Source organism: Stenotrophomonas maltophilia (assembly GCF_900186865.1).
In the GTDB taxonomy this organism is placed as follows: domain Bacteria; phylum Pseudomonadota; class Gammaproteobacteria; order Xanthomonadales; family Xanthomonadaceae; genus Stenotrophomonas; species Stenotrophomonas maltophilia.
Genome location: NZ_LT906480.1, coordinates 2,935,360 through 2,993,030, shown reverse-complemented (window position 1 = coordinate 2,993,030; position 57,671 = coordinate 2,935,360). Strand labels below are relative to the sequence as shown.

Annotated in this window: 47 protein-coding genes and 1 pseudogene (2 of these 48 only partly in view); 23 read left to right on the top strand and 25 right to left on the bottom strand. The window is 67.0% G+C overall.

Features of this window, described 5'->3' with window-relative positions; translation table 11 throughout:
- Both CKW06_RS14250 and CKW06_RS14245 read left to right on the top strand, forming a co-directional pair.
- On the top strand, positions 1-345 hold the 3' portion of the coding sequence (locus CKW06_RS14250) for an alginate export family protein (protein ID WP_024956242.1). Its footprint begins 939 nt before the window's first position; 345 of the gene's 1,284 nt are visible here — the last part of the coding sequence; its start codon lies beyond the left edge, outside the window; the stop codon is at positions 343-345.
- Positions 339-1,985: an MFS transporter gene (locus tag CKW06_RS14245; protein WP_024956243.1), complete on the top strand. Its 1,647-nt coding sequence runs from the start codon at positions 339-341 to the stop codon at positions 1,983-1,985. The genes CKW06_RS14250 and CKW06_RS14245 overlap by 7 nt, the downstream gene beginning before the upstream one ends.
- A 647-nt stretch (positions 1,986-2,632) precedes the next feature.
- On the opposite strand, the gene CKW06_RS14240 is transcribed toward CKW06_RS14245, so the two are convergent.
- Complete coding sequence (locus tag CKW06_RS14240; protein ID WP_024958103.1) at positions 2,633-3,457, bottom strand: alpha/beta fold hydrolase; 825 nt, start codon at positions 3,455-3,457, stop codon at positions 2,633-2,635.
- A gap of 185 nt (positions 3,458-3,642) precedes the next feature.
- Between CKW06_RS14240 and CKW06_RS14235 the strand changes: the two genes are divergently transcribed.
- Positions 3,643-4,038, top strand: a complete 396-nt coding sequence (locus tag CKW06_RS14235) for a hypothetical protein (protein ID WP_024958102.1) — start codon at positions 3,643-3,645, stop codon at positions 4,036-4,038.
- 69 nt (positions 4,039-4,107) lie between these two features.
- Here CKW06_RS14235 and CKW06_RS14230 read toward each other — a convergent pair whose 3' ends face one another.
- From CKW06_RS14230 to CKW06_RS14170, 13 genes are all read right to left on the bottom strand, one after another.
- Entirely contained in the window at positions 4,108-4,821 is a 714-nt protein-coding gene (locus CKW06_RS14230; protein ID WP_024958101.1) for a DUF2968 domain-containing protein, read from the bottom strand.
- Positions 4,822-4,920: 99 nt separating this feature from the next.
- Positions 4,921-7,074: a TadG family pilus assembly protein gene (locus CKW06_RS14225; protein ID WP_024958100.1), complete on the bottom strand. Its 2,154-nt coding sequence runs from the start codon at positions 7,072-7,074 to the stop codon at positions 4,921-4,923.
- Between the two features lie 8 nt (positions 7,075-7,082).
- Positions 7,083-7,541 carry a DUF3613 domain-containing protein gene (locus tag CKW06_RS14220; protein WP_024958099.1) on the bottom strand — a complete coding sequence of 153 codons (459 nt, stop codon included), beginning with the start codon at positions 7,539-7,541 and terminating at the stop codon, positions 7,083-7,085.
- Positions 7,538-8,428 (bottom strand): tetratricopeptide repeat protein, encoded by an 891-nt coding sequence (locus CKW06_RS14215; RefSeq protein WP_024958098.1) that lies wholly within the window; start codon positions 8,426-8,428, stop codon positions 7,538-7,540. The genes CKW06_RS14220 and CKW06_RS14215 overlap by 4 nt, the downstream gene beginning before the upstream one ends.
- Positions 8,428-9,363: a type II secretion system F family protein gene (locus CKW06_RS14210; protein WP_024958097.1), complete on the bottom strand. Its 936-nt coding sequence runs from the start codon at positions 9,361-9,363 to the stop codon at positions 8,428-8,430. The genes CKW06_RS14215 and CKW06_RS14210 overlap by 1 nt, the downstream gene beginning before the upstream one ends.
- 28 nt (positions 9,364-9,391) lie before the next feature.
- Positions 9,392-10,348, bottom strand: a complete 957-nt coding sequence (locus tag CKW06_RS14205) for a type II secretion system F family protein (RefSeq protein WP_024958096.1) — start codon at positions 10,346-10,348, stop codon at positions 9,392-9,394.
- 2 nt (positions 10,349-10,350) lie between these two features.
- On the bottom strand, positions 10,351-11,700 hold the full coding sequence (locus CKW06_RS14200; RefSeq protein WP_005413742.1) for a TadA family conjugal transfer-associated ATPase: 1,350 nt from the start codon (positions 11,698-11,700) through the stop codon (positions 10,351-10,353).
- The gene (locus tag CKW06_RS14195; protein ID WP_024958095.1) at positions 11,685-12,941 is read right to left on the bottom strand and encodes a CpaE/TadZ family protein; all 1,257 of its coding nucleotides are present in this window, start codon (positions 12,939-12,941) and stop codon (positions 11,685-11,687) included. The genes CKW06_RS14200 and CKW06_RS14195 overlap by 16 nt, the downstream gene beginning before the upstream one ends.
- A 27-nt stretch (positions 12,942-12,968) precedes the next feature.
- Complete coding sequence (locus tag CKW06_RS14190) at positions 12,969-14,324, bottom strand: type II and III secretion system protein family protein (protein WP_005409995.1); 1,356 nt, start codon at positions 14,322-14,324, stop codon at positions 12,969-12,971.
- A gap of 18 nt (positions 14,325-14,342) precedes the next feature.
- Entirely contained in the window at positions 14,343-15,380 is a 1,038-nt protein-coding gene (gene cpaB / locus CKW06_RS14185; RefSeq protein WP_024957430.1) for a Flp pilus assembly protein CpaB, read from the bottom strand.
- 23 nt (positions 15,381-15,403) lie between these two features.
- On the bottom strand, positions 15,404-15,880 hold the full coding sequence (locus CKW06_RS14180; protein WP_005413739.1) for a TadE/TadG family type IV pilus assembly protein: 477 nt from the start codon (positions 15,878-15,880) through the stop codon (positions 15,404-15,406).
- The gene (locus tag CKW06_RS14175) at positions 15,877-16,422 is read right to left on the bottom strand and encodes an A24 family peptidase (RefSeq protein ID WP_024957429.1); all 546 of its coding nucleotides are present in this window, start codon (positions 16,420-16,422) and stop codon (positions 15,877-15,879) included. The genes CKW06_RS14180 and CKW06_RS14175 overlap by 4 nt, the downstream gene beginning before the upstream one ends.
- 89 nt (positions 16,423-16,511) lie before the next feature.
- Positions 16,512-16,712, bottom strand: coding sequence for a Flp family type IVb pilin (locus tag CKW06_RS14170; RefSeq protein ID WP_005409991.1), 201 nt, complete (start codon positions 16,710-16,712; stop codon positions 16,512-16,514).
- 695 nt (positions 16,713-17,407) lie between these two features.
- Here CKW06_RS14170 and CKW06_RS24130 point away from each other — a divergent pair.
- From CKW06_RS24130 to CKW06_RS14150, 4 genes and pseudogenes are all read left to right on the top strand, one after another.
- Positions 17,408-18,388: pseudogene (locus CKW06_RS24130) on the top strand (AraC family transcriptional regulator).
- Between the two features lie 235 nt (positions 18,389-18,623).
- Positions 18,624-23,918, top strand: a complete 5,295-nt coding sequence (locus tag CKW06_RS14160; protein ID WP_024957427.1) for an ESPR-type extended signal peptide-containing protein — start codon at positions 18,624-18,626, stop codon at positions 23,916-23,918.
- Between the two features lie 61 nt (positions 23,919-23,979).
- Positions 23,980-24,816, top strand: a complete 837-nt coding sequence (locus CKW06_RS14155; protein ID WP_024957426.1) for an OmpA family protein — start codon at positions 23,980-23,982, stop codon at positions 24,814-24,816.
- Positions 24,817-24,937: 121 nt separating this feature from the next.
- The gene (locus CKW06_RS14150) at positions 24,938-25,228 is read left to right on the top strand and encodes a DUF6959 family protein (protein WP_019659952.1); all 291 of its coding nucleotides are present in this window, start codon (positions 24,938-24,940) and stop codon (positions 25,226-25,228) included.
- A gap of 83 nt (positions 25,229-25,311) precedes the next feature.
- Here the strand turns inward: CKW06_RS14150 and CKW06_RS14145 are convergent, their stop codons facing one another.
- Complete coding sequence (locus CKW06_RS14145; RefSeq protein WP_024957425.1) at positions 25,312-26,139, bottom strand: class I SAM-dependent methyltransferase; 828 nt, start codon at positions 26,137-26,139, stop codon at positions 25,312-25,314.
- Between the two features lie 63 nt (positions 26,140-26,202).
- Here CKW06_RS14145 and CKW06_RS14140 point away from each other — a divergent pair, with 63 nt between their 5' ends.
- The gene (locus tag CKW06_RS14140) at positions 26,203-26,610 is read left to right on the top strand and encodes a MerR family transcriptional regulator (RefSeq protein ID WP_024957424.1); all 408 of its coding nucleotides are present in this window, start codon (positions 26,203-26,205) and stop codon (positions 26,608-26,610) included.
- 31 nt (positions 26,611-26,641) lie between these two features.
- Here CKW06_RS14140 and CKW06_RS14135 read toward each other — a convergent pair whose 3' ends face one another.
- From CKW06_RS14135 to CKW06_RS14125, 3 genes are all read right to left on the bottom strand, one after another.
- On the bottom strand, positions 26,642-27,358 hold the full coding sequence (locus CKW06_RS14135; RefSeq protein ID WP_024957423.1) for an MgtC/SapB family protein: 717 nt from the start codon (positions 27,356-27,358) through the stop codon (positions 26,642-26,644).
- A 128-nt stretch (positions 27,359-27,486) separates the two neighbouring features.
- Complete coding sequence (locus tag CKW06_RS14130) at positions 27,487-29,259, bottom strand: chloride channel protein (RefSeq protein WP_032963821.1); 1,773 nt, start codon at positions 29,257-29,259, stop codon at positions 27,487-27,489.
- A gap of 62 nt (positions 29,260-29,321) precedes the next feature.
- Entirely contained in the window at positions 29,322-31,403 is a 2,082-nt protein-coding gene (locus CKW06_RS14125; RefSeq protein WP_024957421.1) for a TonB-dependent receptor family protein, read from the bottom strand.
- Between the two features lie 131 nt (positions 31,404-31,534).
- On the opposite strand from CKW06_RS14125, the gene CKW06_RS14120 reads away from it, so the two are divergent.
- Positions 31,535-32,455 (top strand): M14 family metallopeptidase, encoded by a 921-nt coding sequence (locus CKW06_RS14120; RefSeq protein WP_024957420.1) that lies wholly within the window; start codon positions 31,535-31,537, stop codon positions 32,453-32,455.
- 664 nt (positions 32,456-33,119) lie between these two features.
- Here CKW06_RS14120 and CKW06_RS14115 read toward each other — a convergent pair.
- Complete coding sequence (locus CKW06_RS14115) at positions 33,120-33,971, bottom strand: LysR family transcriptional regulator (protein WP_024957419.1); 852 nt, start codon at positions 33,969-33,971, stop codon at positions 33,120-33,122.
- 160 nt (positions 33,972-34,131) lie between these two features.
- Here CKW06_RS14115 and CKW06_RS14110 point away from each other — a divergent pair, with 160 nt between their 5' ends.
- Together CKW06_RS14110 and CKW06_RS14105 are read left to right on the top strand one after the other, a co-directional pair.
- A complete protein-coding gene (locus CKW06_RS14110) occupies positions 34,132-34,485 on the top strand; it encodes an SMR family transporter (RefSeq protein WP_005409979.1) in 354 nt (117 codons plus the stop codon).
- A complete protein-coding gene (locus CKW06_RS14105; RefSeq protein WP_005409978.1) occupies positions 34,485-34,808 on the top strand; it encodes a DMT family transporter in 324 nt (107 codons plus the stop codon). The genes CKW06_RS14110 and CKW06_RS14105 overlap by 1 nt, the downstream gene beginning before the upstream one ends.
- A 139-nt stretch (positions 34,809-34,947) precedes the next feature.
- Here CKW06_RS14105 and CKW06_RS14100 read toward each other — a convergent pair whose 3' ends face one another.
- From CKW06_RS14100 to CKW06_RS14090, 3 genes are all read right to left on the bottom strand, one after another.
- Positions 34,948-37,896: a TonB-dependent receptor gene (locus CKW06_RS14100; protein WP_024957418.1), complete on the bottom strand. Its 2,949-nt coding sequence runs from the start codon at positions 37,894-37,896 to the stop codon at positions 34,948-34,950.
- Positions 37,897-37,965: 69 nt separating this feature from the next.
- Positions 37,966-38,910, bottom strand: coding sequence for a FecR family protein (locus CKW06_RS14095; RefSeq protein WP_024957417.1), 945 nt, complete (start codon positions 38,908-38,910; stop codon positions 37,966-37,968).
- Positions 38,907-39,425, bottom strand: a complete 519-nt coding sequence (locus CKW06_RS14090; RefSeq protein ID WP_005409975.1) for a sigma-70 family RNA polymerase sigma factor — start codon at positions 39,423-39,425, stop codon at positions 38,907-38,909. The genes CKW06_RS14095 and CKW06_RS14090 overlap by 4 nt, the downstream gene beginning before the upstream one ends.
- A 150-nt stretch (positions 39,426-39,575) precedes the next feature.
- Between CKW06_RS14090 and CKW06_RS14085 the strand changes: the two genes are divergently transcribed.
- The 6 genes from CKW06_RS14085 (at position 39,576) to betT (ending at position 45,872) form a co-directional block, all read left to right on the top strand.
- Positions 39,576-39,956, top strand: a complete 381-nt coding sequence (locus tag CKW06_RS14085; RefSeq protein WP_024957416.1) for a VOC family protein — start codon at positions 39,576-39,578, stop codon at positions 39,954-39,956.
- Between the two features lie 111 nt (positions 39,957-40,067).
- Complete coding sequence (locus CKW06_RS14080) at positions 40,068-40,754, top strand: winged helix-turn-helix domain-containing protein (RefSeq protein ID WP_095052055.1); 687 nt, start codon at positions 40,068-40,070, stop codon at positions 40,752-40,754.
- Between the two features lies 1 nt (position 40,755).
- Positions 40,756-42,060, top strand: a complete 1,305-nt coding sequence (locus tag CKW06_RS14075) for an ATP-binding protein (RefSeq protein ID WP_024957414.1) — start codon at positions 40,756-40,758, stop codon at positions 42,058-42,060.
- Positions 42,061-42,268: 208 nt separating this feature from the next.
- Positions 42,269-42,829, top strand: coding sequence for an acyloxyacyl hydrolase (locus CKW06_RS14070; protein ID WP_024957413.1), 561 nt, complete (start codon positions 42,269-42,271; stop codon positions 42,827-42,829).
- 122 nt (positions 42,830-42,951) lie between these two features.
- Positions 42,952-43,659: a phosphotransferase family protein gene (locus CKW06_RS14065; RefSeq protein ID WP_024957412.1), complete on the top strand. Its 708-nt coding sequence runs from the start codon at positions 42,952-42,954 to the stop codon at positions 43,657-43,659.
- Positions 43,660-43,892: 233 nt separating this feature from the next.
- Complete coding sequence (gene betT / locus CKW06_RS14060; RefSeq protein ID WP_014647441.1) at positions 43,893-45,872, top strand: choline BCCT transporter BetT; 1,980 nt, start codon at positions 43,893-43,895, stop codon at positions 45,870-45,872.
- Between the two features lie 66 nt (positions 45,873-45,938).
- Here betT and CKW06_RS14055 read toward each other — a convergent pair whose 3' ends face one another.
- Positions 45,939-48,566 carry a TonB-dependent receptor gene (locus CKW06_RS14055; RefSeq protein WP_024957411.1) on the bottom strand — a complete coding sequence of 876 codons (2,628 nt, stop codon included), beginning with the start codon at positions 48,564-48,566 and terminating at the stop codon, positions 45,939-45,941.
- A 332-nt stretch (positions 48,567-48,898) separates the two neighbouring features.
- Complete coding sequence (locus tag CKW06_RS14050) at positions 48,899-49,876, bottom strand: zinc-binding dehydrogenase (RefSeq protein ID WP_024957410.1); 978 nt, start codon at positions 49,874-49,876, stop codon at positions 48,899-48,901.
- A gap of 431 nt (positions 49,877-50,307) precedes the next feature.
- Between CKW06_RS14050 and CKW06_RS14045 the strand changes: the two genes are divergently transcribed.
- The 5 genes from CKW06_RS14045 to CKW06_RS14025 all read left to right on the top strand — a co-directional run bounded on the left by CKW06_RS14045 (position 50,308) and on the right by CKW06_RS14025 (position 55,885).
- Complete coding sequence (locus CKW06_RS14045) at positions 50,308-52,671, top strand: ribonucleoside-diphosphate reductase subunit alpha (RefSeq protein WP_024957409.1); 2,364 nt, start codon at positions 50,308-50,310, stop codon at positions 52,669-52,671.
- Positions 52,672-52,780: 109 nt separating this feature from the next.
- A complete protein-coding gene (locus CKW06_RS14040; RefSeq protein ID WP_024957408.1) occupies positions 52,781-53,821 on the top strand; it encodes a ribonucleotide-diphosphate reductase subunit beta in 1,041 nt (346 codons plus the stop codon).
- A gap of 25 nt (positions 53,822-53,846) precedes the next feature.
- Entirely contained in the window at positions 53,847-54,314 is a 468-nt protein-coding gene (locus CKW06_RS14035) for a flavodoxin (protein ID WP_077684456.1), read from the top strand.
- Positions 54,286-54,612, top strand: a complete 327-nt coding sequence (locus CKW06_RS14030) for a thioredoxin family protein (RefSeq protein WP_024957406.1) — start codon at positions 54,286-54,288, stop codon at positions 54,610-54,612. Before CKW06_RS14035 ends, CKW06_RS14030 begins: the two co-directional genes overlap by 29 nt.
- 358 nt (positions 54,613-54,970) lie before the next feature.
- Entirely contained in the window at positions 54,971-55,885 is a 915-nt protein-coding gene (locus CKW06_RS14025) for an IS110-like element ISStma6 family transposase (protein WP_005407612.1), read from the top strand.
- 39 nt (positions 55,886-55,924) lie between these two features.
- Here the strand turns inward: CKW06_RS14025 and CKW06_RS14020 are convergent, their stop codons facing one another.
- Positions 55,925-57,256: an Nramp family divalent metal transporter gene (locus CKW06_RS14020; RefSeq protein WP_024957653.1), complete on the bottom strand. Its 1,332-nt coding sequence runs from the start codon at positions 57,254-57,256 to the stop codon at positions 55,925-55,927.
- A gap of 117 nt (positions 57,257-57,373) precedes the next feature.
- Between CKW06_RS14020 and mntR the strand changes: the two genes are divergently transcribed.
- On the top strand, positions 57,374-57,671 hold the 5' portion of the coding sequence (mntR, locus tag CKW06_RS14015; protein ID WP_005413716.1) for a manganese-binding transcriptional regulator MntR. The gene runs 173 nt beyond the window's last position; the window shows 298 of its 471 coding nt (coding positions 1-298); its start codon is at positions 57,374-57,376; its stop codon lies beyond the right edge, outside the window.

Below are 57,671 nucleotides of genomic sequence, written 5' to 3'. Positions count from 1 at the left end.
AGCGAGGCCAGCCTGCTGGCCCCGGCCAACCTGATGGACGTGCAGCCGACCCTGAGCCTGCGCCTGCACGACACGGTGACGACGGAGCTGGGCGTACAGATGGCCTGGAAGCATCGTCGCGCCGATGCGGTCTATACCACGTCGGCGCCGTTGGTGGCGTTGCCAGGCAGTGCCGGTGCTGCGCGCCGCATCGGTAATCAATACAAATCCGAAACCCGCTGGCAGGCCAGCGAACACTGGCAATGGCAGCTGCAGCTGGCCTGGGTCGATGCCGGTCCTGCACTGAAGCAGGCCGGCGGCCAGGACACGCTGTTCGCCTCGATCGTTGGAGCATGGCAATGGTGAACGCAAACGCGTCGCAACCCTCCGCACAGGCCGCAGGTGCCTGGTCCCCGCTGAAGATCCAGATGTTCCGTTCGATCTGGCTGGCAATCCTGGCCAGCAACATCGGCACCTGGGTCAACGACGTGGCCGCCGCCTGGGTGATGGCCGAACGCACCGGTTCGCCGCTGATGGTGGCGCTGGTGCAGTCGGCCACAACGGTACCGATCGTGCTGTTGGCACTGGCGGCCGGAACGCTGGCCGACATTGTCGATCGCCGGAAGTACCTGTTGGCGACCCAGGGGTGGATGCTGCTGGTGGCCGCAGTGATGGCCGCGCTGACGGCGATGGACATGCTGACCCCGCAGTTGCTGGTGCTGTTGACCTTCTGCATGGGCTGCGGTGCGGCAATGGCGATGCCAGCGCAGGCGGCGATTGTGTCCGAGCTGGTGCCGCAGCCGATGCTGGCCTCGGCGGTAGCCCTGAACTCGATCGGTATCAATATCGCGCGTTCGATCGGCCCGGCCATTGGTGGCGTGATCGTGGCGCAGCTGGGTGCGGTGTGGGCGTTCGGCTTCAATGCCATCACCTTTGCCGCGATGCTGTTCGTGGTGTGGGGCTGGAAGCGTGATCCCAAGCAATCCAGCCTTCCGCCGGAAGGTTTCGGTGCCGGCTTGAAGGCGGGCCTGCGCTATGCCAGCCGCGCTGGACGCCTTCAGGCCGTGCTGATCAAGTCGGTGGGCTTCTTCTTCTTTGCTGCGGCGATGAATGCACTGCTGCCGGTGGTGGTGCGCGGCCAGATGCAGGGTGGGGCGGGGCAGTACGGCATGCTGCTGGGTTGCATCGGTATCGGTGCAGTGGGCGGGGCCTTGCTGCTGCCGAAGCTGCGCGCGCAGCTGGATCGCGACCTGCTGGTGCTGCTGGCCACGCTGTCGCTGGCGCTCAGCCTGGTCGGGCTGGCGCTGACCCGCAGCTGGTACGTGCTTCCGGCTGTGATGCTGGTCAATGGCTTCGCCTGGATCACCGTGCTGTCGTCGCTGCAGATCGCCGCGCAGACGGCGGTGCCGGCATGGGTACGTGCGCGTGCGCTGGCGCTGTACATCATGGTGTTCTCGGCCGGCATGGCGGCCGGTGGCCTGAGCTGGGGCGCGTTGGCACAGCGCACCTCGCCGGAGCTAGCGTTGCTGGTGGCTGCCGCAGGTGCGGTGATCGGCGGACTGCTGGTGTGGCGCGTGCGGATTGCTGGCACCGAGGATCTGAACCTGCGTCCGGCCGGGCACTGGCCCGCACCCGAGCTGTCGGTGCCGGTGTCGAACGATCGCGGCCCGGTGCTGGTCACCATCGAGTACCGCATCGACGGTGCTGATCGTGCCGCGTTCCAGTCGCAGATGCGCGCGCTGGGCACGATCCGCCGCCGCGATGGCGCGGTGGTCTGGGGCGTGGTCGAGGACGTGGCCAGTCCAGGCATCCACCTGGAGTATTTCGTGACCCCGTCGTGGCTGGAGCACCTGCGCCAGCACGAACGCATCACCGCTGATGACAAGGCCATCCAGGAAGTGTTGCGGGAGCTGCATCGCGGTGAGCGTGCCCCCGTGGTGCGTCACTTCGTGGGCGGGCATGACCCGCTGCCTGCCGCCGTGCCGCATCACCACACCGACATCTGACCCGCCGGTGGTAGAGCCGGCCGCTGGCCGGCTGTGCGTGATCACGATGGGTGATGGGGTTGCCGGCCAGCGGCCGGCACTACCGAAGCAGAGGCCGCCGGCCGGCTGTGCGTGATCACGATGGGTGATGGGGTTGCCGGCCAGCGGCCGGCACTACCGAAGCAGAGGCCGCCGGCCGGCTGTGCGTGATCACGATGGGTGATGGGGTTGCCGGCCAGCGGCCGGCACTACCGAAGCAGAGGCCGCCGGCCGGCTGTGCGTGATCACGATGGAGGATCGGGTTGCCGGCCAGCGGCCGGCACTACCGAAGCAGAGGCGGTTGACCCGTCGGTGGTAGAGCCGGCCGCTGGCCGGCTGCGCGTGATCACGATGGTGATCGGGTTGCCGGCCAGCGGCCGGCACTACCGAAGCAGAGGCGGTTGACCCGTCGGTGGTAGAGCCGGCCGCTGGCCGGCTGCGCGTGATCACGATGGGTGATGGGGTTGCCGGCCAGCGGCCGGCACTACCGAAGCAGAGGCGGTTGACCCGCCGGTGGTAGAGCCGGCCGCTGGCCGGCTGCGCGTGATCACGATGGATGATCGGGTTGCCGGCCAGCGGCCGGCACTACCGAAGGGGCGGCGGCGCCGTTACGGCGCCGCCGCGGTACATCAGCTGCGTGCGAACGCGAGCAGGTCGGCGTTGAACTGGTCGGCGTGGGTGACGGTCAGGCCATGCGGTGCACCGGCGTACACCTTCAGCTCGGCATCCTTGATGATCTGCGAGGACAGCTTCGCCGAGGCATCGAACGGGACGATCTGGTCGTCATCGCCGTGTACCACCAGCGCCGGCACGTCGATCTTCTTCAGGTCCTCGGTGTAGTCCACTTCCGAGAATTCGTGCACGCAGTCGTACTGGCCCTTGACGCCGCCGAGCATGCCCTGCAGCCAGAACGAATCACGCATGCCCTGGGTAACGGTATTGCCATCGCGGTTGGCACCGAAGAACGGTGTGGTCAGGTCCTTGAAGAACTGCGAGCGGTCACCGCCCGTGCCCTTGCGGATGCCGTCGAAGACGACCAGCGGGGTACCGGCCGGATTGGCGTCGGTTTTCAGCATCAGCGGCGGCACGGCGCCGACCAGCACCACTTTTGACACGCGCTTGCTGCCGTGGCGGCCGATGTAGTGGGCCACTTCGCCGCCGCCGGTGGAATGGCCGACCAGGATCGCGTCCTTCAGGTCCAGCGCCTCGATCACCGCGGCCAGGTCATCGGCGTAGGTGTCCATGTTGTTGCCATCCCAGGTCTGGCTCGAACGGCCGTGGCTGCGACGGTCGTGGGCGATCACGCGGAAGCCGTTCTGGCCCATGAACAGCATCTGCGGGTCCCAGGCATCGGACGACAGCGGCCAGCCGTGGGCGAACACGACCGGCTGGCCGGTGCCCCAATCCTTGTAGAAGATGCGGGCGCCATCGGCGACGGTGACGTAATTGCTCATTGCGGGTTCCTTGGCGGAAGGGAGGGAAGGCACTGGCAGCGGTGCCGGTGCCTTCGGCAGTACATCGCAGTGCACATCGGACGGCTTGCACGGCTGTGCTGGATTGCCCGGACTGTGACGCGTATCGCTCTGGCATGAAGCGGCCACCGCACAGACGATGGCGGCAGCTGGTCGAGGAGCCCCCGATGCCGAGAATGCGATGCAGCCCACTGTTGTGCCTGATGCTGGTCACGGCGGTTCATGCGCAGACCAACGTCTACAAATGCGTGGACGGGCCACATCCGGTCTATCAGCAGACACCCTGCCAGGGGCATGCGGAATGGCGCTGGGAGGTGCCCGAGGAGCAGTCGCTGTCACGCGGACCGGTGCCAAAGCCGGCCGGCGCGGGCAGCGCGGTGCCGGCGCGACCGCGCACCGTGCGCTCGGGGCGGCCGCAGGCCGCGCTGATACCCATCAGCACGGACCCCAGGGCCTGTGAGCGCGCACGACAGCGCCGCGGGGAGGTGCTGGCCAAGGCCAAGCGCCTGGACTTCGTACAGCGTCGGCAGCTCGATGACGCGGTGTACGACGCGTGCCGCTGAATCCGGTAATGATGGAAACGACAACGGCGCCCAAGGGCGCCGTCGTGCGGGACTACTGTGCGCTGGCCTTCAGCGCCCGTCGCTGGCGGCAGCCGGTGTCGGCGAGGGCACGCCTTCCGGCTTGGGCAGGCTCAGTTCCGGGTTGCCCTGTTCGGCCTGCAGGATCTGGATGCGGCGCTGCAGGGCATCCAGCTGGCTGTTGGTGCTCTGCACGTCGGTGCTGAGGCTGACTGCCTGCTGCTGCGCCTGCTGCAGGGCCGCGCTGACCTGGGCCGACTGCGCCTGCTGTTGTTCCATTTCCTGCTGCAGGGTGCGCAGGCGCTCCTCGTTGTAGGCCACCAGGCGCTCGGTGTAGCGCTTGCCGGCTTCCAGGCGGGTCGTATCGATGTAGACCTGCGCCAGCTGTTCCGATTGCTGGGCAAAGGTGCGGTAGACGCGCTCGGCGTTGTCGACCGCATCGGTCTTGATCACCCGCCAGAAGTTCTTCTCCTGGAACAGGGCGACGTAATAGGTCAGGGTGTTGGCGTTGAACAGCAGGCTGGCGCCATAGTTGCCGTTGTAGGTCGTGCGCAGCTCGGTCAGCTGGCGCGAATCCATCAGCTGCTTGAGTTCGTCAACGGTATTGCGCACCACCGGCGCGCTGCGTGCGGCCGGCTCTGCGGCTGCTTCGCGGTCGCCACGGGCAGCCATGGCCGCCGGTGCCACCAGCATCATGGCCACGGCCAGCAGTGCCGCGCCGCGCGCGTGCCGGGCGAAGACCGCGCCCCCTGAAGTTTCTCGCATGTCTAGACCATCCACGGATGAGTGTGGGTTGAGATGAAGGTGGTTCCCCGCCGGGAGTCTAGCATGGGCGCGGGCGCCGCCAAGGGCGCCCGTCACGGGTCAGTAGACCAGCTGCGCCGCGCTGCACTGGATCGACTGCACGTTGACGTCGGTGCGGCCGAGTTCCAGGCCCAGCACGCTCGCCAGCAGGTTGGTCAGCAGGGTGCCGACGCTGTTGAGCACCGGCCGCAGGGCGGTCAGGATCGGCTTGAGCAGCGTGCACAGCAGGCCGCTGCAGCTCACGCTGCCATCCGGATTGGTGACGCCGGTTCCACCGGTACCATCGAGGAAGCCGGCCGGCGCGGTCTGGATGTACGAGGCCAGGTTGTTGCGTACACACCCGTTGTAGTCGATCAGGTTGCCCAGCAGGCTGTCGCAGCGGTTGATCAGCAGGCCGCCCACCAGCGATCCCAGCAGCCCATCGAGCACGCCCAGTCCCTGGCCGGTGACGGTCACCTTGAACGCGTCCCAGACCGGACCGTCCTTGTGGCAGGTGGCCAGGTTCAGCAGGCCGCAGGCGTAGGGCAGGCCTCCGGGTACGGTCCAGCTGTTGAGCGGGGCCAGTTGCCGGCTTGCGTCGCCATCGCGCAGCAGTGGAATCAACTTGTCCACCTCATAGCGGGTGTTCGGCGGGAAGGTGGCCTGCAGGTAGCGGTCGGCCAGTGCCTTGGCGGTGTCGTTGGCGCTCATGCCCTGCTTGGGTGAGCTGAGCATGCCCGACAACACGCGCAGCAGTTCATTGACCAGGTCCGACACCGCGTTGCCCACTGCAAGTGGATTGATCCGGGTCGAAGCGGTCTCGCCGGCGGCAAGGGTCAGGTTCTGCGAGCTGGTCAGGGCAGGCAGGGTGATCCTGTCATTGATCAAGGGTTGTCCGAGCAGTTTCAGCAGCTGCTCGTTCTTCAGGGTGTCGTCGCAGACATTGCTCCTGGAAAAGCGTTGCGCCGGGTCGACATTGCCGACACAGGCGCGCAGCACCGACGAGTCGACCCGGATGGTGGCCTTCTGTGGGCTGGCGCCGCATTGGATGCCGGTCAGCGTGCCCATCGCATTGGCGACATCGACATGCAGTGGCAGGTGCAGGCGCGTGCCGAGCAGGTTCAGCAACGGGCCCACCGCGAACAGGTTGTTGCTGTCCACGTCCACCATCAGCCGCACCTGCGCGTTGTACGCGCGTGTGCCGACGCCACCGATGGCGATCGAGGGCGGTTCCACCACGCCGGCCTGGATGTTGATGCCCAGCAGGTCCAGTCCCTTCACCGCAACGCCATTGCCGTCGTTGGCGATGGAGATGGCGGTACTGATCAGGTTGAGCACGTTGACCTTCGTTTCCAGCGCGCTGCCGATCGTGCCATCGGGCGAGACCACTTCGGCGAACAGACCGCCGCCACCGGACTGGCTGCCCAGCACGATGTTGAGCTTGTTGATGTCCAGCTGGGTGGCGACCAGATCGGACAGTGCACGCAGCTGTACGCCCACGGTGCTGTCGCGGCCGACCACGGTGGCGGTGGCATCGACCAGCTGTGCCAGCGAGATCTTGTTGACCGACAGCAGCCGGTTGAAGTCAGCCACGCTGAGGTTGGCGCTGACCGGGATGTTCAATGCCTTGAGCAGGCCCGACGGCGTGATGTTGGCCTGGGCGAGGCCGTCATAGGAGAGCACGGTGGCGTTGGTCACATCCAGGCCGACCAGACGCAGGGTCGACAACAGTACCGAGTCGCCATTGGTGCGCAGCAGCTGCGAACCGACCGCGAACACCGCAGTCGGTTCGGAACGGCGGGCTACGGCCTCCACGCTGACGGTGGGCAGGCCGGTGTTCTGGCCGAAGAACGGCAGCACGCTGCGCTGCGCGACTACCTGCACGGCATTGCGCGGGTTGCTGGCATCGATGGTGGTGACGAAGCGGTTCGACGTGCTGCGTGTGGCGCTCCAGTTGCCGCAGCGGATCTGCACGGTGCCTGCAAACCTGTTCTGGGTGACCGCGCTCTGCCGCGCCGCGCTGTTGTCGCTGTTGTCAGGCGTGCACAGTTCCAGCCGTTGTGCACCGGCCAGTGCAGCAAGGTCCGCGACCTTCTGTGCGTCACGCTTGGCCCAGAACAGATAGCCGATCTCTACCAGGCCCAGCATGGCGAGCAGCGCCAGCATGACCAGCATCATGGTGACCGACATGCCGCCGCGTGGGCGGCCGAAACTGAACTGGCGTGGGCGTTTCATGGCCTACCTCAGCGTCCCGATGAGGATGATCCCTTGGACTTGGCGACATCGGTTTCAAAGAAGTCCGGGATCTCGTGTTCGAAGCTCTTCATGTAGCGGGCGTAGCTCAACGTAGCCTGGTCGCCGAGGATCGGCAGGCGTTGCCCGGCCTGCTGCCCTGATGCCTGCAGGCGGAACAGGTCGCGCGTGGTGTCGCCGATCTGGCCGCGGCCGGGTCGCGCGGCTGCAGCGTTGCCGTCGGTGGTGGCGACCGCTGCAGGCGCCGCCTGCGGCACCGGTGCCGGCGGGGTCGCCAGGTCCACGGTGGCCAGTGACTCGGACTGCAGCGGCTGCGAAGCCGGCGCAGCGGGCGTGCTGCCGCCAAGCATCTGCCCGGTCAGGGGTTGCTGTTGCGCCTGCGCGCCGCCGGTCAACAGCAGGCAGGCCAGTGCAGGCAACAGGTGTCGGGTCAGGGGCATGGCGCTCATGGAGTGTTTCCGTTCGGCTGATCGGAGGTGCTGAAGCGTTCCAGCATCGAGGGCGGCAGGCGCTGCGGATCGCGCTCATCGCGGCTGTCGCGGCGTGGTTCCGCCGCCAGTCGCGTGGCGCCGGGCCGGTTGCTGCCGGCATCGCTGGCGGTAGCACGCGCGGGGGCCGGCACGACTGCGGCAGCTGCCGCGGCGGCCTGGCGCTGCTGCAGGCGGGCACGGATCTGCGCGGCCTGTTGCTGGATGCTGCGGCGGGTGTCCTCGTTGAGATTGGCCTGTCCGGCGAGGCGCTCTGCAGTGGTGGTGTCGCCACGCAGCTCCGCCCACAGGGCGAGGTTGGCGGTGGCCTTGGCATTGCCTGGAGACAGCTCCAGCGCCTTGGCCAACGGTTCACGCGCCTGTTCGAACTGACCTGCACGCAGACGTGCATAGCCGAGATCGCCCAGGTAATCGGTGTTCAAGGGCTGCAGCTGCGTGGCCCGGGCCAGTGCCTCCTCACTGCCGCCATCGTCGTCACGGCGCGCGGCGATCAGGCCCAGGCCGTGTGCGGCTGCAGCGGCCTGCGGGCCACTGGAGAGCTCGCGGTACAGGGCGATGGCAGCGTCGGCCTGGCCGGTCTCGCGCAGGGCGTCGGCCTGCAGCAGGCGCAACGCCGGCGGGTCGCCATAGCGCTGGCGGAAGGCATCGACGTGGGCCAGCGAGGCATACCAGGCACCCTGCTGCTGCATGCGCCCGATCAGTTCCAGGTAGGCATTGCGGCTGTCCTGCGGCGCCGGTTCGGGCGCGGCCAGGCTGGGCGCGCGCAGGTACTTCGGCGTTGTCGACGCACAACCACTGGCGACGGCGGCAAGGGCGAGCAACAGGCAGGAGGTGCGCAGGGCAGGCATCAGGGCGATCCCATCTTGGACATGGTGGTGGCCAGCGCGACCAGCGCCGGTCCGGCAAGAACCAGCATCAGCGCTGGCAGCAGGGTCAGCATCATCACCACGGTCATCTTCACCGAGAGCTTGCCAACCTTTTCCTTCAGGGCGTTGCGGCGCTGTTCGCGCAACCGGATGCTGAACTGCCGCAATGGTTCCTGCACTGCGCCGCCATGCGCGTGCACCTGCAGGATCAACTGCATCAGGCTGGTCAGGTCATCATCCGCGTAGACCTCGCTCAGCCGGCGCAGTGACTGCGCGCGCGTGCGGCCATGGGTGTACGCGACGTTGGCCTCCTGCAACTCGCCGCCAAGCACCGGCAACGCGTCGCGCAGCTTGTCGCCCAGCGTCTGCAGGCTCTGGTCCATGCTGAAGCCCACGCCCTGCAGCAGGCGCAGCAGGTCGATCAGCAGGGGCAGCTCGTTGTCGACGGCGCGCCGGCGCCGCTTCACCCACGAAGAAAGGATGAACTTCGGCAGCAGCAGGCCTGCCGCGAGCGCACCGATCACAACCATCATCCTGGCCAGCCCCTGGGCGCTGCTGAACGCCAGGGCCAGCACCAGCACCAGCACGCCCAGCAGCAGGCGCAGGCCAAGATAGATGGCGGTGCCACGACGTGTGTTCCAGCCCGCCAGGTCCAGCAGCAGCCGGTCTTCATTGGCCAGCAATGCAGATTCCAGGCGGCCGCCACTGAGCGCGCGCCCGAAGCGTTCCAGCCAACCCAGCGAATAACGGCGCGCGGCCTCCGTGTCGCGCGCCTCATCCCGCGGTTGCAGTGCGGTCTTCAAGGTGGCCGAGGTGCGCTGTTCGCGATGGCTGCGCACCCATCCGGCGATGCCCAGCAGGGCAACACCGGCGGCCAGAACCAGCAGCGACAGGGCAAACCAGGTGCTGGCACTCATCGGGCACCTCCGTGGCGGATCCGGGTGGTCATAGCGACTTGGCCAGGCGGTAGAGCAGGAACGCGCCAAACAGCTCCAGCCCCAGCGCGATCAACAGGATCTTGTGACCCAGCGGATCGTGCAGCACCGGCTGGAAGAATTCGGGGCTCGTTATGGCCATCAGCACCGCGCTGGCCGGTGGCAGCAGGCCGAGCACCCAGGCTGACATGCGCGTTTCCGACGTGGTCGCGGCCAGCTCCTGCTGGGCCTGCTCCAGGTCGCGCATGAAATCGCCCATGCGCTGCAGGATCTGATCGGAGCGTCCGCCGATGCGTACGCTGACACCGATCACGACGGACAGCACCTTGAGCACATCCATCCGGTAGGGCTGTGCCGCCAGGCTCAGGGCACGGTCCAGGTCCATGCCGCTGCGCGCGTAGCGCACGGTGGTGTCCAGCAGTCCGCGCAGCGGCGCGCTGGTCTGCATCGACGCCACCTGGAAGGCAGCCTGCAGGCTGTTGCCGAGCGCGGTCAGCCGCACCAGGTTGTCGAGGAAGTCGGGCAGCTGGTGCAGCAGTTGTGCACGCAGTTTCGTGGTGCGGCGCATGACCCACAGCCAGCAGGCCAGCAGGTACAGCAGCAGGGTCAGGGGGAACATCCACGCCGTACCGAGCCTGAGCATGGCCACGACCGAAAGCACCAGTCCCGGCACCAGCATCATGATGGGCAGCTTCCAACACGTCTGCAGGCCCGCACGTTGCAGCAGGCCGTCCAGCGGCAACACCCGGCGCCCGGCACTTGCCGGTCGCGCCGGGTCGTTGGCGGCGGCTACGGATGCCCCGGCCGGGGCTCCGCCACTGGCGCCTCCGCGAGCCAGCTGCTGCTCGGCGTGCTGCAGCGAAGCCTGGCGTTGCTCCCGGTTGCTGGCGGTGCCCCACAGCCATACCGCAAGCGCCAGCAGCACCGAGATGATGCTCAGTACACCCAGCAGCAGGCCCGTGCCCATGCTCAGAAGTCTCCGTACAACGATTCGCGCAACTGCTGCCGGAACGGCTCCAGCTTGTGCGAATGCGGGTGGAAGCCCAGTCCGATCCAGCGATCGATTTCCTTGCCGTTGCCATCGATCTGCAGTTCGTGACGGAACATTTCCTGGGTCGTGATCAGGTTGTCACTGACACCGGTGATTTCCGTGATCGAGACCAGCACGCGCCGGCCGCTGCCCAGCCGCGAGATCTGCACGATGAAGTCGATGGCGCTGGCGATCTGCCGGCGCAGGCTGTCCTCGCTGCCCTGGAACCCGGCAAACCCGGCCAGCATCTCGATGCGGTACAGGCAGTCGCGCGGAGAGTTGGCATGGATGGTCGCCATCGAGCCGTCATGGCCGGTGTTCATCGCCTGCAGCATTTCCAGTACCTCGGCGCCGCGCACCTCGCCGACCACGATACGGTCCGGGCGCATGCGCAGGCTGTTGCGGACCAGATCGCGGATGCTCACCGCGCCATGGCCTTCGGCGCCACCGATGCGGCTTTCCAGGCGGACCACGTGGGGGTGGTTGAGTGACAGTTCGGCGGTGTCCTCGACGGTGATCACGCGTTCGTTCGGCGGCACGTAGCTGGCCAGTGCGTTCAGCAGTGAAGTCTTGCCGGAACTGGTGCCGCCGGACACCAGAATGTTGCAGCGGCCCAGCACCATGGCCTTCAGCAGCGCCTGCATCGGCGCATCGAAGGTGCCCTTGGCCAGCAGCTCGTCCGGGGTGAACGGATCCTTGCGGAACTTGCGGATGGAGACCATCGGCCCATCCACTGCCAGCGGCGAGATGATCGCGTTGAGGCGGCCGCCGTTGGGCAGGCGCGCATCGACCATCGGGTTGGAGTCGTCCAGTCGGCGGCCCAGCGGCGCGAGGATGCGGCGAAGGATGCGCAGCAGGTGGGTGTCGTCGGTGAAACGCTGGGTGGCGCGCTTGAGCTGTCCTCCCTGCGAGACATGCACATCCTTGAACCCATTGATCAGGATGTCCTCGATCGTCGGGTCATGCAGCAGGTCGTCGAGCGGACCGAAGCCGGTCAGCTCCTTGACCAGGCCTTCGGCCACCACCTGCATCTCCTCCTCGTTGATCGGGATGCGCCATTCCTGGATGAAGCCCACCGTCTGCACCTGCACCCAGCGGGCGATGGTGTCAGGGGCCCAGGAATCGATGTCGATGCGCTCGTCCTCGATGCTGTTGAGCAGGTGCTCATGGGCGGCCGACAGCACCTTCTGGTACTGCTCGGTCTGCGCGAACGGCAGGTGGGCCGGGGCGCTGTCGGGCAGCACCGGGCGGGTGGCGGCATGTGGGAACGGGGTTACCTTGTCTTCCATTGCGATCCACCCAGGGCAAGGGAGAGTCTTTCCCGCAGGCCATGGGCCTGGACCGGGCAGGCAGCCGGATCCAGGCGCGACACAAGCGGGGCGAGGGCACGCAGGTAGGGGTCGCGCGGTGCGTCCTGCAGCAGCAGATGTCCCTGGCTGGCCGCCAGGCGCACGCGCGGGCGTTCGGGCAGCGTGGCCAGCAGTGGCACTTCGAATCGGCGTGCGATCTGGTCGGGACTCATGCCGCTGCTGTCGTCGTGGCGGTTGATCACCAGCTGCAGGCGCTTCTCCCGTTCGCGCTGGCCGGCCAGGTGCTTCAAGGCCTGGTCGAGCGATACCAGCGTGGCGATCGAAGCGTCCGTGACCAGCCAGATCTCGTCGGCCTGGTCCAGCAATAGCGGCGGTAGCTGCCGCAGTGGGCAGCCACCGGCATCGCACAGCACGCTGGCGAATACGTGGCGCAGTCGCTGCAGCAGCGCGGCCGGATCGGATGGCGGCACCGCATCGCTGCCGCTGGCGCGGTCCAGCAGCACCAGGCCGGTGTCATGGCGAGCCATCGCAGTGCGGGCCAGGGTGGCGTCGATGCGGCTGGCGTTGCGCAGCGCGTCTTCGTAATGGAAGCGGCTGTCCAGGTTGAGGTACAGCGCGAGGTCACCCGAAGGCTGGGCCAGCTCCATCAGCAGGCCGTCCTGCTGCAGTGCCTCGCCCTGCGCCAGCGCACGGGTCTGCTGTGCCAGCACCGAAAGATGCGCGGCCAGCGTACTGGTGCCCACTCCGGCGCGCACGCCCAGCAGTACGATCAGGCGCGCCTTGTGCGCGTGCTGCGCGGCGGCAGCCGGTCGTGGCGACAGGGCGCGGCGCAGCGCGGCCTCGATGCCGACGTTGTCGCTGTCCAGGTCCAGCACATCGCGCAGGCCCGCCCGCAATGCAATGACGATGCCTTCCACCTGGCCGGTACTGGTGGCACCGACGGCAACCAATGCAAGATCCGGTTCGGTCTGTTGCAGTTGCTGCGCCAGCACGCTGGAGGCGGCGGCATGTTCAGGGCGGAAATCCAGCAGCACAAGGCTCTGCGGCCCGCGTTGCAGGTCCAGAGCGGAGGTCGGCGTGCTGCTGTCCTGCCAGTGCAGGGTAGTGGTCGGCGGCAGTTTGGCCGCCAGCCGGGGCAGCAGTTCGCGATCCATTCCGTACAGGACCAGATTCATCGGCGGTCCTTGCGGATGCAGCGGCTGGGCAGTGGCGTAGGGCATGGGCGTGGTATCGCAGGCATCATGGAATCAGCGTGAGAAGCCGGGTACCGGGTCCTGGCTGATGGGACCCAGCAGCCAGGCGCCCCATTCGGGCATGTGCGGCTTGGCCTCGCGTTCGCCAGGCAACGGCAGCTCGGTGTTGCGCGCCAGCGGCTGCACCAGCCGCGGCGTGACGATGATCACCAGCTCCTTGTCCTGGCGCTTGTAGTCGAAGTTGCGGAAGAACGAGCCGATGATCGGCAGGTCGCCCAACAGCGGGATCTTGCCGACGTTGGAGACGACATTGGAGCTGACCAGGCCGCCGATCACGAAGCTCTCGCCATCGCCCAGTTCGACCGTGGTGTCGGCACGGCGCGTGGTGATCGAGGGAATCTGCACGCCATTGAGGGCAATGGCGTTGCTGTAGTCCAGATCACTGGCTTCCGGTGCGACCTTCAGCGCGATGCGGTTGGGGGCCAGCACCGTTGGTGTCACCGTCAGGCCGATGCCGAACGGTTTATAGGTGATGGTGGTGGTGCCCAGGCCCTGCGGTTCCAGGATCGGCAGTTCGCCACCGGCCAGGAAGCTGGCGCTCTGGCCGGATAATGCGACCAGGGTAGGTTCGGCCAGCACGCGCGCCATGCCGTTGCTCTGCAACAGGTCGACATCGGCGTTCCACAGGCCCTTGGTCGAGCCGAACACCAGCCGGAACGCCGAAGAGATGGGCGACTCGGCCTCGTTGCCGGAGTTGCCTTCCTTCATGCCCGGCAGGATGCCGGTATTGCCCGGCAACTGGCCGCCCGGGCGGGCGAAGCCGTAGGCGAAGCTGCCATTGCGGTTCTGGAAGCTGATGCCGATCTGCTTCAACGCGGTCTTGTTGAATTCGACCACCTTGACCTCGACCTGCACCACGCCGCCGCTGCTGACCGTCGACGCGTCGGCAAGCAGCCCGTCCTTGCCCAGCGCCATGGCCGCGGTCTTCTGTTCCTGCATGTGCGAGAGCAGGCTATCGGTGCTTCCCTGCAGCAGGCCCTGGTTGTCCTGCTGGGTGAACACCAGCCCGTTGGAGCCTGCGTCTGCCGCGCCCTGCACGGCACTCTGCACCCGCACCTGCAGGCGTTGCGGCTCGGCCTGCTTGCGGTGCCACAGCAGGAGGGTCGTCGTACCCGGCGCTTTCCCGACCAGCAGGGCCTGCCGCTGCCCACGCAGCATCACGATATCGGCGACGCCTGGGTCGGCGATGGCGACCCGTTCCAGGTCGGCCGGAAGCGTCCACGGGCGCTGCTCACGCGCCTGCAACACGAGATCGTCTGCGGCCACGCTTGTTGCCGGAGCCAGCAGCACCAGCAGCAGGGCCAGCCAGCACTGGCGGGGGGAGGGGCGTGGGCGGCGGCGTTCGGTCATGGATGCGCTCGATGCAGGTCAAAGGGAACCGCGGGGGGCGGAGCTGTCGCCACGGATGATCTCGATGCCCGACGCACGCGGTGCGCTGCGTCGAGCCGTCGGCGCATGCACCGGCGGCTGCGGGTTGCTGCGGGCTGCGCTGTTGCCGCGGCCGGCCAGGGCATCACCATCGATGCCGGCGAAGGCGTGGTTCTCCGGCCGCTGCAGTGCGAGCTGCTGTTCGGCATCGAGGCCACGCACGGGATCGATCACGCCACGCGCCTGTGGAAACAGTGCAAGGTCGGGTTGCCCCGTATCGGCCGGGTTGCGCAGGGCAAGGAACAGCTTTCCCTGCTGCGCACCCAGCAGCAGGCGGTTGGCATCGGCCACCGGCACTGCCAGCACCGCACTGCGTGCCGGCTGGGTGGCCTCGTTGCCCGAGCCATGGTTGTTGCCATTGCCGGTGATGTCGGCGGCGCGGGGATCGTTGCGGGTATCGCCTTCGTTGCCGGCGACGGCATCGCCGGTGACCGGAGCGATGTCCTGTTGACCGTAGCTGAGCACGCGCAGCCGCGACAGCAGCAGGCGGGTCTGCGCGGCCTCTGCCGGACCGCTGGCGTTGGGCTGGGCATTGCGCAGGTTGAGGAAGACATCGACGAAATCACCCGGCAGGATGCGGTTTCCGGCGCCGACCAGTTCGTCCACCGGGATGGCCAGCGCGCGTTCGCCCGGGCGCAGCTGCAGCGAGAATCCCTGTGCAAGGGCGCCGCTGCTGATGGCGGTGCCCTCGGCGATGTCCTGCACCGGCACCTTGCCGACCACGGCCGAGATGCTGGTGGCAGCACCGGCTACCGCCGTGGTCCGCTGCGCAAGGCGCACTCCATTGGCAGAGATCGGTTCGCCGGCCGGCAGTCGGGCCACCGCCTCTACCACGGTGATCGCTTGGGCTTCGCTCTGCGCGACCGGGGCAACCGTGGCCGGCGCGGCCTGCTTGCGCCCGATCATCAAGGCGATCACCGCCAGCAGCGCGGCCAGCCCGATCAGGGCGACGGCAGCGATGCGGGTCAACTTGAGCATGGAACCGTCTCCTGTGCCGATGGTCAGTTGCCGCTGCCGAGGTCGAGCTGGGCGACCGCGACACTACGGATGGGGGCCTGCATCACCCACTTGTAAAGCGTGGCGGTGCCCGGCAGGAAGGGATGGCTGGCGTAGTCGTAGCTGACGGTCACCGTCATGCACTGGGCAGTGGCCAGGCCGGCGCAGGGTGCCTGCGCGGAGACAACGATTGCGTTGCTGCCGCCATTGCTGCAGTCGACACCCTGTCCAGAGAATTTCAACAGCCACTGCATCGAACTGCGGGCTGCTACGCAGGCTGCGGTACGCCGTTCATTGGCGCTGCCATAGCGCAACGAAGCGCGAGCGCCCTCGGCCGAGGCCGTCGCCAATGTCTGTTGCGCGGCCATGATCATCACGCCGGAGAACGTGAACAGCAGCAGTGGCAGCAGGCCCAGCATGAGCATCAGGGCAAATTCGATGCTGGCTACACCGCGTTGACGCCGTGGATTGCGGATGTTCATGCCACACCTCCATAGACGCTTGCCAGGACCCAACCGATGCCGGTGATGGCCAGGTAGGCTGCGTAGGGAATGCCATGTCGTCCCTGGCGCGCGGCCTGCATGTCGCGCAGGGCGGGGTGCGATTGCCATTGGTTGCTGGCGCGGTTGACCTGCATCTGAAGGCCTGTGGGCAGCATCACGCCCAGGCGGCGGCCGACAATGATCACTGCCGCGTGCAGGCCGGCCGCGAGACTGGCCACCATCCAGATCGGCAGCAGGGCTTTCCAGCCCAGCATCAGCCCCAGTACCGCGAAGAACTTGACGTCACCGGCGCCCATCCAGCGGATGGCATAGAACGGCAGCAGGGCCACCAGGCCGAGCGCCGCGCCCGCTGCGTGGGCAAGCCACGGCTGGCGCGGCGTACTGAACTGCCCCGCGATGATCAATGCGATGGCAATGATGGACGCAGACAACAGCCAGGCATTGGGCACCCGGCGGGCATACAGATCGCTGATCGCGATCCGCAGGCACACGCCGATGGCCAATAGTCCCAGCAACGTCATCGCGCACTCCGTCGTCCGTCATTGGACAGCCTGCAGTTGCCACCGGGCACATCCCAGCACCGCTGCAGGGATGTGCGATGCACGCAGGCTCAGCCGCCGGTCGCAGGTGCTGACCCGGAGGCCTTGGTGGCGAGTTCGGAGAGGTTCTTGAACAGCGTCTCGAAGAACCCCTTGATCTCCTTGTTGCCGACCGCGATCAGGATGCCGGCGATGACGGCGGCCAGCAGCCCGTACTCGAGCGCGGTGACGCCATCTTCTTCCTTCAGGAACTTGCGGATGGATGCGTTCATGGCCTTGTCTCCCTCTACTTGTTGTCTGCAGATGCAGGACACCTGTTGGGCGGTGGCCCGGCTCCGCCGGGATCGTCCGTGGGCCCCGCACATCCTGGCGGGGTGGCATGACGGGAATGACCCGCCGTGCTCATTCCTGGTGATCTGCCCCGGGGGAAATGCCGGCCGCAACGTCGCAACCACGCGGCGATGCGCCGGCGGTCGAACTGTTCTGCGATACGGTCGTGGTCATACGCTCCCCCAGGTGTGGTCGTTTTTGAAGCGACCGGATCACCGTGTCGTCGACTTTGCCTGAATGGCGGTTGGCTGCAAACTGGAACCTATATGCAAATTCGGCAGAAACGCGGCAGCCCTTAAACTTTCAGGTTGTTTCTGTGACGCGTATCCGTTCGCTGGCAAAACGATTCATCGACGTGCAGATATTGTGATGGCGCAAATGGTGCATGCGAATATCGTGCCACTGGCGACGACATTTTCTTCATCTCTGTATCTATTTTCTTCAATGCGGAGTTCGGGTTTACCTTCGATGATTATCGGGCATACTCGCTCTCACGTTGCTGCTTTCAACCGGGTTGGTCGCGCGGCACCGGCCGCGGCCATCCCGGCAATGGCGAAGGTTCCTGGAGGAATGGTGTGGCCCTGTCAGGCAGTGGGGGCCGCAGCGAGTTGCGGATCAACGGGGGGACGACACTGTCATGGTCGATGGTGGGGTAGAAGACAGCGACGACAGCGGCCTGCGATCGATCGATCTGGCGACGCTGGGCGGCGTACTTCGCGTGTGCGATGTCGAACTGCTGCTGCTCGATGGCAACGGGCCGCGGGCGGCCTTCGCCTCGCGCGTGCATGAGGAAGCCCTGTTCTGCAGCATCAGTTGCGGTTTCCACTGCCGTGGCCGCTTCATGCTGCCACCCGACTGGGCGATGCTGGGGTATCTGCACGCCACCGATGAAACACTGAGCTGGTGCCACGGGGTGCCGCTTGCACCGGGGATGGCGCTGACGGTGATGCCCGAAGGCATCAGCGAGTTTACGCTCAGCCCCGGTACGCACATGACCCTGATGCTGGTGCCGGTCGCACGGGTGCAACGCAAGTTGACCGAACTGAGCCTGCGCAGCACACCGCCCGCGGGTCAGGCACTTTCACTGTTCAATCTGGCGAACGATTCGGCACCACTCGCCCATCATTATCAGCAGCTGCATCTTCAGCTCGGCCAGGGCGCTGGCCTGCAGCCGCAGGAAACCGAACGATTGCTGCACGAGCACGTGCAGGCCCTGCTCGGTGCAGGCGCCGCCGATCGCCCCGGCTGAAGCCGCGCCCGGCGCACGCATTATCTGATCGCGCAGCGGGCGGAGAACTTCATGCGGCTCAACCTGCGCCGCAATATCTACATGAACGAGATATGCGACGCGGCGGGTGTCAGCGAACGCGGCCTGCGCTATGCCTTCGAGGACCTGTTCGGAACTTCGCCCAACCGTTATCTGTCGATGCTGCGCCTGTGCGCTGCCTGCCGCAGCCTGTCCATGGCCGATTCCAGCCGCCGTTCGGTGAAGGCGATCGCCCTCAGCTGTGGCCTATGGGACCTCTCCCGCTTTGCCGACAACTACCGCAAGGTTTTCGGCGAGCTGCCGCGCGATACGCTGATGCGCGCTCCCGCGCAGATCGGCCAGCCGGCCTGAATCAAGCGCCGCAAGGGTTTCGGGGTGGTTTCTGCCGGAATTGCCCATGCGCTTGCCGATATCGTTGCCGCTTCTGCATAGCCCGCTGCCGATTCCGGCCGTGGATTTGCCGGAATGCGCGATTGCCGTGCCGGAATGAAGTGCGCAGCCACCGTTGCAAACGCTGAAATGTCAGTCACCTGCCTAACGGCAAGTCCACTGACATTCAAGTTGTTCGCCTACGGGGGAAGTGCTCATGAATCGCATCTACCGGCGTGTATGGAACCGCCAGCTCAATGCTCTGGTTGTGGCCTCGGAACTGGCCACCGGCGACAGCGGCGGCAGCGCCGCGCGGGATCCGCGCGCCTTCCTGCTGATGCCCACCACGCTCGCCCTGGCACTGCTGTGTGTGCTGGCCAGTGGCCACGCGGGAGCATCCGAATCCAATCAGTCGCTGCGTGATCTGCAGGCTCTTGCAGCCAAGTACACCCAGCCGATGCCAGTCAAGGTCGATGCCGAGGTAGCCCTCGCGGCTGCCGCAAGCCAGGCCCAGAGCAGCCCGGCGATCAGCGCGGATGCGCGCGTCGGCCTGCAGTTGAGCACCGCGTCGCTGCCGGTGGTGCGTGACGTGCTGCCGGCCTCCGTGCAGGTCAAGCTGGCCGCGAACACGGCGCCGAAGCAGGTCGCCGTGCCAAGGCTTGCCGCTGATGTCCGAGCGAATGCCAACATCGGTCTTGGCGGCGCTCAGGTGGCATCAATCGATGCCGGTGCAAAGGCGGCCGCCGGCATCAGCGGCGCGCCGGCGGGCGCACTGCGGGGTCTGAAGGCTTCTGTGGATGGGGCGCTGGATTCGAAGCTGAAGGTGGCAGGCCACCAGATCGACGCCCAGGGCCAGGTAAAGGCGACGGCGGCGATCACGCTGCCCGCCAAGGAGGAATTGCCGGGAGAAACCCACGATCGCGCGATCACCGCAGCATTCGATGCTGGTGCTGCCGGCAAGGTGCGCGTGCAGGCGCCGAATGGCCAGGAAGTGGTTGCCGATCGCAATCTGAAACTGGCCGGCCAGGCAACGGTTGCGGCGCAGAACAGCGCGCTGGGTGTCGGTGGGCTGGTGGGTAGTGCGGTCGGCGCCGCAGGCAATGCAGTCGGTGGTGCGCTCAACGGCACCGTCGGTACGGTCGGCAGCGCGGTCGGTGGTGCCCTCAATGGCACGGTCGGCAGCGTGGGCGGCGCCGTAGGCGGCACGCTCAACAACACTGTAGGCGCCGTGGGTGGCGCACTGAATGGCACCGTGGGCAGCGTCGGTGGTACGGTCGGTGGTGCCCTGAATGGCACGGTTGGCAGCGTGGGCGGCGCCGTAGGCGGCACACTGAACGGCACCGTAGGCACCGTCGGTGGTGCGGTCGGCGGCGCCCTCAACGGCACGGTCGGCAGCGTGGGCGGCGCCGTAGGCGGCACACTCAACAACACTGTAGGCGCCGTAGGCGGCGCACTGAACGGCGCCGTAGGCACCGTCGGTGGTGCGGTCGGCGGAGCCCTGAATGGCACGGTCGGCAGCGTGGGCGGCGCCGTAGGCGGCACGCTCAACAACACCGTGGGCGCCGTGGGCGGCGCACTGAACGGCACCGTAGGCACCGTCGGTGGTGCGGTCGGCGGCGCCCTGAATGGTACGGTCGGCAGCGTCGGCGGTGCCGTGGGCGGCACGCTCAACAACACCGTGGGCGCCGTAGGCGGCGCACTGAACGGCGCCGTAGGCAGCGTCGGTGGTGCGGTCGGCGGCGCCCTCAATGGCACCGTCGGCAGCGTGGGTGGCGCAGTCGGCGGCACGGTTGGCAGCGTCGGCACTGCGGTCGGCGGCACGCTCAACAACACCGTCGGTTCCGTCGGCGGTCTGCTCAATGGCGCCACCGGCTCCGGCACTGGCCTGGGTGGCCTGCTGGGCAACACGCTCGGCAACGTCGGCAGTGCCGTGGGCAACCTGCTCAACGGCAACCTCAATGGCACCCTCGGCAATCTGGGCAGCGCGGTCGGCGGCCTGGTCGGCGGCACGCTCGGTGGCCTCGGCCTGACCAAGCCCTCGGCGATCCCGCCCACCAGCCCGAAGGCGCCGGCTCCGGCCGATCCGAACGCGGGCCTGATCATCGGCACCGGCGGCCTGGTCGGCAATGTCGGGCAGCTGATCGGCCCGACCACCACCAGCCTGTTCGGTGGCGATGGCTACCTGAGCAACGGCAACCTCAAGCTCAGCAATGCCAACGTGATGCAGACCTACTCGACGGTCAATGTGCTGGGCCTGCCGGTGGTCAACCTGTCGCCGGTCGGCAGCACCCTCAACGGGCTGGGCGGTGCCGCTACCGGTGGCAGCTCGCACCTGACCCTGATCGGTGGCGTTACCTCCGACAGCTACATCTACAACATCAACAACGGCAATCCGGGCGGCCTGCTGGGCCTGCTGCTGCCGAAGGACTCGCCGGCGTGGGCCGCCAAGTGCCTGGACGTCGCCCTGGCTGACATCTCGTGCTGGGCCGTGAACGCCGCGCAGGACTACCAGGTGCTGATGGGCGATGGCGCCTTCGCCAACGGTTCGAAGGAAGTGGTGATCGGTGCCAATGCACGGCACGAATTGCCGAAGGTCGATGCCAACGTCGCCTTCCCGGGTGATGGGGTCAACGACCCGAGCAACCCGACCGGTGTACCGACCGCGGACTACGCTGCGCGCATGGGCCATTCGGTGATCGTCGGCGACAGTGCCGTCGGTACCGCAAACGGGCAGACCCTGCTCGGTGCTGAAGCCACCTCCAACCAGGCCAACTCGGTCGCACTGGGCTACCGCTCGGCCGCACTGCGCGGCGCGCAGGCCAGCTACAGTGCTTACGGCCTGACTGCTCCGCAGGTTTCGGCGGGCGAAGTGTCGGTGGGCACCGCCGGTGGTGGCGAGCGCCAGATCACCAACGTGGCTGCCGGTAGCGTCAACACCGATGCGGTCAACGTAGCCCAGTTGAAGGGCGCGATCAGCCTGATCAACGGCGTGGCCGATGCCGCCGTCACCTACGACCTGGATGCCGGCGGCAATCCGAACTACCGTCGTGTCACGCTTGGCGCGGGCACCGGCACCACCACCATCGGCAACCTGGCCGGCGGTGCGGTCACCACCGGCAGCCTGGAAGCGGTCAATGGCGGCCAGCTGGCGGCGACCAATGCTGCCATCGCCAGCTTCTTCGGCGGCCGCGCGGCCTTCGATCCGGCCAGCGGCGCGTTCACTGCACCGCTGTTCGAGATCAGCACCATCTCCACCGGCGGCGCCATCGCCAAGGGCCTGTATGAGAACGCCACTGATGCTTTCGCCGCGGTCGACGGCTCGCTGGTCAATCTCAACACGCAGATCACCGATATCCGCAACGGTGGCACCAGGTACCTGCGGGTGAACTCGACCGGTACCGAGGCGCTGGCCACCGGCGCCGACTCGATCGCGGTCGGTACCAACGCCCGCGCCACCGCCGCCAACAGTATCGCGGTGGGTGCCGGCAGCCTGGCCGACCGTGCCAACAGCGTGTCCATCGGTGCGGCGGGTGCCGAACGCCAGGTCACCAACATGGCCGCCGGTACCGCCGCGACCGATGCGGTCAACCTGGGCCAGCTGCAGGCGTCGGAGCAGGGCGCCCTGCGCTATGACCTCAACGGCGACGGCAGCGTCAACTACGCCAGTGCCACGCTCGGCCAGACCGGCACCGCCACCACGCTGCGCAACCTCGGCCCGGGCCAGGTCAGTGCCACCAGCAGCGAGGCCATCAACGGAGCCCAGCTGTTTGCTGCCAACCAGGCCGTGGCCACTCATCTGGGTGGTGGCGCGGCGGTCAACGCCAGCGGCGTACTGACCGCACCGACGTACTCGATCAACAATGTCGCCGCCAACGGCACCGTGACCAAGGGCAGCTACAACGACGTCGGTACCGCCTTCGATGCGGTCAGCAACTCGCTGGCCAACGTCGCCGACCAGACCGGCGAGATCGACAAGCTTGCCGTGAAGTACGACGTCGACGGCAGCGGCAACGTGCTCAACAGCGTGACGCTGACGGGCACCGGCACCGGCGCGGTGAAGATCACCAACGTCGCCGCCGGCAGCATCCTGGCCGGCAGCAGCGATGCCATCACCGGCGACCAGCTGTTCAACACGAACAGCACCATCGCCAACTACTTCGGTGGCACGACCGCCTACAACGGCACCACCAACGTGTGGACCGCGCCGAAGTTCAGCATCTCCAGCATCGCCACCGATGGCACCTTCACCAGCGGCGACTACAACAACGTCACCGCCGCCTTCACTGCAGTGGACGGCTCGCTGAAGGTCCTCAACCAGCGCATCACCAACGGTGGCGGTGGCAGTGCCTACCTGGCGGTGAACTCGACGGCAGCGGCTGCAACGGCTGCCGGTGCGGAAGCGGTGGCGGTCGGGCCGCAGGCCAGTGCAGCCGGTGCCAACAGCGTGGCGGTCGGCAACGGCGCCAGCGCCAGCGCCGGCAACAGCGTGGCGCTGGGTGCCGGTTCGGTGGCCAGCGTTGGCGCCCAGAGCGGCTATACCGGCGCGTACGGGCAGACCGGCGCCAGCAACTCGGCCGGTGAGGTGTCCATCGGCAGCACTGGCAGCGAGCGCAAGATCACCCATGTCGCCGACGGCTCCGATACGTACGACGCAACCAATGTCGGCCAGCTGAAGAATGGCGTGAACTACGCCATCGACGAATCTAAGAAGTACACCGACCAGAAGATCCAGAACATCACCAACGTGGCCGGCAGCTTCCGCGCCAACAACACCAACAACCTGGCCGATCCATCCGCCAGCGGTGCCAACTCGGCCGCAGGTGGCGCAGGCTCCACTGCCGCCGGTGCCAACTCGACCGCGCTGGGCAATGGTTCGCAGGCGCAGGCCGACAACTCGGTGGCGCTGGGTGCGGGTTCGGTGGCGAACCGGGCCAACACGGTCTCGGTGGGTGCCGCCGGTGCCGAACGCCAGGTGGTCAACGTGGCCGACGGTTCGCAGGCCACCGATGCGGTCAACGTGCGCCAGCTGCAGGCCTCGCAGCAGGGCACGATCCGCTACGACACCACGGTGAACGGTGCGACCAACTACAACAGCGTCACCTTGGGCAGCACCAACAGCGGCCCGACCACGGTGCGCAACGTCGCCGCCGGCACCGCCGGTACCGACGCGGTCAACGTGGACCAGCTGAAGTCGGGCATGGCGCAGACCCTGGATTGGTCGAAGGCCTACACCGACGAGCGCATGGGCGGCTTCGAGCGTGACCTGCGCAAGACCGACAACCGCGCTTCGGCCGGTATCGCCTCGGCGATGGCCACCGCAGCCCTGCCGCAGCCCAGCGAAGCGGGCCGCAGCATGGCCTCGGTCGCCGCCGGCAGCTACAACGGCGAGTCGGGCGTGGCAGTCGGTATCTCCGGTGTCTCCGAGGGAGGGCGCTGGATCTACAAGTTCAGCGGCTCCACCAACAGCCGTGGCGAGGCCGGTGTGGCCGTCGGTGCCGGCATCCAGTGGTGATCCCCGCCGCCGGGCCGCATGCGCGGCCCGGCATCGCGGAAACGTCCAAAGGGGGAATGACATGAAACAGCATCGCATCGCCCGCACCGGCCAGATGGCCGCAGTGCTGGGCCTGGTCCTGGGAATGGGCCTGTTGGCCGCCTGCCGCAGCCATGCGCCGGCCGCCGATGGTCCTGCCGAAACCACCGCCGTGCAGTTCCCGGAGGCCTCGAAGGCCTCGTTGAAGGAAGGCATCTATCCCGACGTCGCCGACCTGCGCCGCTTCGCGCCGGGCATGAGCAAGCGGCAGCTGTATACCTTGCTGGGCACGCCGCACTTCAACGAAGGCATGTGGGGCGTGCGCGAGTGGAACTACCTCTTCAACTTCCGCACTGCGCAGGGCGCGGAGTATTTCACCTGCCAGTTCCAGGTGCGCTTCGACAGCAAGGGCATCGCCCAGGGTGGCTACTGGAAGCCTGAATCATGTGCGGCGGTGCTCGACCCGCCGCGGCCGCCGGCGCCGCCTGCACCGGCGCCGCTGCCGGAGCAGCCGCTGCGATTGTCGGCCGACGCGCTGTTCGGCTTCGACAGTGCGGTACTCAGCGCTGAAGGCCAGCAGGCGGTGCAGGGCATCCTGGCGCAGGTACGCGAGGCCGCGCAGGTGCAGTCGATCCGGGTGACCGGGTACACCGACCGTATCGGCAGTGCCAGCTACAACCAGGCACTGTCGCAGCGACGTGCCGAGGCCGTGCGCAGCGCGCTGGTGCAGGGTGGAGTGCCTGCGGCCAGCATCAGCGCCGAAGGGCGGGGCGCAGCCGAGCCGATCGTGCAGTGCGAGCAGCGCAACCGTCGCGAGCTGATCGCCTGCCTGGCGCCGAACCGTCGCGTGCAGATCGCCGGAATGGCCCAGCCGCGCTGAGAATCCCGCACCGGGGCCATGCCCCGGTATCCCGAGTCCCCCCTGACCGTCGGCAGGACGTGGTTACGTCTCCCCCGTTGACCACGCCTGCCGGCGGCTCAGGTTTTCCCTGGTGCACGCGATGAACGCTCAATTCCTGCCTCTTTCCATGAAGACGGAAACCACACTGAGTGTGTACGGCCAGCTCGGCAACCATGCGGTGGTGCGCATTCCCGGGCGGCGCCTGCCGGGGTTGATCCTGCAGGCGGACACCGTGGCCGGCTTCCTTGCCCAGTTGCAGGAAGCCCAGGCCTGCCTGCGCAGTGGCCGCGCACAGCGTACCGACGCCGAACTGGACATGCTGATCGACGTGCTGCAGCAGTGGTATGCGCTGATTGAATCGCGCCTGGCCGACGCCGGCGAGGCGCTGTAGTGAAAAAAGGGACGGAGGGGATTAAGTCGTTCTTGCCCCGGCTGTGCCGGAAACGACTTAATCCCCTCCGTCCCCTTTTTGTATCAGGCGAGGGCGCGTACCAGCCAGCAGGCTGCGTCCACGCGCACACGGTCGCCCTCGATGAACGGGGTGAATGCCGCTACCGCCTTGTTCCGGAGCGAGGTGGCCCGGTCTTCGGGCAGGTTGCGCAGCGCCAGGCCCAATGGGCTCAGCTGACCCACGTAGGTCGGCAGCGCATCGCGGGCGATCGAGCACGGCAGGTCCACCGCGACCATCTCCACATCCTTCCAACCGGCGGCCTGCAACAGGCGCCGCACGCGCTGGCCATCGGCAAAGGCGAACTGGCCGGGTGCTCCTGGCGCGCGTGGGGGTAGATCGAGTTCATCGCCAATGGCGCGTTCGGCCGTTGTCATGAACGGGTTCTCCGCTGCGCTGCGCCAGGCGATGAAACGCAGGCCGGCACCTGGCCGCGCGGCGCGGTGCAGGTTGGCGAAGGCCGCTTCGGTATCCTCGAAGAACATCACGCCCAAACGAGATTGGACCCAGTCGAAGTGCGCGGTGGGCAACGGATGCTGCTGTGCATCGGCGACGATGAAGTCTGCGTCCAGTCCTGCCGCCTCGGCGCGTTGACGGGCCAGCGCCAGCATCGGCGCGGAGATGTCCAGGCCGGTGCAGTGTGCCGACGGGCGTGCGGCGGCTGATGCCAGCAGGCTGGCACCGGTACCGCAGCCTACATCCAGCAGTTGCGTGACGGTGTCGGGCAGTTCGTCGACCAGCAGGTCGGCCAGGGGTTGGAACAGGCCATCGAGGATGGCCTGCTGCGCAACCCAGATCTGACCGCCGGGGCCGTTCCACAGAGCGTTCTGATCAACGGGGGGTGTACTGGTCATGGCCTTGCCTTGCGGGGAAGTCGCCCATAGGTTGGCGCTTGAAGGTCACTTGAGGTCAAGCCCGTGCGTGAACTGGATATCGGCGAGGTGGTCAAGCGCAGTGGCGTGCCGGCCTCGACCCTGCGCTACTACGAACAGCTTGGGCTGCTGCAGGCACTGGGCCGTCGCGGCCTGCGCCGGCAGTACGACGAGCAGGTGCTGGAACGGCTGGCGCTGATCGGTCTTGGCCAGGCGGCTGGGCCGTCGTTGCAGCAGATCGGGGCATCGCTGCCGCCGCAGCGTGGATGTATCTCGCTGGACCGTGAGGCACTGCTGGCACAGGCCGATGTGCTGCAGCGGCAGATCACCCAGCTGCAGCGGGTGCGCCGGCACCTGCAGCGCGCGGCGGCCTGCCCGGAAGCGCAGGATGCGCGACAGTGCGGTTCATTCCGCAAGCTGCTGCGGGCACAGCAGCGCATGGCGGGTGGGTGAGAGAAGCGCATCCACGCCATGCGAGGATGATTCAATCGCGGGTACTGACTTCCCAGGTGGCATGCAGCACGCCCGGCACGTGCTCCATCCGCGCCAGCACCACGTCCAGCTCATCGGCACTCACGGCGGTACTGACCAGCACCGCGATCACATCGGTGGGTGCATCGGCATGCTCGACCACCTGCACATCACCGACCGGATACTGCGCTGCTTCCAACGCATCGACCAGGCGCTCGCGCACCCGCGGCACCGCTTCGGCATCCACGCTCAGGCGCACTTCGTAGGTGGCTTCCGTGGCGGTCTCATTGATCGGAATGCGGTTGATCGCATTCACCAGCGGCCTCAGCAGGGTGTTGCCGGCGATGATCAGCACGGTCAGCAGCACGCCTTCGGCCAGCATGTCCGCGCCGGTGCAGCTGCCCACCGCCGCCGAGCACCACAGGGTGGCGGCGGTGTTCAGGCCGCGCACGTTCATGCCTTCCTTCATGATCACGCCGGCACCGAGGAAGCCGACGCCGGAGACCACGTAGGAGATCACCCGCACCGCCTCGGCGCTGCCGGCGATGCGCATGCCCAGGTCGACGAAGGCGGCGGCGCCGACGGCGACCAGCACGTTGGTGCGCAGGCCGGCGGTGCGTTGCCGGTACTGGCGCTCGGCGCCGATCAGCGTGCCCAGCACGAAGGCGGCCAGCAGGCTCACCACGGTGTCGGCGAAGGGACCGGCCTGGAAGGTCTCAATGAAGCGCATGGCCGGAGTCTACCCGGTCGAAGTGACAGTAGAGCCACGCCATGCGTGGATTTCCAGCGATCCACGCCACGCGTGGCTAGTCAGCGTGCCAGAAACGACTTAATCCCCTCCGTCCCCTTTTTGCGGGATCAGTCGGTGTCCTCGACGCGCTCGCCCATCAGTTCGCGCTGGCGCTTGTCCAGTTCCTCGGCGTAGCGCTTGCGTACGAAGGCTTCGGAAACCACGCCCAGCACCTGGCCGTCGGCGGCGACCACGGCCAGTTCGTCGGCCTGGGTCTGGTCGAAGCGCTGCATCACGCTGACCACGTCCGCGGCTGGCAACAGCGATACGTCCCGGTTCTCGGCCAGCTCGCCAATCGTGGTTTCCGGCTTCACGCCATCGCTGTAGACGCGCGGAATCTGCACGATGCCGGCGTAGTGGCCTTCGCTGTCGATCAGGATCACCCGGCTGCCCGAACCCAGCGGGAAGCGCTGGCGGAACGCGGCGGCATCGAGATCGGCCGGGGCGGTGGCCACGCCCTTGCGCATCAGCCGGCCGGCATTGAGGTTCTGCACCCAGCCCACGTCGCGGGCGCTCTTGATGGTCTCGCCGCGCAGGTGCATGCGCCAGGTCGAGAACGAGTAGCCGAACCACTGCCGTACCAGCGTGCTGGACACCAGCACCGCGCTCATCACCACGCTGGTCAGCAGGAAGTCGTGGGTGCCTTCCAGCACCAGCATGGCCATGGTCATCGGCGCGCCGACCACCGCCGCGGCCAGCGCTGCCATGCCGGCCAGCGCGGCGGACGTGGCGTCGACCACCGGCACGCCGGTGGCCATGGCCAGCAGGCCGGCGAACAACGCGCCGACCAGGGTGCCCATGAACAGCGAGGCGAAAAACAGGCCGCCACGGAAGCCGAAGCCCAGCGAGATGCCTGAGGCCAGGCACTTCAGGGTCAGCAGGCCGCCGATCCAGATCAGTGGCAGGTGCGTGGTCAGGTCCAGGTGCAGGGCGCCGTGGCCGGACGACAGCACCTGCGGGCTGGCCAGGGCCAGCGGAATCAGCAGCAGGCCGCCCACCACCGGGCGACCCCACAGCGGCAACGGGCTGCGCTTGACCGTGCCCTCGATCGAGGCGATCAGGCGCATGACGGCGATGCCGACCATCGCGCAGCAGCAGCCGAGCAGGCCGTAGATGGCGTAGTCGGCGGCGCGGACATCAATCGTCGAGGCGGCGGGCAGCAGGTAGGCCTCGATCCCCGCCTGGTCGGCCACGAACGCGCCGGCCAACGCGGCCACGGCCACCGGCGCCAGAGCGGCCGGGGTGTAGGCGCCGATGACGATCTCGAAGGCGTAGAACGCACCGGCCAAGGGCGCACCGAAGGCGGCGGCGATGGCACCGGCGGCACCGGCGCCGACCAGGATACGCACATCGTTGCGGCGCAGGCGCATCACCCGGCCCAGCTGGGAACCGCTGCCGGCGCCCATCTGCGTATACGAAGCCTCCAGCCCGACCGAGGCGCCGCAGCCATTGGACAGCAGGGTCTGGGTCAGCACGATCAGGTTGTCGCGCATCGACATGCGGCCGCCATGCAGGGCATTGGCTTCCACCGCATCGAGCAGGGGGCGTTTGCGCCGGGTCGCAGCCAGGCTGACCAGGCCCACCAGCAGGCCACCCAACGGCAGCACCAGCAGCGCAGTCCAGGTCAACGAGGGCAGGGAGCTAAGGCGCATCCCTTCATCCAGCCCGTACAGGGTGCCCTGCAGCCAGCGTGCGATGCCGGACTGCAGCAGGGTCAGGTAGCCGGCAAGCAGGCCGACCAGCAGGGCAAGCGCGATGAACCACAGATCACTGCCGCGCAGCCGCAGGCGCAGGCCCTGGAAGGCCGAATGCAGGCGCGATGGCGAAACAGGCAGTGACATGGTGGCGGCATGATACGCCGCCACCGTGATCGCCACCGTCACTGCATCGGGCGGTTACCGCCTCAGAAGCGGTAGCGGCCCTGCACGTAGAAGGTGCGCGGCGCGGCCACCATGCGGCCGGCATTGCCATCGACGTTGCGGGTGTACCAGCGCTTGTCGGCCAGGTTGTTCACGCCCAGTGCGATCTCGCTGTCGCCCAGGCCTGGCACCTGCCAGGCCACCTGTGCATTCCACAGGCGCACGCCCGGCACGCGGCCCACGCGTGTATCGGCGCTCTCGGCCCAGGTGTTGGCGGCATCGGCGTACTGGCCGCTCTGGTGGGTGCTGGAGACATTGAAGGTCCAGCCGGCCAGCGCGTAGCGGGCGCCGACGCTGTCGGTGTCGCGCGAGTAGAACGGCACGTCCAGGCCACGGTTGTCGCCCGACTGCTGGATCGCCTTGGTCCAGGTGTAGTTGGCGTACAGTTCCAGCCCGGCCAGCGCACTGTCCTCGGCGAAGTGGTACTCCAGTGCGCTCTCCACGCCCTTGTGGTCGGTGGCGCCGATGTTCTGGAAGGTCGGCGGGGTGATGCCCGGCACCTGCAGGATCTGGTTGTCGAAGCGCATCTTGAACACGGTCACTTCCGCGCGCAGTGCACCGTCCTGCCAGCGCGCACCGAGTTCGGTGGTTTTGGCGATTTCCGGGTTCAGCGGATTGCTGGCGGTCTGCGAGTTCAGTTGGATGTTCTGCACCGGCCCGAACGAGGTGGTGTAGTTGCCGAACACGGTCAGCTGCGGGGTCAGCAGGTAGGCGATGTTGAGCGAGGGCAGGGCCTTGTCGTTGCGGCTGCTGAAGGTCGCAGTGCCACCGGCCTGGCGGCGGTCCATGTCGATCCATTCCATGCGCACGCCCGGGGTGATCCGCCACTGGCCGATCGCAATGCGGTCGTCGATGTAGAACGCATGGGCATCGGTGGCGTTGTCAAAGCGGGTGGTGGCGCTGGCCACGCCGGTGCGGCGGGTAACGGTGTAGCTGCGGTCGTTGCCGCGCTCGCGCAGGAAACGGTAGCCGGCGGTGATGTCGTGCACGCTGGCGCCCCAGTGCAGGCGCTGGGTGTAGCGCGGCTCGATGCCGAGCACGCGGTAGTCGCGCGGCTGCACGGTCAACTGGGTATTGGCGGCATTGATCAGCGAGCTGGCACGGTTGCTTTCGTTGTAATAGGCCAGCACCTCGAACTCGCTGTTGGGCGACAGTGTGTTGGTGTAACCCAGGTCGATGCCGGTGCGGTGGCCCTTCCAGAAATCGGTAGGGCGGGTGTTCTGGAACGGATCGGCCTCGTACTGGGCGCGGGTCAGGCCGCCCGGGGTCAGCGAACGCACATCGTAGTAGGACAGCTTGGCGCGCAGTTCCTGCTGTTCGTCGATGGCGTAGGCGAACTTCAGCGCGAGGTCGTTGAAGCGGTCATCGCTGCCCTGGCGCCAGCCACGCCCGTCCTGGCCGGAGTACAGCAGGGCCGCGCCCAGGCCGTTGTCGCCGGTGCCGCCAAGGAAGGCGTTGTACTGGGTGCTGTCACCGCCGCCATGGTCGTAGGCGGTGTAGCGCACGCCGGCTTCACCGTGCAGGCCCGCGCCGGTCGGAATGGCGCGGGTGCTGAAGTTGATGATGCCGCCCACGTTCTGTGGGCCGTAGCGCACCGCGCCGCCGCCGCGCACCACGTCGATCGATTCGATGTTGGACAGGCTGGTCGGCGCGAATGACAGTTGCGGCTGGCCATACGGCGCCACCGCCAGCGGTACACCGTCCAGCAGTACGGTCGAGCGCGGCGAGTAGCGCCCGGTCAGGCCGCGCACGCCGATGTTCAGCGAGACCGAGCTTCCGGCCGTGCCGGAGTTGTCGGTGACCTGCACGCCGGGGATGCGGCGCATGGCATCGCCGATGCTGGCCGCGCCGCTGGCCTCGATGCGGCGGCGGTCAACCACCGTGCGCGCGCCGGCGAAGCTCTTGACGCTGTCATGCAGGCCGGTGCCCAGCCAGCTGCCGGAAACCTGGATGCTGTCCAGCGTGGTGGCGCTGTCCTGGGCGAGGGTGCGGGTGGCCGGGAGCAGGCACAGGGCGAGGGCGGCGGCCAAGGGCAGGCGGGCCGGTTGCAGGGCGTGGATGGGCATCGGTGCAGGCTGTGGAAGGTCGTAAATGAGAATTATTGCTGATTCCATTCGCCAATGGAATGCGCCTCCGAGTCATGCCGATGCCCGGGTGGTAGAGTGGGCGATTGCTTCCTGACTCGCTGAGATCCGCCATGTCCCAAGCCGCTTTCTACCCCGTCGGAACCCCTGGCCAGCCGTGGGGAGCGGCGGAGCGGGAGGCGTGGCGTGGCCGCCAGCAGCGCCTGCGTCGCTATGACGAGGAGGTGCTGCCGCGCGTCGAAGCGCTGGCCCCGCGCTTCGACAAGGTGGCCTATGGCCAGCTCGACTACGCTGGCGAGACCTACACCCTGTTCGCCCTGCGCAGCCGCGACTGGAACCCGGCGCTGCCGGCTGCCCTGGTCACCGGTGGCGTGCACGGCTATGAGACCAGCGGCGTGATGGGCGCGCTGGAGTTCCTCGAGAAGCACGCCGCCGACTATGCCGGCAAGGCCAACCTGCTGGTGGCGCCGTGCGTGAATCCGTGGGGCTTCGAGCGCATCAACCGCTGGAACTTCGATGCGATCGACCCGAACCGCAACTTCCGCGCCGATGGCCCGGCCCGTGAATCGACCGCCGTCATCGAACTGATCGCGCCGCACAAGGGCCAGTTCGTGCTGCACATCGACCTGCACGAGACCACCGACAGCGACGAGAGCGAGTTCCGCCCGGCGCTGGCCGCGCGTGACGGCAAGCCGTTCGAGCCGGGCCTGATTCCCGATGGCTTCTATCTGGTGGATGACAGCGAGAACCCGCAGGCGGCGTTCCAGCAGGCGGTGATCGCCGCGGTGGAGAAGGTCACTCACATCGCGCCGGCCGACGACAAGGGCGAGATCATCGGTTCGCCGGTGGTGGCCCATGGCGTGATCGAGTACCCGCTGGTGAAGCTGGGCCTGTGCGCCGGGATTACCGGCGCGACCTACACCACCACCACCGAGGTCTACCCGGACAGCCCGCGGGCGACCCCGCAGCAGTGCAACGACGCGCAGGTGGCGGCGGTGTGCTCGGCGCTGGACTACGCGCTCGCCCATCGTTGATCGGTAGTGCCGGCCGCTGGCCGGCAACCACGGGACACGGGTAGTGCCGGCCAGCGGCCGGCACTACCTCATCCAAGTGCGTCGGCCCACCACAGTGCGGCCGGTCCGGGAGGCGTGTCGCGGCGCCACAGCAGTGCAACGACGCACAGGTGGCTGCGCTGTGCTCGGCGCTGGGTTACGCGCTCGCCCATCATTGATCGGTAGTGCCGGCCGCTGGCCGGCAACCACGGGACACGGGGATTGCCGGCCAGCGGCCGGCACTACCTCATCCAAGTGCGTCGGCCCACCACAGTGCGGCCGGTCCGGGAGGCGTGTCGCGGCGCCACAGCAGTGCAACGACGCGCAGGTGGCAGCGGTGTGCTCGGCGCTGGATTACGCGCTCGCCCATCGTTGATCGGTAGTGCCGGCCGCTGGCCGGCAACCACGGGACACGGGGATTGCCGGCCAGCGGCCGGCACTACCTCACCTCATCCAAGTGCGTCGGCCCACCACAGTGCGGCCGGTCCGGGAGGCGTGTCGCGGCGCCAAAGCAGTGCAACGACGCGCAGGTGGCGGCGGTGTGCTCGGCGCTGGATTACGCGCTCGCCCATCATTGATCGGTAGTGCCGGCCGCTGGCCGGCAACCACGGGACACTGGGATTGCCGGCCAGCGGCCGGCACTACCTCATCCAAGTGCGTCGGCCCACCACAGTGCGGCCGGTCCGGGAGGCGTGTCGCGGCGCCACAGCAGGTCGCTGTGGATGCGCCGCGGCCAACCGGGCAGCACCAGTTCCACCAATCGCCCACGGTCGTAGCGCTGCACCAGCGCCCGGGGCAGTTCAGCCCAGCCGATGCCGTCCTCGGCCATCTCCATCACCATCAGGTAGTCGGTGGCGGTCCAGGCCAGGCCGGTGACCACGCGCGATTGATCGACTTCCGCGCTCAGGCGCACCTGCCGATGCCGCGCCAGTTGTGCGGCGGCGCGACGCCCGGCGCTGGCCAGCGGATGTTCCCGCGCCACGTACACCGACAGTTCGCTGTGGTGGGCCAGCGGCCGGGCCGTCAATTCACCGGGATAGCGCTCCTGCCTGGGCAGCAGGCCCAGCGCGGCGCGACCACTGCCGACCAGCTCCAGCACGTCCTCACCCTCGGCATCCAGCCATTCCAGTTCGATCTCCGGGAACGCCTCGGCGAAGCGTTGCAGGATCCGTTGCTCTGGATCGAGCTGGTAGACATCGGAAAACACCACGGTCAGGCGCGGCTCGACCGGTGCGGCCAGGCGCACGCTCAACTGTTGCAGGCGCGCATCGGCAGCCAGGATCTCCTGCGCGTGCCCCAGCACCTGGCGCCCGGCCTCGGTCAGCTGCGGGTAGCGCCCGCTGCGATCGAACAGACTCACGCCCAGGTCGGTTTCCAGGTGGGCAATGGCGGTACTGACTGTCGACTGGGTCTTGCGCAGGCGTCGCGCCGCAGCCGAGAACGAGCCCAGCGCCGCGGCTTCCACGAAGGCCTGCAGGGATTCAGGGGAGTAGGGCATATATCCATCGCTCCTGTCGATGGAATCCATTTTGATTCCACCGTAAAAGGCGATGATACTGGCCGCCGTCGCCCCTGTCTGCGGGGCGTTCCGGACCCTCCACGCTCGGCGTGGATCCATTGATGAGGCGGAGTGGTCCCCGCCCTGCAAGGAGCTTCACATGTCCCGTACTGTTCCCGCCCGTGGCGCGCTGGTCGCCTGGGCCTGCCTGACCGTGGCGATCGTCGCCGAAGTGGTCGGCACCTCGTTCATGGCCCACGCCGCCCGCGATGGCGGCTGGACCGGCTATCTGGTCATGGCCGGCGCGCTGGCGCTGTCCTACTTCTTCCTGGCGCAGTCGGTGCGCCGCATCGCGGTGGGCGTGGCCTACGCGGTATGGGAAGGACTGGGCCTGACCCTGCTGACCGTGGTCGGCCTCACCGTCTTCGGTGAAAGCCTGTCGCTGCAGCAGCTGGCCGGCCTGGTGCTGGCGGTGGTCGGCATCGTCTGCGTCACTCTCGGGGAGGCGCACTGATGAATACCCTGGCCCTGTTTTTCGTGATCTGTTCGGCGCTGATCGACGTCGCCGCCAACATGATGGTGGCCAAGTCGGAGGGCTTCCGCCGCTGGCGCTGGGGCGTTGGAGCCATCGTCATGGTCTGGATTGCCTTTGCCCTGCTGGGCCAGGCCGTGCGTTACATGGACCTGGCCACCGCCTATGCGATGTGGGGGGCAATCGGCGTGATCGGTACCGCCACCTGCGGACGCCTGCTGTTCGGCAATCGCCTGCGTCCGATCGGTTGGGTCGGCATCGCATTGGTGACCGTCGCGGTACTGCTGCTGAGTACCGCGAAGTAACGCGTCGCCGTGCCAACCAGGGTTGGCATCTACCGGTGCGGAAGCGCTGTGCCAACCAAGGTTGGCACCTGCCAGAGCGTGAGCGCCGCAGGCAAGCGCCCCGGAGGACCCCTCCGGGGCGTTGCTGTTTCTGCAGCAGTTAGAACCGTGCGGTGAAGTTCAGCCGCGTGGTGCGGCCCGGGCCCGGCATCAGGCTCATCGCCAGCGTGTCCATGTAGTAGGTGTTGCGCAGGTTGCTGACCACCAGTTCCACTTCGGCCTTCGGGGTGAACTGCCAGCGCGCATAGAAGTCATAGATCGCGGTCGGCAGGTAGATGTTCTGCAGGCCGGTCGAGCCGGTGGTGTTCCAGGGCTTGTCCAGTTCATGGGTGGGGCCACTGTTGTAGGTGCGGCGGATGCCGGTATCCAGCCGCTTGTCGAACAGGCGGAAGCCCAGCGTGCTGTGGATTGAGTACTTCGGCGGGTTCTGCGCGTTGACGAACGAGGTGCCGAAGCCGCCGTCCACGCAGTCCGGTGTGGTGTCCAGCTTGCTCCACTTCGCATACGGATCTTCGCGCAGGCGCTTGGCAGTGGCCGCATCGCAGGTACGCGCGCGCTGGTAATAGCTGGCCGACAGGTCCAGGTAGGCGATGCCGGCGTCATAGCCGGACTGCAGCTCGTAGCCCGACACCGTGTAGTTGTCGACATTGTCGACGTAAAAGGCCCAGTTGCTGGAATCGAAGCGACGGGTGATGGCGTTGTCGATATCGTTCTTGAACCAGGCCACCTTGAACGCCAGGCGATCACCGTCACGCCACAGGTCCTGCTTGAGCAGGCTGAAGCCGATGTCCCAGGAGCGGTTCTTTTCCGGCTTCAGGTCGGCCACCGGCGCCGAGGTGCTGTTGCCCAGCGTTGATTCGAACAGGCTGGGCATCTTCCAGCCTTGCGCGTACTTCACGTAGAAGAACATGTCCGCGTCGAGGTTGAAGCGGGCTTCGGCATACGGCGCGAAGCCGTGGCCGGAGCGGCGGATCGCCGGCTTGTAGCCCCAGGCGGTGGGAATCTGCTTGGTATGGAAGCCGTTGGCACCGCGCGGGTCACGGATGAAGCCGTCGAAATCGTAGGTCTGGCCCAGCGTGCTGTCGCCATAGGGCGTGGCGCGCAGCGAGTCATACGTGTAGTTGCCCTGTGCATCCGGGTACCACTCCTTGTACCAGCCCGGCAGCAGCTGGCCACCCTTGCTCAGGCGCGCGAAGGTGTAGCGCAGGTCGCGCGATTCACTGACGAAGGCCACGCGGTTGCGGTCGCGGGTGCGGTAGTCGATGAAGCGGCCGCCGGCCGTCAGCGACAGCCAGTCCCACGGCTGCCATTGCAACGACGCCACCACGCTGGCCTCGCGGCGCGTGCCCGATCGCAGGTAACGGTTGTTGTTGTAGTCCACCGGCAGTACCGGCGAGTTGGGTGCGGTGTCTTCATGCTGGAAGGACGCGCCATAGCGCAGCGTCCAGTCGCCCAGATCATTGCTGAAACGCGTGGTGTTGCTGCTGTCCAGGCCCCAACGCCGGGTCTTCACGTCCGACTGCAGCCCAGGGCCGTAGGTCTCGCCCAGCGTGTCGGGCATCTGGTCGTTGGGCACGTCCTTGAACAGCGGCGTGTTGGCGATATTGCTGTTGAACATGCGGCTGGTGGCCGTGGTGAACCACAGCGTGCTGTTCAGGTCCAGCCACGGGTGCGCCTCGGGGCGGTAACGATGGCGCAGCGAAGTGGCGTTGACCCGCATCTTCCCGGGCTCGAACTGGAACATGGTGTTGGCCTTGTCCACGTAGGTCACCCATTCGTTGGACTCGCCCACGCGGCCGATCGCCGACGGCATGATTTCGCCGAAGCTGGAGTTGAAGAAGCGGTGGCTCAACTCCAGGCGCTGGTCCGGGTCGGGCGTCCAGGTGAATTTCAGCAACGCCGATTCGTTGTCGGTGTGGGTGTTCAGGACTTCATCGCCCGGGTGGTACAGCTTGGAAACGGCCTGGCTGGACATGCCGGTACCGCCGCTGGACAGGTGCTGGTCGTCGTAGCGGTGGGCGCCGTTGCTGCCGGCGAAGTAGTTGCCCTGGCGGCGCCGTGCGTAGGCTGCGACAAGCTGCCAGTCTTCGCCGCGCTGGGCGAAGGCCACGCTGCCGTTCCAGTCGCGCGGGTCGCGCAGGCTGTTGCGGTTGTCGCTGCCACGCGCGATCTGCTTGAACGTACGGGTGCGGTCGATGCTGTTGTCGGCCACGCCGCCACGCACGCGGAGTCCCCAGGCCTGGCCGTCGTCGAGGATGTCCTCGTCCTTCAGCGTTTCCATGTAGACCACGCCACCGATCGCGCTGGCGGCATTGGCGGCCAGGCTCGGTCCCTTTTCGATGCTGATCGCGCTGATCAGGTCCGGGTCCAGGTAGCTGCGCTGCTGCACGCCGGCATAGCCGCGATAGACATCGATGGCCTGTTGGCCACCATCAATGATCACCGGCACCCGGTTCTGGCCCTGCAGGCCGCGGATGTTGACGTCCAGCGCACCGCCGTTGCGAACGTCAGCGGTGTGCACGCCCACCGCACCGGCCAGCACATCGCCGATCGACTGGCCGCGGAAGCGTTCCAGCTGCTGGTGGTCCAGGTGCACGCGCGAGCCGCTGTCGCGGTAGACGGCGTCGGCATCGGCCAGCCCCCACGGCGAAGCGCCTTCGCTGGCCTGGCCGGTCACACGCAGCGTGCCGATCTGGCGTACGCCGGCGTCGGTGGCCGGGGCGGCCTGCAGCACCACGCCGCTGGCATCACGCTGGAACGAAAGGCCGGTGCCGGTGAGCAGCTGTGCCAGCGCGGCCTCGGTGTTGAGCGAGGCCTGCACGCCACCGCTGTGCCGGCCGCGGGTCAGGCGCGCATCGGCAGCGATGGACAGGCCGGACTGCTGACCGAACGCGGTCAAGGCCTGGTCAAGCGGACCGGCCGGGATCTGCCAGCGAACGGCGGAGGCAGCATTCTGTGCGTGGGCGGCGGCCGGCAACAGGCACGGCGTGGCCAGGGCCAGGCACAGCGCGATGGCAAGCGGGCGAGGGGAAGGGCAGGGTAGTTTCATGGGGGCGGCGCCATCCGCAATGGGTTCCCTTGTAGGGCCCGCCGAGCGCGCAGAAAGGGAACCGCGATTTCAACGCGGACGCACAACGGTCCACCATGGCCAGCGCTGCTCGATGCGGATCGGCAGGGCGCGCGCCAGCAGTTTCAGGGCCTGCAGGCTGTCCAGGCGCGGCAATACCGCGGTGACATTCAATGCGGACAGTGCCGGATCACAGCCCAGATAGCCCCGATGGTGACGGGCCAGTTCGTCGATCACCCGGATCAGTTGCGTGTCCTGCACCCGCAGGCGTCCGTCCTGCCAATCGCCGCGCAGTGGATCGGCAGCGACCGTTGTGAGTCCCCCCATCGGTCCGATCTGCAGCGCACTTCCCGCAGGCACATCCAGCGCCGCGCCGAACATCGGCAGGCACCGCACCACGCCCTCGAACACGTCCAACCGGCTGTGCTGGGCTTCGCGGCCGACCGCGAAGCGGGTGCCGATCGGCTGCAGGCGCGCGCCGGGTACATGCACGGTCAGGGGCAGGCCGACGAATGCGGGTTGGTGGCCGGTCTGCAGCAGCAGTTCGCCGCGCAGCAGATGCAGGGCGCGGTTGCCGTTGCCGATGTCGACGGTCACTTCGCTGCCGGCGTTGAGCCACAACTGGCTGCCATCGGCCAGCGTCCAATGACCGGTGCGCCCGGCAGCGGTGCGTTGCGTCTGCAGGTGGCGCTGCGCCTGCAGCCCGTGCAGGCCGAGAAGCGAGACCGCACCGATGCCGAGTGCGCCGCCGAGACTGCGAAGTGCGCGGCGGCGGCGATGGCCGGCAGCATCGAGCGCCGTTGCTGCCGCCGTTGCCGATAGCGGGGCGAACGACTGCCAGACCGCCTCGACCCGGCGCCAGGCGTCGGCGTGACCGGCGTCGGCGTGCAGCCACGCACGCCAGTGTTGCTGGTCGTCGTCGCTCCAGCCCTGCTGGCGCAGCGCGAACCACTCTGCCGCCTGCTCCAGCGCCGGGCCGGCCACTGCCGCGCTCATGCCGCCGCGTCGCCGGACAGGCGCAGGCAATGCAGCATCGCCTGCGCCATGTACTTCTTGACCATGCGCTCGGACACGCCCAGCTGTTGGCCGATCTCCGCATAGCCCAGTCCGGACAGCCGGGCAAGCAGGAAGGCACGCCGTGGCCGCTCGGCCAGGCCGGACAGCATGTCAGCGATGGCATGCAGGAGCTGCAGCGCCTGCGTGCGCTCCTCCGCAGAGGGATGCACCGGCTCCGGTTGTGCGGCCAGCGCGGTCAGATAGGCGCGCTCCAGGTCCGCGCGCTGCCAGTGGTTGACCAGCAGCGCGTGCGCGATGGTGCTGAGATAGGCGCGCGGCAGGCGCAGTTCGGACGGATCGACGCGCCGGCTGAGCAGGCGCAGGAAGGTGTCCTGGGTCAGGTCGGCGGCGCAGTCGGCGTTGTGGGTGCGGCGGCGCAGCCAGCCCAGCAGCCAGCCATGGTGTTCGCGGTAGAACCCCGCCAGCGCGGTGCTGGAGGCGGCGGGCACGGCCATCGGCATGGGCCATTAATGAGAATGATTCCCATTATAGAGTGATCGGGCGGCGCACGACAAATCCTAGGCATGCCGCAGCGGGGGAGATCGCCGGATTTGCGATGCCCGGCGTGCTCGCCGACACTGCGGCTTTCCACAAGGAGTGCCCGCATGTTCAGCCACATCACCGTAGGAACGAACGACATGGATGCCGCGCGCCGCTTCTACGATGCCCTGTTCGCCGCGATGGGGGCACGTCCGGGTGTGTTCGACGAAAAGGGTCGGCTGCTGTACTTCAAGGATGGGCGGATGTTCGGCGTCACCGCGCCCATCGATGGGCAGCCTGCATGCCATGCCAACGGCGGCACCATTGGTTTCACCCTCGACAGTGCCGAGGCCGTGCGCGGTTGGCAGGATGCTGGCGTGGCCCATGGCGGTACGGCCATCGAAGACCCGGCTGGCATCCGCAGCATGGCCGGGCGCCAGCTGTTCCTGGCCTACCTGCGCGACCCGGACGGCAACAAGCTGTGCGCGGTGCATGTGATGACCTGAACACAACGCAGGCTACGATCCGGGACTTCCGACCGATGCGGCCTTTCCGCCGGTGGGTACAATCGGCCGCGCCCGCCAACGAACGGCGGGCGCCGGATGAGACGGAGCTCGATGACCCGATTGCTGCTTGTGGAAGACGATCTGAAGTTGGCCGGCCTGATTGGCCGCTATCTGCAACCCCACGGCTATCACGTGCACTGCGTGCACGACGGCAGCCAGGCCTGCGCGGCCGTGCAGGCGTTCCAACCGAAGGTGGTGGTGCTGGACCTGATGTTGCCGGGCCGGGATGGCCTCCAGGTCTGCCGCGATCTTCGCGACTTCTGCAATGTACCGGTGCTGATGCTGACCGCGCGCGACAACGCGCTGGACCATGTGCTGGGTCTGGAGTCCGGCGCCGATGATTATGTGATCAAACCGGTGGAGCCGCCGGTGCTGCTGGCACGCCTGCGCGCGCTGCTGCGCCGCCCGGCGCAGCCACAGCCCAACGAGCAGCGGTTGCGCTTCGATACGCTGGACATCGACCGTCGTAGCCGCAGGGTGCAGCTGGGCGACCGTCGCCTGGAGCTGACCACCGGCGAGTTCGAGATGCTGTGGACGCTGGCCAGTCGCAGCGGCGAAGTCCTCAGCCGTGACGATCTGCTCAACAGTGTGCGCGGCATCGACTTCAACGGGCTGGATCGAAGCGTCGACATGTGCGTAAGCAAGCTGCGGCGCAAGCTGCAGGACGATCCACGCGATCCGGCCAGGATCAAGACCGTGCGCGGTCAGGGCTATCTGTTCCTGCCGGCCGGGGCCTGACGTGCTGCGCTTCTTCCTGCGGCTGCTGGTGCTCGCGAGCATTGGATTCGGCGTGGCGCTTTGGACAGTGCCACTGCTGCTGCAGGAGCGTTTCAGCGACGATGCTGACGTCTACTACCGCGATGCGGTGCGCGGCCCCCTGTTTACCCTGGGCGAACTGCTGCAGGACCGCAGCGCTGTCGATCGCGCGGCCGAACTGCAACGTCTGGCGCCGCACTATGGGCCGGCGCTGGAACTGCTGGCGTCCGACGCTGTGCAGCCGCGCGCGGAGGAGCAGCAGGTGCTGCTCGAGTACGGCATCCTCGCCCGCAATGACCAGCAGGATTTCTATCGGCTGCTCCCCGGGCACGCCGCTGCGCCAGCGCAGTGGCTGCATCTGAGGCTGCCGAGTTCACCGCCGCTGGACCCGACCACCATCGCGCTGGCGGTGCTGCTCATGGTCTCGGTGTCGGCTGCGTTCCTGATGGCGTGGGCATGGCCAACCTGGCGCGATCTGCAGCGGCTGGCAGCGGCCAGCAAGCGTATGGGCGAGGGCGACCTCGATGCCCGTGCGCCGATCTCACCTCGCTCCAGCGTGGCGCCGTTGGCCCGTCAGTTCAACCAGATGGGCGAACGCATCGCTGGTCTGGTCGCACGTCAGCGCGAGTTGACCAACGATGTCTCGCATGAACTGCGGACACCGATCGCGCGCCTGCAGTTCGAGCTGGGCCTGCTGGCCGTGGAGGAAGATGCGCAGGCGCGCAGGCAGCTGCAGCAGGAGATGCGCGAGGACCTGCAAGGGCTCGATGAGCTGGTCGGCGAGCTGCTGTTCGAGGCGCGGCTGGAGCACATAGGCAGCCGGCTGCAGCAGGAGCCGGTCGATGCCCGCGACTGGCTGCATGACCAATTGCGTGCGATCAGTCGCGATGCGCAGGGCAGTGGCATCCAATGCGAAGTAGCAGATGGCGCGCCGGCACAGGTGCAGCTGCACCCGCATTACATGGGGCGGGCCACGCTCAACCTGCTGCGCAACGCACTGGGCCATGCGCATTCGCGGATCCGCCTGCAGCTGCAGCAGCAGGACGACCACTGGCAGCTACGTGTCTGCGACGACGGTCCCGGCATTGCCGCGGCCGATCGCGAGCGGGTGTTCCAGCCCTTCACCCGGCTTGATCTCAGCCGCCAGCGCAATACCGGTGGCGTGGGCCTTGGGCTTGCGATGGTCGCCCGCATCGTGGCCTGCCATCGCGGCAGTGTGCGGGTGGAGGACAGCGCCTTGGGCGGCGCGTCGTTCGTGGTTCGCTGGCCGATTTCGGCGCTGCGCTGACAATCCCTTACAAAGCGGATACCGCGTGACGAGGATCGAGGCGGGGGCGTGATCCAGGCTGTATGTCGAAGCGGTCATCTGCGCGTTTGCGGGTGACGGGCGCTTCCGTGGACGCGCCTGCCTTCACGTCATCCCCAGCCCACGTCCTGTGACGCGCCGGTTCCTGCCGGCGTGAGGGTGGCGTGCGGCTCCCGCCTGGAGTTGTCGCGTGATTCTGCCTGTCTTCCCCGTTCCCCGAGCCGTCCTGCGGCGGCGGCGCCGCCTGTCCTGGATTGCCACGCTGGCCCTGTTGCCGGTCCTGCCGGCGGCGGCAGAAACCAGCCCTTCGATAGGCCTGCAGCTGGGCCATGGCCGTGGTGACTACCAGCGGGCAGGCGTGATCTGGGACAGTGGCCCACTTTGGCAACGTGAGCTGGCATCGGGGCGGCAACTGGAGCTGGCGATGGAGCTGGGCTTTGCGCGGTGGCAGGCCAGCGATCCGCAGCGTCAGCACGCCTGGCAGGCCAGTGCCATCCCGATGCTGCGCTGGTGGCCGAACGCACATCTGTTCATCGAAGCTGGGGTCGGCCCGACCGTGTTCGATACCACCCGTGTTGGCGGTCGTCGCATCAGTACCGCCTTCCAGTTCGGTGACCACCTGGGGATCGGACTGCAAGTAGCCGAACGCCACAGCGTCTCGCTGCGCTACTCGCATTACTCCAACGCAAGCATCAAGAAGCCCAACCCGGGGCTGGACCTGCTGCAGCTCAGCTGGCGCGTGGAGTACTGAAGCGTGCACAGGCACTACCGGTCGTTACACAAGCAGCACAGGCCCTGCATGCGATGCAGACAGTACGTAGGCACGATGGTGGCCGGTGCAGGACTGGCCCGTGCAGGGCAGGGAGACTGAAGATGGTCGAACCCTTGCAGATCGCCGGTCGACGGACTTGGCTGAAGCAGCATGATGGCGAGCGGCGCTGGTTGGCGTTGGCCGCGCTGGACCTCGGCGTGCGCCTGCTCGGTCTGCGCTGCCTGCGGCCCCCGCCGCGATTGAAGGCCGAACAGGCCTGCCAGCTGGAGCGCCGGCGGCTGCGCGAGCTGGCCGCACATGGGGTGCCGGTGCCCTGCGTGCTGGGCCATGGTGAAACCGCCCTGCTGCTGGAGGATGGTGGTCCGAGTCTGGCGCAGCGCCTGCGCTGTTGCGGGCCCGGAGAAGCCGAGCACCTGATGCGGCTTGCCGCCAACGAGCTGCTGCGCGTGCACTGGGCCGGCTGCTGTGTCGGCCAGCCTGTGGCGCGCAACATCGCGGTGGATGAGGCGGGTTGCGTACGCTTCCTCGACCTCGAAGAAGATCCCCTGCAGGTGATGGTGCTGGCCGAAGCGCAGGCGCGCGACTGGCTGCTGTTCATCAGTGGGAGTGTCCGCCATGCGGGGCTGCCCGCCGGCGCGCTGGTCGCCGTGATCGGCCACTGCCTGCGGCAGACCGGACCTGACGTCCAGCAGCTGCTACGTGGTGCGGTGTGCCGCCTGTGGTTCCTGCCGGCGCTGTGCCGCTTCGCTGGCTGCCGCGCAAGGGGGCTGGGCGACAGCGTGCTCATCCTGCGCCGCGCGCTGGCCTGATCCGGCTGTGCCGGTCGGGCCTAAACCGCCGGTTTCTCTGCAAGGGATCACGTCACATCCGTCCCTCCCGTGGAGCGGGGGCGCCGGATGTGATCTGACCCCGATCCGCGCGCGTGATAACACGGAATGGTGGACCAGGCCTGTGACCGCAGGCCGCAACTTCATGCTCTGTCCACTGCGGTTCAGCCAGAATCCGTGGGCTAACCCTTTGATCTACCGGAGAACGCCGCCCCATGGATGTACTGGAGCCGCAACAATCCCCGGTGCGCACCCTTCGGCCTGTGTTCGCCTTCGCGGCGATCGTTGTCGTGGCGTTCGCGCTGTTCGTCAGCCTGTTCCCGCTCGGTGCGGGGCGCCTTCTGGTCAAGGCGCAGGACTGGGCCGCACTCAATGTCGGCTGGTACTACCTGCTGGCGATGACCCTCTACCTGGTGTTCGTGGTGGGGGTGGCGCTGTCCAAGTACGGTGGCATCAAGCTGGGTGCCGATCATGACGAGCCGGAGTTCAGCTACCTCTCCTGGGCCGGCATGCTGTTCGCCGCCGGCATCAGCATCACCCTGTTCTTCTTCTGCGTTTCCGAACCGCTGACCCACTACCTGCAACCGCCGCAGGGCGATCCGGCCGCGGGCGAGGCCGGCGCGCGCCAGGCCATGCAGCTGCTGTTCCTGCACTGGGGCCTGCATGGCTGGGGCGTGTTTGCGCTGGCGGCGATGGCGATGGCCTACTTCGCCTACCGCCACAACCTGCCACTGGCCCTGCGCTCGGCGCTGTACCCGCTGATCGGCAAGCGCATCAACGGCCCGATCGGCTACACCGTGGATGCGCTGGGCATTGTCGCCACCGTGTTCGGCATCGGCGCCGACATGGGCTTCGGCGTGCTGCACCTCAATGCCGGCCTGTCGCACCTGTTCAACATCCCGCACTCCAACCTGGTACAGATCATCCTGGTGGTCAGCATGATGGGCGCGGCGGTGGCCGTGGCAGTGTCCGGGGTGGAGAAGGGCGTGCGCTGGATGGCCAACATCAACATGCTGCTGGCGATCGCGCTGGTGCTGTTCATGCTGTGCGCCGGCCCCACCCAGTACCTGCTCAGCACGTTGATGCAGAACCTGGGCGACTACCTGGGCAGCGTGGTCGGCAAGAGTTTCGATGTGTACGCCTATGGCGGCCGACCGGAATGGCTGGGTGGCTGGACGGTGTTCTACTGGGCCTGGTGGATCGGCTGGGCGCCGTTCGTCGGCTTGTTCATCGCGCGCATCTCGCGTGGCCGCACCATCCGCGAATTCGTGTTCGGCGTGCTGCTGATTCCGCTGGGCTTCACCCTGGCGTGGCTGTCGATATTCGGCAACAGCGCGCTGGACCAGGTGCTGCACCACGGGCAGCAGCAACTGGCACAGCTGGCAGTGGATGATCCACCGACGGTGCTGTATGCACTGCTCGATGGCTACCCGTGGAGCCGCACGGTGATCGCGGTGACGGTGCTGGTCAGCTTCATTTTCTTTGTGACCTCGGCCGACTCGGGGGCGGTGGTGTTGTCCACGCTGTCCTCGCATGGCGGTGCACCGGAGGATGATGGTCCGCGTTGGCTGCGTGTGTTCTGGGGCACGGTGATCGCCGTACTGACCGCCGGGCTGCTGCTGGCTGGGAGCATCGATGCGCTCAAATCTGCGGTGGTGCTGGCGTCGCTGCCGTTCTCGGCGGTGCTGCTGCTGATGATGTGGGGGCTGACCCGCGCCTTCAGTGACGAATCGCACCGCAAGCGCGCGCTGCAGTACCGGCCCTCGCCGCTGATCGGCGACGACCGCCACCACCAGGGCTGGCGCCAGCGCCTGAGCCAGGCCATGCATTTCCCGGTGCGCGACCAGGTCTACCGCTTCATGGACGACACGGTGAAGCCAGCGATGGAAGCGGTGGCCGAACAGCTGCGCGGGCAGGGCTGGGATGTGGCCACGCGCTTCGAGGCCGGCGACATGGAGCTGACGGTCAATCACGGCGAGCAGCAGGACTTCCTGTACCGGGTGATCCTGAGTGGCTACCTGACCCCGTCGTTCGCGGCCCAGCAGCTGCGCAACCAGCGCTACTACCGCGCCGAGGTGCACTTGTTCGAAGGCAGCCAGGACTACGACCTGGTGGGCTACAGCCGCAAGCAGATCATCAACGACATCATCAGCCAGTACGAACGGCACCTGCAGTTCCTGCACCTGAGCCGGTGATGGTAGTGCCGGCCGCTGGCCGGCAACGCGAACGGGGCGGCCCATCACCGCCGCCCCGTTGGCGCATCAGAACCGGTAGCGCGCCCCCAGCGAAATGAACTGCCCGCGCAGGTTGTACTGGCTGATGTCGAAACCATTGCAGCCACCGGCCGGGTCGAACGGCGGGTCCTTGTCGGTCAGGTTCAGCACCGACAGCGACAGCGTGGTGTTGGGAATCCCTTCGTACGCCACGTACAGGTCCAGCTGGTGATACGGCTTGATGCGGTCGCGCAGGCCCGGGTTGCTGGTGGCCGTCGCCACACGCTGGTCATAGCCGCTCACGTACTGCAGGCTCAGCGTGCTGCTCCAGTCGCCCACTGCCCAGTTCAGCGACGTGGTGCCGCGGGTGCGCGGCAGTGCGCCGTGGCGGTTGTTGCCGGCCCCTTCATACGGTGCCTGACCGGCCACCAGCGGCTGCTTGAAGCTGAGCAGATGGGTCCAGCTGCCGGCCACGGTGAAGTTGCCCCAGCCTTCGGTGCGGAAGGTGCGGTTGGCTTCCAGATCCAGCCCCGAGGTGGTCAGTTCGCCCTGGTTGGCATACTGGTTGGTGATGAACTGGATGCGCCCCTGTGCATCACGCTGCACGCGGCCGGGGAACAGCGTCGGGTTGTCGACGATGAACTGCGCGCTGTCCGGCTTGACCAGGTTGTCCTGTTCGATGCGGTACCAGTCCAGGCCGATGCTGGTATCGCCATCGGGCGACCACACCGCGCCCACGTTGAAGTTGCGCGAGCGTTCGGCCTTCAGGTCCGGATTGCCGGTGCGGATGTTGGTGACGCCACGGCTGCCACCGGGCTGCAGCGGATCCAGCGGATCGATCACCGAGCCATAGCTGACGGTCTGGCCCGGCGCGATCTCCGGCAGCGACGGTGCACGGAAGCCACGCGAGAACGAACCACGCAGCAGCAGGCTGTCCAGCGGCTGCCAGCGCAGCGCCACCTTCGGCGAGAACGCGTTGCCGAAGTCGTCATAGTGGTCGCCACGACCGGCCACCTGCAGCTCCAGCGTGCGGTGCAGCGGCACGCTCAGTTCGGCGTAGGCGGCGCTGACCTGGCGCTCGCCGTTGACCACGTTGATGGCCGGGCGCAGTTCGGTGCCCGACAGCACCTGCGCACTGGTGCGCGCGTCCAGTGATTCCTTGCGGAACTCGGCACCCCAGGCGAAGCCGACCGCGCCGGCCGGCAGCTCCCACAGCGAGGTCGAGGCCTTCACGTTCAACGAATGCAGCTTGTACCAGCCCGGACGCTTGGTCTGCAGGCGCAGTGCATCCAGCGCCGCCGGCGTGCTGGACGGGTTGAGGAAGTTGTAGCTGCCATCGCGCAGGATCTGTTCGAACGCATAGCGGTTGACGAAGTTGTCGACGTATTCGCGCTGCGCGCTCTGCGAGGTCAGCGCCGCCACTTCCCAGTCCCATCGCTCGCCGCTGCCGCGCACGCCGGCCAGCGCACGGTAGAACACCTGCGTGTTGTCCTTCAGGCGCGGGCCGAGATCGAAGAAGGTGTACTCGAACGGCAGCGGCGCGCTGCCCGGGTTGTTCGGGTGGCCGACCGGCAGCACCGCCGGCACGTCGATCAGGGTGCCGGTGGCCGGGTTGTACGCGCGCAGGCCCGGGCCGACGGTCAGCGGCGCGCTGAAGATCTGGTCGGCCTTGTTGTGGCTGTACAGCACATCGGCGAACGCCTCGACGCTGTCGTTGAAGCGGTAGGTCGCGCTCAACGACGCCTGCAGGCGCTCGGCGCCGGGCTGCAGGGTCTTGAACGGCTGCGCGTTGAAGGCGCAGGCCTGGCCGGGCAGGGTGCTGCCGAAATCGCTGTACGGGCGCAGCTGGCTGCCATCCGGGCAGTTGGCGAACGGTTGCGGTGCGCGCGGGTTGGATAGCCAGTTGCCACCGGCGGTGGACCAACCGGCCAGGCGACCGCCGGGCTTGTCGCGGAAATCGCCGCTGCGGGTGTAGGCACGCTGGTCGGCGTCGAGGCGATCACGCTTGAGCAGGTCCAGCCCGAACAGCACGTTCCAGCCCTGCTGTTCGAGGTCACCGAAGCCAGCCAGCAGGTTGGCCTTGCGCTCGTTCAGGCCGCCCTGGGTGGCGGTACCGAAGCCGCCGCCGACTTCCACGCCCTGGAAGTTCTTGCGCAGGATGATGTTGATGACGCCGGCGATGGCATCGGAACCGTACACCGCCGAGGCGCCATCCTTCAGCACTTCGATGCGTTCCACTGCGCTGATCGGCAGCGCGTTGAGGTCGACGAAAGTGTCCTGCGTGTTGAGCGCGAAGCCGAAGTTGGACACACGATAGCCGTTGACCAGCACCAGCGTGTTCTTCGGCGACAGGCCACGCAGGCCGATCGAGGCCGAGCCGGCGGCGAAACTGCCGGTGTACTGCTCGTCGAAGCTGTTGCCGGCATTGGCCGACAGGTTGCGCAGCACGTCGGTGAGGGTGGAGCGGCCGGTCTGCTCGATCTGTTCGCGGCTGACGATCTGCACCGGATTCGGCCCGGCGGTATCGCTGCGCTTGATGTTGGAGCCGGTCACCAGTACGGCGCCGAGCGTGGTGCTGTCCTTGCCGGTGTCGGCGGATTCAGTGGCGCCGGCAGCGCCGGCGGTGAGGCCCAACGCAATCGCGCCGGCAAGCAGGTTCAGGGTGGTGCGGTACATGGAAGCGACAACGCCGAACGGGGGAGGAGCCGTCAGTACCGCACGCAGGCACGTGCGCCTTCCAATGACGAAAGCGCATTCAGTTATACATCACAGGTTCTTAACGAAAGTCGGTGCCTCCGTTGGAGCAGACCCACTCGGTGGGTGCGGCACCGATCTTTGGTGGGTGCGGACTGTTGGTCCGCACACCCTGCAGGGTCACAGCCCTTTCCCTGTGGAAAGAAGCCTCATCCCCCCGCGCTACGCGCGAGAGTCGACTGACAGTCGACTCTACCGGGACAGCGCCATACCGGGACAGCGCCATTACCGGGGCAGCGCCATCCGCTGAGGCATCAAGGCCGCAGCAACACCTTGCCGTTACGGCCCGAACCGGCGCCAGCCTTCGCTGCCTGGGCGATGTCGTCCAGTGCGAAGATCTGCTCCACCGGCAGGGTCAGTTCGCCGCTCGCCGCACGCTTCAGCAGTTCGCCAACCAGCCGGCGCTTGTCCTCGACCGCCATCGCCTGGCTGACCTTGCTGCCCCAGAAACCCTTCACCGTGGCTTCCTTGTAGATCAGGCCGCCGGCGGGAATGCGCATCGGTTCGCCGCTCATCACTCCGAACGACACCAGGGTGCCGTGGTGGCCGAGCAGGTCGACCAGGTCACCGCTGGCGTCGCCGCCGATGGAATCCACCGCGGCCGCAGCCTGTGCTTCGCCGGTCGCCTCACGCACGCGATCCTTCCAGCCGTCCAGCGAGGTGTCGAATACATGATCGATGCCCAGCGCCTGCAACTGCGCGACTGCCTCGGCATTGCGCACCAGGTTGGCCACATGCACGCCACGCGCCCGCGCCAGCATCGCCAGCGACTTGCCCACCGCGCCGTTGGCGGTGTTCTGCACGATCCACTGGCCCGCCTCGACGTGCAGGAACTCCAGCAGCATCAGCGCGCTCAGCGGCATGGCGATCAGCTGTGCGGCCATTTCGTCGGGGATCGCCTCCGGCATCGGAATCACCATGCGTGCCGGTGCAACGAACGCCTCGGCCCAGGTTCCGTGTACCGAGGCGGCGGCAACCCGCTGGCCGATCTGCAGGCCGTCGACGCCGTCGCCGAGTGCATCGACCACGCCCAATGCTTCACTGCCACCGATCGCCGGCAGCGTCGGCTTGTAGCCGTAGAGGCCACGCACGGTCAGCAGGTCGTGGTTGTGGATCGAGGCCAGCACGGTGCGGATGCGCACCTCGCCGGGGCCGGGCTCAGGCAGCGGCGCATCGGCAATGGCAAGGACGTCGGTTGGGTCGCCGAAGGAGGGGTACTGGGCAGCGCGCATGGGCGGTGATCCGGGGAAAGTTGATGTTGTACCGAACTGGGGACGCAGGCGCTGTCGACAAGGCGCCGCAGGTGCAACACGGCATCCTGCGACTGATCGTCGCGTCATGTTCTGATTACCGCATCTTGTGTTGACGAGTTCGGATATCCCCACTATGTTGTGGCCGTCACTCCCGGTCAGCCGCCGCCGCCGGACATGCAGCAAACGTCCCGCGGCCCGCCCCTGAAGGCTTGCCGTGTCGACGCGGCCGCCATCGTGCGGACGCAGGTCGCCCCCACGGCCCGGATACCGGCCGCAGGCGCAGGCAGATGCCGACGACCTACGTTCCCGTGCCCTGGCAATCCACCCGTTCGCCCCGTGCGCCGGTATCGCGTTCAGGGCCGCCATGGCATCGACCGCCAACGCGCGTGCGAGCCTGGAGTTTCACCACCATGACCGACAGTACCTTCCGCGTGGCCGATCTGGCCGGCGCTGGCGACGCCTTGCGCGCCGGTGGCGAGCGCGTGCCGACCTGGATCACCAAGGAGGCCGGCAACCGTCGCCTGCCGTTCGAGGCCGAGCGCCTGCAGCGCAGCATCGACGCCGTGCATGCCGAGTTCCCGCAGCTGGACGTGAGCGACTATCGCCGTGTAGTGCAGTCGATGGTCGAACGCAAACCGAGCATCAGCGCCGATGACCTGGTCGATCTGCTGATCCGCGAGGCCGAGTCGCGGGTGGACCTGGTTGCACCCGAGTGGGAACAGTTTGCCGCGCGCATCTACCTGCGCCGCCTGTACAAGCGCGCCAGCCGCAACCGCTTCTATGACGTCGGCCTGAAGTACGGCTCCTACGTGGGTCTGCAGGAAAGCCTGGCTGACCGCGGCATCTACAGCAATGACATCCTGCGCTGCTATTCGAAGGAAGAGCTGCAGCAGGCCGGCGAGATGATCGATCCGGAACGCGACCGCCTGTTCGCCTACAACGGCCTGTACCTGCTGGCCACGCGCTATCTGGCCAGCGACCGCAGCCGCGAGGTCTACGAGCTGCCACAGGAGCGTTGGCTGACCATCGCGCTGTACCTGATGCAGGAGGAAAAGCCGCGTGAGCGGCGCATGCAGCTGGTCGGCGAGGCGTACTGGGCGCTGTCCAACCTGTACATGACCGTGGCCACACCGACCCTGGCCAGGGCCGGCAAGGTGGGGGGGCAACTGTCCAGCTGCTTCATCGACACGGTGGACGACAGCCTGCAGGGCATCTATGACTCCAACACCGATATCGCCCGCGTGTCCAAGCATGGCGGCGGCGTTGGCGCCTACCTGGGCTATGTGCGCAGCAGCGGCGCACCGATCCGTGGCGTGGCCAATTCGTCCGGCGGCGTCGTGCCGTGGATCAAGCAGCTCAACAACACCGCGGTGTCGGTTGATCAGCTTGGCCAGCGCAAGGGCGCGGTGGCGGTTTACCTGGACATCTGGCACCGCGATATCGAAGCCTTCATGGACCTGCGCCTCAACAACGGCGACCAGCGCCTGCGCGCGCACGATGTGTTCACCTCGGTGTGCGTGCCCGACCTGTTCATGGAAGCGGTGGAGCGCCGCGCCGACTGGTACCTGTTCGACCCGCACGAGGTGAAGCAGGCCAAGGGCTGGTACCTGCAGGACTTCTACGACGAGAAGCGCGGCTCAGGCAGCTTCCGCGACCGCTACGCCGAACTGGTGGCCGATGAGCGCATCAGCCGCCGCACGGTGAAGGCCATCGATCTGTTCAAGCGGATCATGCTCAGCCAGCTGGAAACCGGCAACCCGTTCCTGTTCTACCGCGACGAGGTCAATCGCCGGAACCCGAACAAGCACGCGGGCATGATCTATTCCAGCAACCTGTGCACCGAGATCCTGCAGAACATGAGCCCGACGCGGATGATCCAGGAGATCGTCAGCGGCGACCAGATCGTCACCACACGCCGCGCCGGTGACTTCGTGGTCTGCAACCTGTCCTCGATCAACCTCGGCCGGGCGATCAGTGCGCCGGATGACCTGCTGGCCACCGACGTGCTGGAGCGCCTGATCCCGATCCAGGTGCGCATGCTCGACAACGTGATCGATCTCAATGCGCTGCCGGTGCCGCAGGCCACGATCACCAACCGCAAGTACCGCGCCATCGGCCTGGGCACGTTCGGTTGGCACCACCTGCTGGCGCAGCAGGCAATCCAGTGGGAATCACCGGATGCCGAAGAATTGGCCGACCGCCTCTACGAACGCATCAACTTCCTGACCATCCAGGCCAGCGCGCAGCTGGCGAAGGAGAAGGGCAGCTACCTGATGTTCGCTGGCAGTGACTGGCACAACGGGCGTTACTTCCGCGACCGCGACTACAGTGGCGCCGCGTGGGACAGCCTGGCCCGCGAAGTGGCCACGCACGGCCTGCGCAACGGCTGGTTGCTGGCCGTCGCGCCGAACATGAGCACCGCGCAGATTGCAGGCTCCACGGCCTCCATCGACCCGATCTACAGCGCGTTCTACTACGAGGAAAAGAAGGACTTCCGGCGGCCGGTGGCCGCACCGGGCCTGTCGCTGGAAACCTGGCCGTACTACGAGAAGGGCGCCTACAAGGTCGACCAGTTCGCCAGCGTGCGCCAGAACGCGCGCCGCCAGCGCCATGTCGACCAGTCGATCAGCTTCAACCTGTACGTGCCCAGCACCATCCGCGCGAGCACGCTGCTGGAGCTGCACCTGAGCGCCTGGCGCGAGGGCCTGAAGACCACCTACTACGTGCGCTCCAACGACATCGACATCAGCGAATGCGAGTGGTGCTCCAGCTGATCGCCGGCGATCTACGGTAGTGCCGGCCGCTGGCCGGCAACCCCGCGATCTACGGTAGTGCCGGCCGCTGGCCGGCAACACGATAGAAAGAGAACGAAGGCATAAAACCATGGCAACCCCCCTCGACCGCATCAAGATCCTCGAACCGCGCCATCCCAACCGCAGCACCGGCATCATCAACGGCCGCACCAGCGGCATCCTCAACTGGAACGACATCCCGTACCCGTCGTTCTATCGGGCCTACAAGGAGCTGTCGACCAACTTCTGGATTCCCGACGAGGTCGACATGAAGCTGGACGCGCGCCAGTACGGCGAGCTCAACGCGCGCGAGAAGAACGCCTACGACTCGATCATCGGCCTGCTCGCCACGCTCGACTCACCGCAGACGCGCTTCATCTACAACGTGGCCGAGTACATCACCGACCCGGCTGCGCACGCCAACGCGGCGATCATCGGCCAGCAGGAAGTGATCCACAACGAAAGCTACAGCTACGTGCTGGCCTCGATCACCGACCTGCCGAACCAGAACCGCATTTTCGAGATTGCCCGTACCCACCCGACCATCATCAAGCGCAATGCGCCGATCATGGGGGCGTATGACGACTTCATGCGCGAGAAGACCGCCGAGACCCTGCTGAAGTCGTTGATCCAGTCCTCGATCCTGGAGGGCATCAATTTCTATTCCGGGTTCGCGTACTTCTACAACATGGTGCGGCAGAACCGCATGAACGGCACCGGCAAGATCATCAGCTTCATCAACCGTGACGAGCTGGCGCATACGAAGTTCATCAGCGAGCTGATCCGCGCCATCATCGGCGAGAACCCGGAGCTGCAGACCAACGAGTTGACTGCCTATGTGCACCAGTCGTTCGAGCATGCCATCGAGCTGGAGACGCAGTGGTCGTCGGAGGTGCTGGATGGCATCGACGGCATCGACGTGGACGAAATGGTGCGCTACGTGAAGTACCGCGCCAACAAGATGGCCGGCATGCTCGGCATCGAGCGCCTGTACAGCGACACCACCGACAACGTGATGCCGTGGATCAAGGCCTACGCCGACAACTTCACCGAAACCAAGACCGACTTCTTCGAGATGCGCAATGCAAGTTACAAGAAGACCAACGTCGACAACGGCTTCGACGACCTCTGAGCCCAGCGCCGCGCTGAGCATCCTGGTGGTGGTCGCCTCCTTGAGCGGCAACACCCGCGAACTCGGCCGGCAGATCGTCGAGCGCTGCCGCGCCGCCGGCCATGCGGTGCACTGGCAGGAGGCGGACGACCTGCGCCAGGCGCCGCCACTGGCGGCCGACGAGGCCGACCTGGTGCTGCTGGGCTGCTGGACTGACAACGCCGGCCGCACGCCGTCGGAGATGAAGGCATGGGTGGCCGGCATCGCCGAGCGCGGCGAGCGGCCACGGCAGCTGGCGGTGTTCGGCACCGGTGAAACGCAGTGGGGGCAGGAGTACTACTGCGGCGCCGTGCACCGCCTGATCCGCTACTTCCACAGCGACTACCCGCCGCTGGAAATCGAACAGATGCCGCATGGTCAACGCCATGCCGGGGCCATTGAGGCCTGGACCGACGCGGTCCTGGCCCACTATTGGAGCAACACCGATGCAGATCATCGACGCCACCACGCCTGAGCAGTTCCTGCAGCTGCTGGCCGAACACCCGCGGGTGCTGGTGGATTTCCACAAGGACCAGTGCCCGGGGTGCCGGATGCTGGAGATGTCGTTGCACCGGGTGGCCAACAGCGTGGCGGGGCAGGGCACGACCCTGCTGCGCGTGCAGCTGGAAGTGCTGGGTGAGGCGTTCTTCAGGGAGCTGGGGTTGCGGCAGACGCCGACGCTGTCCCTGTTCCGTGACGGTGATGAGCGCACGCGCCTGGCCGGGTTCCAGTCGCCGCAGCAGATCGAGGCCGCGATCGCGTTGCATCTGTAGCGTGGAGATGGTGGGGTCGGATCCCTCTCTGCAGGCGAGGGCTCTGACCCCGCAGCGACGCACGGCGTGGAATTTACTGTAGAGCCGAGCCCATGCTCGGCTGCTTTTCGCGCGGTGTGCGAACAAAGGCATCCACGCATGGCGTGGATCTTATCTCTTGCCAATCTGGCACCTTGGGTGCCGAGAGCCCGGCGTGGGCGACCGTGTGGATCCAGGTCTTGCGACCGAGAAGTAGCTTGGGTCCCCACGCCGGATTCTCCCTGAACCGCCCGAACAGTTGGTTGAGTTGGCGCTCGAACTGATAAGACTGGGCAAGCGGGGAGAGCTCTCGACCCTGTCAGCCTAGCGGAGTTCTGCCATGTTTGGGATCGGGATCGATGTGAGCAAAGCCACGCTGGATGTGGCCGTCCATGGAGAGCAGTTTCGCCAATTCAGCAACGACAAGCGCGGCTTTGTGCGCTTGATTCGGTGGCTGAAGACGTGGCCGATCAAGCAGGTCGTTCTTGAGGCAAGCGGGGGTTACGAGCGTGCTGCTCTGGATGTATTGCACGCCGCTGGCCTGCCGATGGTACGAATCAATCCGGCGCGTGCACGGCGATTTGCCCAAGGCACGGGCCGTGCCGCCAAGACCGATCGGCTCGATGCGACAGTGCTGGCACAGATGGCCCATTTGTTGCCGCTGACCCGCTACGTACCGCCTGCTCCTTGGCAGCAGCGTCTGGCTGAATTTGCGCAATGCCGCAGGCAACTGGTGCAGATGCGGGTCAGTGAGATGCAGCGCTTGCGGCGATTGGTCGATCCGGATCTGATTGCGATGAAGCAACGCCATATAGCTCAGCTATCTGACGACCTGAAGCAGTTGGATAAAGCTATTGCCGAGCAGCTTGAGGGGCAGCCTGGCTGGAAGAATATCGGCGCGCTCAAAGGCGTCGGCCCCATCCTGATCAGCACACTGGCCTGCGAGTTGCCCGAACTGGGCAGCTTGGGAAGCAAAGCCATAGCATCGCTGGTGGGGTTGGCCCCGATGAACCGCGAAAGTGGCACCTGGCAGGGCCAACGGCGGATCAGTGGTGGGCGCGCGGTGGTACGCGAAGCCCTTTACATGGCGGCCCTGACGGCCATCCGGTACGAGCCAAGGCTGCGCGCGTTTTACGCTGGCCTGAAGGCCAAGGGCAAAGCGAGCAAGGTGGCGCTCGTGGCGGTCATGCGCAAAATGCTGGTGATCCTCAACGCCCGTAAGCGAGACGCCGAGGTGGCCCTCGGCTGCCCCTGACAAGACAGTTGCTACTGGGTCCAACGCCTGGATCTGGCATCACCCGCCGCTGAAGGTATCCACCAGCAGCTTCACGTTCAATACCACGATCACCAGCGCGATCACCCAGGCAATCGCGCCCAGCCAGCGCGGGGCTACCAACGCGCCCATCGTCACTTTGTCGGTCACGATCCGCACCAGCGGGATGATCGCGAACGGCAGCTGCATCGACAGCACCACCTGGCTCAGCACCAGCAGCTCTACCGCGCCCTGGTCGCCGAACAGCATGATCACCACCACCACCGGAATGATTGCCAGTGCGCGCGTGATCAGCCGCCGCAGCCACGGCGGCAGTCGCAGGTGCAGGAAACCTTCCATCACGATCTGGCCGGCCAGCGTGGCGGTCACTGTCGAGTTCAGGCCCGACGCCAGCAGGGCCACCGCGAACAACGTCGCCGCCGCCCCCACGCCCAGCATCGGCGCCAGCAGCTGGTGGGCCTGCTCGATGTCTTCCACGTCGAAACGGCCATTGGCATGGAACACCGCCGCCGCCAGGATCAGGATGCTGGCGTTGATGAACAGTGCCAGGGTCAGCGCGAGGGTGCTGTCGGTCACCGCCCAGCGCAGCGCGCTGCGACGGCCCTCATCGGTGCGCGGGTAGGCGCGGGTCTGCACGATGGACGAATGCAGGTACAGGTTGTGTGGCATCACCGTGGCACCAATGATGCCGATCGCGATGTACAGCGCGTGCGGATCGGTCACTACCTGCGCGCGCGGAATGAATCCGCCCAGCACGTCCATCACCGGCGGTGCGGCCAGCGCGATCTGCACCATGAAGCAGCCGAAGATCACCATCAGCAGCGCGATCACGAAGGCTTCCAGCGCCCGGAAGCCGCGGTTCATCAGCAGCAGTACCAGCAGCGTGTCCAGGGCGGTGATCACCGCGCCCCACAGCAGCGGCAGATCGAACAGCAGTTTCAGTGCGATCGCGGTGCCGATCACCTCGGCCAGGTCGCAGGCGATGATCGCCGCCTCGCAAAGCGCCCACAGCGCCAGGTTCACCGGCTTGGGGTAACGCGCGCGGCAGGCCTGCGCCAGGTCCATGCCGGTGGCGATGCCGAGCCGCGCCGACAGCGCCTGCAGGATCACCGCCATCAGGTTGGAGACGAGGATGACCGACAGCAGCAGGTAGCCGAAGCGTGAACCGCCGGCGAGGTCGGTGGCCCAGTTGCCCGGGTCCATGTAGCCGACGGAGATCATGTAGCCGGGGCCGAGGAAGGCCAGCAGGCGGAACCACCAATGGCCCTTGTCGGGCACCGCCACCGAGGCGTTGAGCGCACCCAGGCTGGCCGCAGTGGAGGCCGAAGGGTCACGGGGCGCCAGGGTGTTCATGGATTCGAATATAGCTCCTGCTATAGTCATTAGCAATGTGAAACAATCGTCTTTATCGCGTTACTGGTCCAGAATTCAGGTTCAACACCGGATCCCCCCGGAAGGACAGGCGCAGGCGTGGGCAAGACCGACGATTCGACATCGCTGAAAAGCACCCCCTTGATCGAGGCCGAGCGCCAGGTCGAGAGCTTCCGCCAAGTGCGCGAGGCGCACCGGATGGAGCTGGTGGAGGACTATGTCGAGCTGATCTCGGACCTGCTGGCCGACGGCGGCGAGGCCCGCCAGGTCGACATCGCCACCCGCCTGGGCGTGGCCCAGCCCACCGTGGCGAAGATGCTGCGGCGCCTGGCCCGTGATGGCTGGGTGGTGCAGCGGCCGTACCGCGGTGTGTTCCTGACCCCGGAAGGCGAGGCGC

Bases quoted from the DNA above. Each gene is read 5' to 3' on its own strand.
- CKW06_RS14245 (WP_024956243.1), top strand. From the start codon at position 339: ATGGTGAACGCAAACGCGTCGCAACCCTCCGCACAGGCCGCAGGTGCC.
- CKW06_RS14240 (WP_024958103.1), bottom strand. From the start codon at position 3,457: ATGAGCAATTACGTCACCGTCGCCGATGGCGCCCGCATCTTCTACAAG.
- CKW06_RS14235 (WP_024958102.1), top strand. From the start codon at position 3,643: ATGCCGAGAATGCGATGCAGCCCACTGTTGTGCCTGATGCTGGTCACG.
- CKW06_RS14230 (WP_024958101.1), bottom strand. From the start codon at position 4,821: ATGCGAGAAACTTCAGGGGGCGCGGTCTTCGCCCGGCACGCGCGCGGC.
- CKW06_RS14225 (WP_024958100.1), bottom strand. From the start codon at position 7,074: ATGAAACGCCCACGCCAGTTCAGTTTCGGCCGCCCACGCGGCGGCATG.
- CKW06_RS14220 (WP_024958099.1), bottom strand. From the start codon at position 7,541: ATGAGCGCCATGCCCCTGACCCGACACCTGTTGCCTGCACTGGCCTGC.
- CKW06_RS14215 (WP_024958098.1), bottom strand. From the start codon at position 8,428: ATGCCTGCCCTGCGCACCTCCTGCCTGTTGCTCGCCCTTGCCGCCGTC.
- CKW06_RS14210 (WP_024958097.1), bottom strand. From the start codon at position 9,363: ATGAGTGCCAGCACCTGGTTTGCCCTGTCGCTGCTGGTTCTGGCCGCC.
- CKW06_RS14205 (WP_024958096.1), bottom strand. From the start codon at position 10,348: ATGGGCACGGGCCTGCTGCTGGGTGTACTGAGCATCATCTCGGTGCTG.
- CKW06_RS14200 (WP_005413742.1), bottom strand. From the start codon at position 11,700: ATGGAAGACAAGGTAACCCCGTTCCCACATGCCGCCACCCGCCCGGTG.
- CKW06_RS14195 (WP_024958095.1), bottom strand. From the start codon at position 12,941: ATGCCCTACGCCACTGCCCAGCCGCTGCATCCGCAAGGACCGCCGATG.
- CKW06_RS14190 (WP_005409995.1), bottom strand. From the start codon at position 14,324: ATGACCGAACGCCGCCGCCCACGCCCCTCCCCCCGCCAGTGCTGGCTG.
- cpaB (WP_024957430.1), bottom strand. From the start codon at position 15,380: ATGCTCAAGTTGACCCGCATCGCTGCCGTCGCCCTGATCGGGCTGGCC.
- CKW06_RS14180 (WP_005413739.1), bottom strand. From the start codon at position 15,880: ATGAACATCCGCAATCCACGGCGTCAACGCGGTGTAGCCAGCATCGAA.
- CKW06_RS14175 (WP_024957429.1), bottom strand. From the start codon at position 16,422: ATGACGTTGCTGGGACTATTGGCCATCGGCGTGTGCCTGCGGATCGCG.
- CKW06_RS14170 (WP_005409991.1), bottom strand. From the start codon at position 16,712: ATGAACGCATCCATCCGCAAGTTCCTGAAGGAAGAAGATGGCGTCACC.
- CKW06_RS14160 (WP_024957427.1), top strand. From the start codon at position 18,624: ATGAATCGCATCTACCGGCGTGTATGGAACCGCCAGCTCAATGCTCTG.
- CKW06_RS14155 (WP_024957426.1), top strand. From the start codon at position 23,980: ATGAAACAGCATCGCATCGCCCGCACCGGCCAGATGGCCGCAGTGCTG.
- CKW06_RS14150 (WP_019659952.1), top strand. From the start codon at position 24,938: ATGAACGCTCAATTCCTGCCTCTTTCCATGAAGACGGAAACCACACTG.
- CKW06_RS14145 (WP_024957425.1), bottom strand. From the start codon at position 26,139: ATGACCAGTACACCCCCCGTTGATCAGAACGCTCTGTGGAACGGCCCC.
- CKW06_RS14135 (WP_024957423.1), bottom strand. From the start codon at position 27,358: ATGCGCTTCATTGAGACCTTCCAGGCCGGTCCCTTCGCCGACACCGTG.
- CKW06_RS14130 (WP_032963821.1), bottom strand. From the start codon at position 29,259: ATGTCACTGCCTGTTTCGCCATCGCGCCTGCATTCGGCCTTCCAGGGC.
- CKW06_RS14125 (WP_024957421.1), bottom strand. From the start codon at position 31,403: ATGCCCATCCACGCCCTGCAACCGGCCCGCCTGCCCTTGGCCGCCGCC.
- CKW06_RS14120 (WP_024957420.1), top strand. From the start codon at position 31,535: ATGTCCCAAGCCGCTTTCTACCCCGTCGGAACCCCTGGCCAGCCGTGG.
- CKW06_RS14115 (WP_024957419.1), bottom strand. From the start codon at position 33,971: ATGCCCTACTCCCCTGAATCCCTGCAGGCCTTCGTGGAAGCCGCGGCG.
- CKW06_RS14110 (WP_005409979.1), top strand. From the start codon at position 34,132: ATGTCCCGTACTGTTCCCGCCCGTGGCGCGCTGGTCGCCTGGGCCTGC.
- CKW06_RS14105 (WP_005409978.1), top strand. From the start codon at position 34,485: ATGAATACCCTGGCCCTGTTTTTCGTGATCTGTTCGGCGCTGATCGAC.
- CKW06_RS14100 (WP_024957418.1), bottom strand. From the start codon at position 37,896: ATGAAACTACCCTGCCCTTCCCCTCGCCCGCTTGCCATCGCGCTGTGC.
- CKW06_RS14095 (WP_024957417.1), bottom strand. From the start codon at position 38,910: ATGAGCGCGGCAGTGGCCGGCCCGGCGCTGGAGCAGGCGGCAGAGTGG.
- CKW06_RS14090 (WP_005409975.1), bottom strand. From the start codon at position 39,425: ATGGCCGTGCCCGCCGCCTCCAGCACCGCGCTGGCGGGGTTCTACCGC.
- CKW06_RS14085 (WP_024957416.1), top strand. From the start codon at position 39,576: ATGTTCAGCCACATCACCGTAGGAACGAACGACATGGATGCCGCGCGC.
- CKW06_RS14080 (WP_095052055.1), top strand. From the start codon at position 40,068: ATGACCCGATTGCTGCTTGTGGAAGACGATCTGAAGTTGGCCGGCCTG.
- CKW06_RS14065 (WP_024957412.1), top strand. From the start codon at position 42,952: ATGGTCGAACCCTTGCAGATCGCCGGTCGACGGACTTGGCTGAAGCAG.
- betT (WP_014647441.1), top strand. From the start codon at position 43,893: ATGGATGTACTGGAGCCGCAACAATCCCCGGTGCGCACCCTTCGGCCT.
- CKW06_RS14055 (WP_024957411.1), bottom strand. From the start codon at position 48,566: ATGTACCGCACCACCCTGAACCTGCTTGCCGGCGCGATTGCGTTGGGC.
- CKW06_RS14050 (WP_024957410.1), bottom strand. From the start codon at position 49,876: ATGCGCGCTGCCCAGTACCCCTCCTTCGGCGACCCAACCGACGTCCTT.
- CKW06_RS14045 (WP_024957409.1), top strand. From the start codon at position 50,308: ATGACCGACAGTACCTTCCGCGTGGCCGATCTGGCCGGCGCTGGCGAC.
- CKW06_RS14040 (WP_024957408.1), top strand. From the start codon at position 52,781: ATGGCAACCCCCCTCGACCGCATCAAGATCCTCGAACCGCGCCATCCC.
- CKW06_RS14030 (WP_024957406.1), top strand. From the start codon at position 54,286: ATGCAGATCATCGACGCCACCACGCCTGAGCAGTTCCTGCAGCTGCTG.
- CKW06_RS14025 (WP_005407612.1), top strand. From the start codon at position 54,971: ATGTTTGGGATCGGGATCGATGTGAGCAAAGCCACGCTGGATGTGGCC.
- CKW06_RS14020 (WP_024957653.1), bottom strand. From the start codon at position 57,256: ATGAACACCCTGGCGCCCCGTGACCCTTCGGCCTCCACTGCGGCCAGC.